Source organism: Pedobacter cryotolerans, from assembly GCF_005116475.1.
Classification (GTDB): Bacteria; Bacteroidota; Bacteroidia; order Sphingobacteriales; family Sphingobacteriaceae; genus Pedobacter; species Pedobacter cryotolerans.
Genome location: NZ_SWBO01000006.1, coordinates 173014 through 230684, shown reverse-complemented (window position 1 = coordinate 230684; position 57671 = coordinate 173014). Strand labels below are relative to the sequence as shown.

Here is a 57671-nt window from a genome sequence, read left to right as displayed (position 1 = left end):
AAACTCAATTGATTGGTTATTTCATCGCTCACTAAAAGTCTTAAATGTTTATGCTCTGCAGCGGCGGTTTCAATTGGCTCTGGATCTACGGTTCTGTCTTTTTTACATCCGCCTAGCGCCAATAAAGCAACGGCTAATACAACTAGTAATTTTTGGTAATTTGTTTTCATTTTATTTTTAGGGTTTAATTTATTTTAATACTGATGCCTTTAATGGTTTGCCAACCTTCTTTATCGGTTAGCTTTATTAAAAAATGGTAATCGCCTGGGTCTATATCTGCTGGTACGGTAATTTCATTTGTGGCTTCAAAAGTTTTTTGCCCTGCCGGGATTTGAAAAGTATCGATGAGCACAAAAGGTTTAACAGGCGTTTTAACAACTACTGCCGAGCAGTCTGAAACTTCGGTGCTGTGCGAATGGTTATCAAAATTGTGGTGGATATCTATGCTGTAAGAACCTAACTCTGCATTGTCAGTAAATCTGGCTTTAAACGTAAATTTTTGTCCGCGACTAACCGTTGCACATTGCTGCGGGAAAGCATTGGCAATTGAAAGGTCGATTACCGGATATTCGGTATCAATGCTTTGTTCGTCTTTTTTACATCCGGCAGCAAAAATGCTCAATAAGCCAAAGGCGATTAATGTTTTGTGTAAATTTCTCATTGGTTTTATCATCATTTAAATCGTGTTATTTATTCATTTTTAAAGTTTATGGCTTGTCGAAGTGTTCTTCAAACTCGTTTTCTTTACCAGCTTGATCTACTACTTTTAATTGCACATGGTAATGTCCTTTTGGTACTTCGCTTACGTTAATGTGTTTGTGGAAATTGTAGCTAGTTGCACCAACCATCGCAGCATCGCTGTATAAAAACTCTTTTTCGTAAGTGCCACCATGTATTTCTACCACCACTCTGGCAATTTTATTTACTGCCGTGATGTTTGCTTCTACGTGTAAATCGTTGCCAGCGGTGTTTAAACCAACTTCAAGTCCACTTGCTTGTGGTAGGGTTTGATCGAATTTTAATTCTAAATCAGATTCTATTTTCGTCGACTGACCCTGTGCGTCTGTTAAGGTTAAAACCACACGGTACATGCCTAAAGCGGCATCAGTCGGAATGTCGAAATGCTCATGAAATTCAGCGTTTTTTAAACCAGCAAAACCATCGGTAAACTCTTGGTTAAACTTCCATCCATTAGCTGCAACAGGGTTGATTACTAATTTTACACTAGCAATATTTGAGGTTGCGATTAGTTTAGCCTCAATGTGTAAATCCGAACCAGGAAAAGCTACTTTGCTATTGTTTAAGCCGACTTCAATATCGCTAATGGTAGGCATTTCGAAGGTTTCGTCTTTTTTACAAGCTGTAAATAATGCAGCTACGGTAACGAATAGGAATAATAATTTTGAGAATTTCTGTAGCATAGGTTTTTTGTAAAGGGTTTGCATAATTGTTGTTTTTTAAGATGATTATATATTGTTAATTCTGGGTATGTGATAAATTAAAAGGTATTTTTAAGGATAAAATGATGTTTCTTCCAGCTTCTGGTAGTTCAATTAGGCGATAGAAACTGGTGTGATTCATATATTTGGTGTCTAACAAGTTTTGCGCTTGCAAACTGATCATCAACGGTTGTTTGTAGAGGTGAAGTTTGGTGCCCACCTGCAAATTAATGATGTAAAAACCATCTGTTTTACGCTCTGGTGGTACAATGTTATTTTGCGTGGCGGTAATGCGGTAATCGACAGAAAAATAGGTGTCTATTAATAGTTGATGATCTTTTGGCGTATAGGTTAAATTAAACAATACCGATGGAGGAGGGGAAAAGGGAAGTGTGAAACCCTTTTTGGATCCAGAAAGTTGCTCGGCATATAAATATTCACCCAGTACCTCGGTACTTAAAAATTTAGAGATTTGATAGTTGAACTGTAATTCGCCGCCATAACGCATTACTTCACTTTGTGCATACTCGAAAACCTGGTTGCCAGCACCGTAAAAATAATCGTAGTTGGCGGTTGGGTTTAGGTAGATGTAATTAGGGAAATAGTTGTAAAACGGGCTAAACTTAACCGACCAGTTTTTTTCTTTCCAGCCTATGGTGGCATCGGCCTGATAAGATTTTTCTGGAGAAAGCGTTGGATCGCCTTTTTCATAGCTGAAATAGTGATAATTTACACCATTTGCACCCAATTCTTTGGCAATGGGCATCCTAAAACTTTTACCGATATTGGCTTTAAAAATAAATTTTTCTGGGTTGTAGTTAATCCCAACCGACCAAACAAAGCTGTTAAAGTTTCTCGTTAAATCATCTGCTCTAACTAAATTTTGAGTGCTGCCATCGTTTAAGGTAGATGCGAACCAGTCGGTATATTTATTGAGTTTGATGCGGCCATAATCATAACGCAACGCACCATGTAAAATGGTTTTTTCGTTCAGTTGCAATTGATCGTACACAAATGCGCCACTGGTAAATTGCTTAAATCCGGGTACTAAAAAAGTCCAACCGTTAATGCTATTGTCTTGATATTCGACATTTCCACCAAAACTCAATTGATGTTTGCCTAATTCAAATTTATCTTTCAAGTTTACCGAGTAAACGTTTTTATCAAATTCGCGTTCGGTATCTCTCGGTATGCCGAAATTTTCTGGAAAAATAGCAGGCATGTAACCATGGTTTACATACTGACTAAACTCTTGTCTAAAATTGCGCTGATAGCCCAACTCTATTTCCACTTTGTGATTATTCAGTTGTAAATCACTTCGGTTAATTAACTTAAAGTGGTTAACTTGTTGTTTTGGCAATAAAATATCACGGTTGCTGCGATCGTGTAAGGCTAAATCGACATTTCTAGGTTCTAAACCGTGGGCGTTGGCAAAAAAACCGCTTTCGCTAAATACATTGTTTAGGTAAAAAATCGAGTTAAACTTTTCGCCCAAAATACCAGCGCTTAAGTGAATGCCGTTTTCGTTTCCGGCTGTGTTGCGTAAATAGTTTTTGTCCAACGGCACTTGGAAATTGTACACCGAAACACGGTCAGTTGGCACACGGTAATCGCCATAATTTTGATAGGTAAATCTGCTATCGAAAAAGTAGCGGTCGTTTCTACCAAACAGATTTACCGATGTGCCGTACAAATTATTGTTGGTTTTGCCAATCAAATCTACGTTTCCGCCTAAGCTATGTTTCGCAGGTGCTCTTGTTGGTTTTACGTTTATTGCACCCGCAATTGCATCAGAACCATACATAAACGATGCTGCACCTTTTAAAATTTCTACTTCTCCGGCAGCAAACTGATCTAACTCTAAGCCATGGTCGGCACCCCATTGCTGGCCCTCATGTTTTACGCCTTTATCTACCACCACCACACGGTTAAATCCCAAACCTCTAATTAATGGTTTCGATTGCCCCGAGCCAATGCCAATAGTTTTAATGCCTGGCAAACGTTCTAACGTTTTCATTAAACTTCCACCTAAATTACGTTGAATGAAATCGGCATTTACCACTTCAACATTAAGCGATTGCTCTTTTTGTAGGTTTTCAATTCTATTGTCTTTTATTAAAACTTCGTTTAAAAGATAGCTTGATGCAGCTAATTTGATGGTTAAAATTTGTTGGGCATTTTTTAACGTAAGCGTCCTTGTCTCCTTTAAAAAACCCTCTTTACTAATGTTGATGGTTAAGGTTTCTCCAATTTGGCCGTCATAAATAAATGTGCCATTAGTATTGCTATTCAATGTTTTTGCAGCAGGGCTGATGTTTATTGTAGCACCAAAAACTGCCGTGCCATTGCTGGTCAATACACGGCCATTCAATTGCGATTGTTGCGCAAAAACAAAAACTTGGCATAATAAAATAAAGCCGAGGATACTGAATTTCTTCATTATCATTTAGAAAATAGAATTGGTCAACAAATAGAAAATCTTAATTAGAATTTCGCTCAGTTGAGTAAATAAAATTGGATAAAAGCACTAGTTTGATTAAACTGATTGCAGCAAATTCTGGTTAACAGAAAAGCGAAGGCGGGCCTTTATTGGTAAAGCCGTTGAGGGTAAAATTATAGTTTATAGCAATGTAGTTGCCGTAAATTTTTACAGATTGTTGGGTAGCAACAAGCGTTGTACTTGCTTTTGGTAAATGAAATTCTTTAAACTGTTTGTGGGCTAAAAAATCACAAAGTTTACACTGCTCACTCAATTTATCGATAATAGTTTTACCATCAGTTTGCGAACTAAGTTCGGTTGCCTGATCATGAAAGTGAAACAACTGCAAGGTTGGCAAAGCCAAAAAAAGCAACAACAATAAGCAAGCGCTTAGCTGGTTCAATTTTAATGCGATATGATGTTGTGCTCTTTTCACAGATGCAGCAAAGTTGCAATAATAAATTCTAAAAACCTAATTAGATTGTGAATTAGCTGTTTTTATATAAAAGTGTGACGGAAATTGCGATTGATTTAGGCTTTCGTGTTGCAATTTTCGCAAATGCCATGTGCCAGTAACTGAATAGATTCCATGGTAAAATTAGCCGGAATAGTGGTAGTTGGGATTTTGATATCTAAACAATATACTTTTTTACATTGGTTGCAATTGAAATGCAAATGCTCATCGTGGTGATGATGCGAAGAGCAATTAGATTGGCAAATGGCAAAATTAGCAGTGCCAGCGTTGTCAATAATTTTGTGTAAAATTCCTTTTTCCTCAAAAGTGCTTAAGGTGCGGTATAAGGTAACTCGATCTACTTCTTTACCCAACTTTTTCTCTAATTCGGGTTGAGAAATAGCAGAATTTCTTCCAATAATTTGATCCAAAACCATTAAACGAGGTTTAGTTTGTTTTAAATTACTGGCGGTAAGTATATCTTTTGGTTCCATGTTTAATATACAAGATTAATGAAAATATGCAGTTTCGCCAAACATTAAGCAGTATACCAAAGCTTGTTTACAATTTTTTAGCAAATTGAGTTGCAGATTTACAAACTGCTTGCTTAAGTTTTGTGGCTTCTTCTTTGTGATGATGGTGTTTACAACTAGGCTGTAAAATGCTCACAGATAAAAGGATCATAATAAAATATTTACGATATGCTTTCATCTTTTAAATGTTGGTGTGTGCTTAAATTTTTGTTTGCTTTTATGTTAAATAGATGTGCAAAAGCAATCATTAAACCACCTATCGGGATTAGAACAGCTTCAGTATTTTCAATTAAATGACCTAAAACAATGAAGATAAAACCGAGAGATAATAGTAAAATTGGGCTTTTTTGTTGATGTGAGCGGTAAGAAGTTAAGAGTGCCATTAAACCAATGCAAAGTGATAAAGCAATCATAACAATTTCAAATATTGGATTGGCCAAAAAAGTTAAACCAAATAAAGGCAAAATGGTAATAGCAAAGGGAAGTAACGCACAATGGATAGCACAAACTAGCGAAGCTATAACACCAGTTTGGTCTAAATACAAAATTCTATTTTTCATAACGCAAATATAAATGCAATTAAGTTGCGTTTAAAATTTTTTAATTTATTTTTTTATTCATTCTTGATTGTTTTAAAGAATTAGATAACAAAAGATTGCTTTCAATAGCTAAGAAGGGATATTATTTCAAAATGTAAAATAAATGCAATAATGTTGCAATTGTGATTTTCATTTTGCATCTTTGGTTTTCATCATTTAGTTTATAGTTCAAAAATGGTGCAGCGGATTGGTTTACGTTGCATCTTTTTGTTTGATATCACCGTTTTAAAAATCAAATTCGCAAGGCTTTCTTAATTCTGCCGAAAATGTTTAATTTGCCTTGCAAAATCGAACCAAAAGCCATGTATAAATTATTGTTGGTGTTATTTTTAAATTTAATAACCTACACTTTACCTAATCAAAAACCTATAGTGGTTTACATTATTGGCGATTCTACCGCAGCTAACAAAACACCAAATGCTTTTCCAGAAATTGGATGGGGAATGGAGCTAGGTTCTTTTTTTAATGAAAAAGTGCAAATTGATAATAGAGCGTTAAATGGCAGAAGCACCAAATCCTTCATCAATGAAAAAAGATGGGATGCGATTTTAACAACGCTAAAGCAAGGTGATTATGTGTTGATCCAATTTGGGCATAACGACGAAAAAATTGATAAACCAACAGTTGGTACATCTTTAGCGGAATACAAAGCTAATCTGATTAAGTTTGTACAAGAAACGCAGGCTAAAAAAGCACAAACGATATTGCTAACGCCAATTATGAGAAGAAGTTTTAGCGATGGTGTTTTTAAGGATACGCATCAGGGTTACCCAGATGTGGTACGTAAATTAGCTGATTCGCTTCAAATTCCTTTAATAGATATGCACCGTAAAACAGAAAAGTTGATTGTTGATCTTGGCGAAAAATCTTCAAAAGAACTTTTTAATCATGTTGATGTTGGTCATGTGAATTATCCGGCAGGAAAAAAAGATGATACACATTTGAGCCCCAAAGGAGCAAAAATAATTGCTAGTTTGGTTATTGATGGTATAAATGAACTTTACATCCCTTTGGGAAAACAAATAAAAAAAACTGGCAAAGTCATGAGAAAATAATTTTAGTTCTTTTTTTTGTGAACTAAAAAAACTTATGTAGATTTGCAGTGTTAATTTTGAAAGCTATGGCAGACAATAAGGTGGTATTGAAGAAAGAGCAAGTGGAGCTGATAGAAGAATTGGCAAATGTGAATGAACGTTTGGGCCAGCAACCAGCTATGTCTAAAGTTTTAGGTTTATTGGCGGTTTCTGATAATCCAGAACTTACCTTCGATGAGATTAAGGATACTTTAGAATTGAGTAAAAGTGCAGTAAGTCAGGCTTTAAACCAATTGTTAATGTCTAAAAAAATTAGTTACAAAACTAAAATTGGCGATAGAAAAAGATATTTTCATTTAAGAATAGCCGATTGGGATACGCATATTTTAGAGCAGTTTGAAGGAGTTTCTTCTTTGATTAGAGTGTATGAGAAAGTAATTGCAATCCGTACTACTGAAACTAAAGAATTTAATGAAAACTTGAAAAAAATGGCAGATTTTTTAACATTAGTGCATAATCAAGTGATGACATTGCATCAAAAAATAGTACAAGAGAAGAAATAATTTTTTTGATTATTTGGTTCTTTAAAAACAGAACTAACTAATATTAACTAATTAATATAGAAACTATTAGACCATCTAAATTAACGCAATTGGGGTGGGTATTTTAAATAGTTGAGATTGGAAACGAAGGAATATATAATAAGTGAGGCAGATAAGCTTTTTTGCCAATTTGGCTTTAAAAGTGTAACGATGGATGATATTGCAAGGCAACTAGGGATATCAAAAAAAACAATATATCAGCATTTTACTGATAAAAATGATTTGGTAAATGTGCTGATGGAAGCTCGGTTTAGCAATCATGATTGTGATATAAAAATGTATGCAAAACATGGTTATGATGCAATACATGAGGTTTTGTTAGGGTTGGATGACATTAATGAATGGTTAATTACCCTCAACCCAAAACTGTTTTTTGATATGCAAAAATATCATCCAGATACCTGGCTTAAGTTTATGCAATTTAAAGAAGAAAGTTTAGCAATTGGCATAACTGAGAACATGAAAAGAGGAATAAAAGAAGGAATTTATAGAAATGATATTCACATTCCGATTTTAACGGAGTTGCGTTTGGCACATACACAACTCATTTTTAACGAATATAATGCATACAATAAAAATAAATACAGTATCCCCCAAGTGATGAAAGAGATGACCCAGCATTTTCTTTTCGGAATTGTAACTGATAAAGGAAAAATAGTATTAGAAAAATATATAAACGAACAATTAATTAAGCAATAAAATAAAAATGAAATCGAGAATAAACATAGTTAAGCTACTGCTGATCTTATTTGGGCTAACTGCGCTTCCAGAACTTACTTCAGCACAGCAAAAAGTTACGTTAGGTGAGGCTTTAAATTACGCTTTGCAAAACAATATCAAAGTACGCAAGGCCAGGTTAGATATAGAAGGTGGAAAATATAAAGTGGAAGAAGTAAGGGCACAAGCTTTACCACAAATTACAGGTACATCGGGTTTAACTTACAATCCAATAATTGGTCAGCAGGTTGTAGATTTTGGTGGTCAGCTACAAACTTTAAGATTTGGCCAAAAATGGAATTCGAATGCTGGTATTCAATTATCGCAGCAATTGTTTAACCAACAAGTATTTACGGGTTTGCAAGCTGCAAGATCTAGTACTGAATATTACAACCTTACAGCTCAATTAACAGAAGAGCAGATTATTGAGTTGGTAGCCAATAATTACTATCAGGTTTTGGTTAACAGACAACAATTAACAGTGGTTGATAACAACATTAAAAATGTAAAAACGATTGAGAAAATAATTGCTAATCAGTATAAAAATGGTTTAGCAAAAAAGATAGATGTTGATCGTATTCAAGTTAACCTAACCAATTTAGAAACCCAACGTGAGCAAACCATAAATGCGATTACGCAGTTAGAAAATCAGTTAAAATTTGCCATGGGGATGCCGGTAAATACTCAAATTATTTTACCAGAAACTGAATTAACCGAGGTAACACAATTACCGCAATTTACAGATTCTATTGCTTTGGCTAACAGAACAGAAATTAAATTATTAGACACGCAGGATAAATTATTATCGCTACAAAGAAAAGCTTATGTGGCAGAATATTATCCAAGTTTGGCCTTGTCGGGAAATTATACTTACTCTAGTCAAAGTGGTGGTTTCGATTTTTTAAGCTCAAATGCAAGTGCAATTGGCTTTGGTTCATCGGCCGTAGGCTTAACTTTAAGAGTGCCAATATTTAATGGCTTTTTAACCCGATCAAAAATTCGCCAAGCAGATGTTGACATTAGAAAAGCTAGAGAAGATAGAAAAGAAACTACTAACTCTTTAAACTTGGCTTACGAGAATGCTAAAATTCAATTGAAGAATAGCTTAAATACCATTAATGCACAAAAAAGAAATGCAGAGTTGGCGCAAGAGATTTATAAAAGCACTCAAAACAATTATAATAATGGCTTGGCAAGTTTAACAGATCTGTTGGATACAGAAAGTTCGCTAACCGAAGCACAAAATAGCTATACACAGGCATTGTTAAATTATAAAATAGCCGAAATACAATTAATCAAATCAAACGGAAACATAAAATCGCTAGTAAAATAAGATGAAAAGAATAGTAATCATAGTTGTTGTAATTGTTGTTGCTCTTGGTGCAATAGCTTATGTATTAACCAACAATAAAAAGAAAAATCAAGAGAAAACCGACTTTGTTGCACAAGGAAATGGGGCAATTGCTGTAAATGTTGCTACCATAACTAAAACAGTACCTGAGTTAGATTTTAGTGCAAATGGAACTTTTGCTCCAAATCAAGAATTAAATTTCTTATCAGAAAATGCTGGTCGTGTTAAAGCTATTTATGTACAAGAAGGTGCACGTGTAAGTAAAGGACAAGTTTTAGCTAAAATTGATGCTGAAATTATCAATACCGACAGAGAAACTGCTGAAGCAACTTACCAAAATGCCTTAAAAGACGAAGCAAGATATAAAAGCTCTTATGAAACTGGTGGTGTAACACAGCAACAATTAGATCAGGCAAAATTGGCTACGCAAAATGCAAAATTGCGTTTGCAGGCTTCACAAAGAAGATTAAGCGATGCCAATATCAAATCTCCAATTAATGGTATCGTTAACAAAAAATACATTGAAGTTGGGGCTTTTGTAACTGCCCAAGGAACGCAATTATTTGAATTGGTTGATGTTTCTAAATTGAAATTGCAAGTTAATGTAAACGAAAGTCAAGTTGCTAATTTAAGGGTAGGCGATAAAGTGGCCATTCAATCTTCGGTATTTCCTAAAGATAAATTTACGGGTAAAGTTTCTTTTATTGCAGCAAAAGCTGATGGTGCTTTAAACTTTCCGATAGAAATTGAAGTGGCTAACAACATTAACAATTCATTAAAAGCCGGAATGTATGGTACTGCTGTATTTGATTTCCCTACGCAAACAGCAAGCATTTTAATTCCACGTACTTCATTTGTAGGTAGTGTAAGCAGCAACCAAGTTTTTGTGTATGATAAAACTAGCAACACAGCAAAAACTAGAAGTGTGGTAAGCGGTAGAATTTTAGGTGATAAAGTGGAAATTTTAAGTGGATTAAACGAAGGCGAAACTGTAATTACCAGTGGCCAGATCAACTTAGTTGATGGTACGCCAGTAAGCATAGTTAAATAAATTATAAGTCAGATTTGAGAAGTTAGATATGAGATATGAGACAAGCTCCCAGTTCTCACTTCTCAAATCTTAATAAAAAAAAAGATGAAAATAGCAGAAATATCCATTAAAAGACCTTCATTGGTAATTGTAGTTTTTACTGCATTAACCTTATTAGGCTTATTAAGTTATTTCTCATTAGGCTACGAATTATTACCAAAATTCTCTCCAAATGTGGTATCGGTATCAACCATTTACCCAGGAGCATCGCCAAGTGAGGTCGAAAATACGGTTACTAAAAAAATTGAAGACGCCGTATCGTCGATGGAAAACGTTAAAAAAATTAATTCAACATCGTTAGAAGGAGTTTCTATTGTTACCATTACGTTAACAACAGCAGCAGATGTAGATTTATCCTTAAATGATGCGCAGCGTAAAGTAAACGCCATTTTATCAGATTTGCCCGAAGATGTAAAAGCACCTTCGTTAAGTAAATTCTCTTTAGATGATATGCCGATTATCACCATAGCTGCAACGGCAAAAATATCAGATATTGACCTTTACGATATCATCGACCAAAAAATTGCACCAGAAATTTCTCGTGTTCCTGGTGTTGCGCAAGTATCCATTATCGGTGGTTCTGAGCGTGAAGTTAAAGTTGGTATCGATGCAGCAAAATTAAAAAGTTACGGTTTAACCATTGTGCAAGTTCAGCAAATGGTACAAGGCTCTAACTTAGATTTTCCTACTGGAAGTGTAAAAGCTGATGGACAGGATATTTTAGTGCGATTATCTGGTAAATTTCAAACCATAGATGAATTGAGAAATTTAGTAGTTGCTACAACAGATGGTGGAACACAAATTAGAGTAGGAGATTTTGCCGATGTGCAAGAAGCATCTAAAGAGGCAGAAAAAATTGCCCGTATCGATAGGTCAAACTCGCTTACTTTAAGTATTGTAAAACAAAGTGATGCCAATGCGGTAAGTGTAAGTGAAGGCATTAAAGTTGCCATTGCAAAAACCAATGCCGATTATGAAAAAGTTAATGGCTTAAACTTAAAAATAGTTAATGATAGTTCTATTTACACCTTAGAATCAGCTGATGCGGTAATACACGATTTAATGATTGCCGTTATATTGGTAGCATTTGTAATGCTTTTCTTTTTACATAGTTTAAGAAACGCCTTGTTTGTAATGATTTCCATTCCTGTGTCATTAATTGCAACTTTTATTGCCATTAGTCAGTTTGGTTTTACCTTAAACTTAATGTCATTATTAGGGCTATCGCTGGTAGTAGGTATTTTGGTTGATGATGCGATTGTAGTATTGGAAAACATACAACGCCACATGGAAATGGGTAAAAACAAGTTTAGAGCGGCTTTTGATGCAACTCAAGAAATCGGTTTTACCGTAATTTCTATTACATTGGTAATTGTGGTAGTATTTTTACCAATTTCTATGAGTACAGGTTTGGTGTCAGATATTTTGCGCCAGTTCTGTATTGTGGTAATTGTGGCTACATTAATGTCGTTAATTACCTCATTTACCATTGTACCTTTATTGTTTTCTCGTTTCGGTAAATTAGAGCGTATCGAAGGTAAAAATGCTTTCGGTAAATTCATTTTATGGTTCGAAAAACAGTTGGCTAAATTCACAAAGTGGATAACCAATATCCTTAACTGGACTTTAAATCATAAAGCGATTACACTAATTGGTGTATTTATGTTGCTGATTAGCTCTTGTGGTTTATTTGCCGGTAAATATATTGGGGTAGAGTTTTTCCCTAAATCTGATAAAGGTGAATTCTTGGTGCAGGTTGAGTTACCTAAAGATGCATCGCTAGAATTAACCAACCAATATGCCTTACGTGCTGAGAATTACTTGAGTAAAAAACCAGAAATTGAGCAATTAATTACAACAGTTGGTCAATCTAGTGGAGATATGGGAAGCTCGCAAGCAACCGCTTACAAAGCAGAGATTAATGTGAAATTGGTAGCCAGAGAGTTAAGACCAGGAACTAGTAGTGATATTTTGGCCAAAACATTTTCAAGAGAATTAACCAATGAACTGGTTGGTGCTAATGTAAAAACTGTTAATATCTCTATTATGGGTACGGCAGAAAATGCAAATATCCAAATGGTGGTAATTGGCCCAGAGCTAGATAGCGCTTTACGTTATGCAGAGCAGGCTAAAGCCATTTTAGCAAAAATACCTGGTGCGGCAGAAACCAAACTTTCGGTAGAAAAAGGCACACCAGAAATTAACGTTAAAGTTGACCGTGATAAAATGGCCGCTTTAGGATTAAACTTGCAAACCGTAGGTACAACAATGCAATATGCATTTAGTGGCAATACCGATGCAAAATATCGTAAAGGTCAATACGAATATGATATCAATGTTCAATTTCAAGATTTTGATAAGAAAAACATTGACGATGTACGTAACCTAACTTTCATCAACAACAAAAATCAGCAAATTAAATTAATGCAATTTGCAGCTATTAACGAAGGTTCTGGCCCGTCGCAATTAGAGCGTTTAAACAAAACTACTTCTGTAACACTTAAAGCACAATCAATTGGTCGCCCAACGGGTACAATTGTAGAAGATTTCCAAGCAGAGTTAGACAAGCAAGAAGCAGATGGTAAACTACATCGCCCACTTGGCGTAAGTTATACTTGGGCTGGTGATCAAGAAAACCAAAGTGAAGGTTTTGGTACTTTAGGTATCGCTTTATTGGCCTCAATTATATTGGTATACTTTATTATGGTTGGTTTGTACGATAGTTTTGTTTATCCATTGGTGGTAATGTTCTCTATTCCGTTGGCAGTAATTGGTGCATTTTTAGCACTGGCCTTAACTAATAATAACTTAGGTATTTTTACCATTTTAGGTTTAATTATGCTAATAGGTTTGGTAGCAAAAAATGCAATTATCTTGGTAGATTTTACCAACCAAATGAAAGCAGAAGGTAAGCCAACACGTGAGGCTTTAATTTTAGCTAACCATGCACGTTTACGCCCAATTTTAATGACAACCATTGCCATGGTAATTGGTATGTTGCCTATTGCATTAGCAAGTGGCGCTGGTGCCGAATGGAAAAATGGTTTGGCTTGGGTAATTATTGGTGGTTTAATTAGTTCGTTATTCTTAACCTTAATTATTGTACCAGTAATGTATCAATGGTTCGATAATATTATGCATTATTTTGGTACAGATAAAAAAGCTGCACCAATTGATGAATTGATAGCAGAACCTTACGATCACAAAGATGTTCATGAGTACGAGATCAAACATTAATTCCCTTAATTAACATATATCCAATCCCGTTTTATTTCGATAAAGCGGGATTTTTTGTTTTTCCGCCCCGCGGGATAAAAATATATTTTAAATTTTGATGGGAGTTTTGATATACAATAGCTCTTATAGCTAGAACCAAATTATCAACCTAACCAAAATGAATAAAATTAAACTTGTATTAGCCCTTGTTATTTTCATCAGTTTTACGGCGCTAAAAACCAAAGATGATGATTTTGTAAAACGAAGTTTTGATGCTGCGACACCATTATACACTTCACTCTTAAACCTAACAGGAGATAATTTTAAAAATTATCCGCATTCTTTTTTGCCAAATGGGACTGTAAAATACTACCAAATAGATGAATGGACTGGCGGTTTTTGGCCAGGGAGTTTGTGGTACATTTATGAGTTTACCAGAGAGGAGAAATGGAAAATCGCGGCTCTAAAATGGACAAATTCTTTAGAAAGTAATCAGTTTAATGATAAGCACCACGATATTGGTTTTATGATGTATTGCAGTTATGGCAATGCTTTGCGTTTTGATAACAATCCGAAATATCAGCAAATTTTGGTGCAATCCGCCAAAACATTAACCAAACGTTATTCGCCAATAGTGGGTAGCATTCAATCTTGGAACCAGCGTAAATCTAAGGGCGATATCAATACTTGGGAATATCCAGTTATTATGGATAATATGATGAATTTGGAGTTGTTATTTTATGCTTCTAAAGTAACTAAAGACGATACCTATAAAAACATCGCCATTAAACATGCAGAGCAAACCATGAAAAATCATTTACGTACTGATTATGGTTCTTACCATGTGATTAATTACGATCCAAAAACTGGTAAAGTGCTGCATAAACAAACTTTGCAAGGTTTTTCTGATGAATCTAATTGGGCTAGAGGACAAGCTTGGGGTATTTATGGCTTTACCACAACTTATAGAGAAACAAAAGATAAAAGGTTCTTAAAAACTGCAGTTAAAATGGCCGATTTCTTTTTAGATCATCCAAATCTACCAGCAGATGGAATTCCGTATTGGGATTTTAATGTTGGGCAAGCAGGCTATAAACCAGATTGGAATTTCGATCCGAATAGATTTAAAACAACCCCAAGAGACGCATCTGCAGCTGCAATTGCAAGTTCGGCGATGTTAGAACTAAGCACTTTTTTAAACGGAAAACAAAAAGAAAAATATTATAACGCTGCGGTTAAAATGCTCAAATCATTAAGTACCGATCAGTATTTAAATACAGATAAGGCTAATCCTTACTTTTTATTGAAACACAGCACAGGTAATTTGCCAAGTGGCAGAGAAATTGATGTGCCTTTAATTTATGCTGATTATTATTTTTTAGAGGGGTTGCTAAGGTATCAGAAACTGAAGAAATAGGCTTAACACCTCGTCATTGCGAGGAGGAACGACGACGCAATCCTACAACTATCGCTACATAACAACAAGCTAGCGTATTAAGATTGCTTCTTGCCTCGCAATGACGAGCGATTGTTACATAATGCTGGTGCGAGCTTGTAGTTCCTACAGTTAGAAACTAATATAAAAGTCCGAGCTACAAGCTCGAATTAGCTAAATGCTTTTAGGTATCATTTTATCACTTGAAACATTCAATTTATATGTTCATTTGATGAATTTACATCGCCAAATTTTGCCTAAATAAAGATTTTACAGTACAATTGGTTGTTTAATCCAAAATATTCAATATTTTTGATTTACTCCCAAAATGTTTAAATCAAAAGATAATAAGGCAGAAGATGATTTGCTGTTGCAGCAAATTAAAGCGAACAGCATGTTGGCCTTTGATGCTTTGTACGATAAATATTGGGAACAAGTTTACTCAGCGGCGTATAAAAGGTTAAAAGATGCTGATTACGCTAAAGATATCACTCAAGATATTTTCTTGCAAATTTGGCAAAAACGTGAGGAGATCAACATCGATCATTTTGCACCATATTTATTTACAGCAGTAAGAAATAATGTGTTTAAATGGATGCAAAAAGAGCAACGTTTTACACCAATACCAGATTTGTTAGCGCATTTATCTGCCACCAAAGATAATGCCGACGCCGAAGTGTTAAGAAAAGAGTTTATGCTTAAATACGAAGCGCTAATTGAAACCTTAACACCTGCGCAGCAAGAAATTTTCAGGATGCGTTTTCATGAAGATTTGAGCACCAAAGAAATCGCCGAAAAATTGAATATTACACGTAAAACCGTACAAAATCAATTAGGCAAAAGCGTAAACCAATTACGTGGATCTTTAGATTTGCTTTACTTTGTAATGATGTTGCACGTCTATAATTAAAAATATTTTATTTTCTCGTGGGAGTTTCTGAGAGTTATAGCTCTATCTATTAATGGCATACTTATGCCGAAATTTGTAATGGATAAAATAGAGTTTTTACAACTTCTCGAAAAATATAATGCTGGTTTGGCAAATGCCGAAGAAATTGCTTTTTTAAATGCTTATTATGATCTTTTTGATCAAGAAGAGGATGGATTTGCACAGATAAATAGCACACAAAAAAATGTGCTCAAAAATGAAATAGCTGAAGAAATTAAATCTCAAATATCAGTTTTAGCCCAAGAAGAAATAAAATCATTACCACTTTTTGTAAAATATAAATGGCTGGCAATTGCTGCGGTTTTGGTATTGATAAGTAGCTTAACCATATTATTCTTTAATAATGAAAGCCCCAAAGAACAAATAGTAATTGCCAATCCTAAACCTGTAAAAAATACCATTGTTCCGGGCAGTAACAATGCAGTGCTTACCTTGGCAAACGGCAATCAGATTTCTTTAAATGATAAAGAAAATGGTGTTTTGGCTAGTCAATCTGGAGTTATCATTACCAAAAATAAAGATGGACAGTTGCAGTATCAAATCAAAGCAAATGCGCCTGCTGGTATCAACACCATCAGTACACCAAGAGGTGGTCAATACCAATTAATTTTAGTTGATGGTACCAAGGTTTGGTTAAATGCAGCATCATCAATTACTTTTCCTACACAATTTAAAGGTGCCGAGCGTAAGGTAGAAATTGTTGGTGAAGCTTACTTCGAAGTTGCTAAAAATGCGAACAAACCTTTTAAAGTAAAATCTAAAAATCAAATCATAGAAGTATTAGGAACTCATTTTAATGTGAATACTTACGATGATGAAGCCGCTGATAAAACCACTTTGCTCGAAGGAAGTGTTAGCGTGAGCAAAATTGCCAATGGCAAGGTGCAAACAGCCACTTCAAAAATATTAAAACCTGGTCAGCAAGCTACAGTTAATGCAAATCAGTCTCAAATTTTGGTAGCAATAGCTGATGAAGATGAGGCCATCGCTTGGAAAAATGGCTATTTTAAATTTAATAAAGCAGATATACAAACCATTATGCGACAAGTTTCGAGATGGTACAATGTAGATGTTGAATTTAAAGGAGAAATGAACAAAGACCTTTTTGTAGGTAAAATTAACAGGAGCGAACACGTAGAAGAAGTGCTGAGTATTTTAGAGCGCAGTAAAATTAATGTTGCTATAAAAGGCAGAACCATCATTATATCTAATTGAACAAAACCAAATATATAAACCTAAACCCCTTAGAACATATGAAGACATAATTACAATCCCTCCATTCTAATCCATAAATAATAAAACCGGTGTGCTACCAACACAACCGGCTTTATCCCGTTAAGGAAATTTATTTGGCGTTAGAGAAAAAAAATCGTTAGTCATTTTTATCAGTTCAACCAAACTTAACAAAAGTATGCAATTAAATTTTTATGGAAAAATGCAGCATTTTGCTGTGCAAATCCACCCAAAACTGTTAAGAGCTATGAAACTCACAGTAATTTTTATGATTGTTGGCTGTTTGCAGATTAGCGCTAAAAGCTTTTCGCAAAACATTAACCTCATTGGTAAAAATATCCCTTTAGAAAAGGCGCTCACTCAAATTGGCGAGCAAAGTGGATATTTCTTTTTTTACAAATACAACGAAATTAAAGACGCAAAACCAGTAACACTAAATTTAAAGGGTGTAAGCTTAGAAAAAGCGTTGAAAGAAAGTTTCAAAGATCAGTTATTTACCTACACGATAGACAAAAAAACCATCGTGGTAACTAAAGCACCTGTTAAAAATGAACAAGTGGCTTTACCAATAGATGTAAAAGGTAAAGTAGTAGATCAAGCTGGTTTGCCATTAATTGGTGCAAGCGTTAGGCTAAAAAATAGCACTAAAGGTGTAATGACAGATGGAAATGGTAATTTCAGCATAGCTGATTTGCCAGATAATGCAATTTTAGTAGTTAGTTATACAGGCTTTGTAAACACAGAAGTAACTGTTGGTGGCAGAACAAATATTACGGTTACGCTAAAAGAAGACAGTCAAACTTTAGATGCTGTTGTAGCAATTGGTTACGGTACAGTGCAGAAAAAAGATGTTACAGGTTCTATTAGTTCTATCGGTGCTAAGCAAATTAAAGATCAACCTATTGTAAGTTTAGATCAAGCAATGGCGGGTCAAATGGCAGGTGTACAGGTTACGCAAGCAACGGGCGCTCCTGGTGGTGGTGCAACGGTTAGAGTACGTGGAGCTGGATCGTTATCTGCTGGTAATGAGCCACTATATGTAGTAGATGGATTTCCGGTAACTAACGATTATAACCAAAGAAATAACCCCTTAGCTACAATCAATCCTGCTGATATTGAAAGCATTCAAGTTTTAAAAGACGCTTCTGCAACAGCTATTTATGGTTCAAGAGGGTCAAACGGTGTGGTAATTATCACTACTAAAACAGGTAAATCGGGAGCCTCTAAAATAGATTTTAGCTTAAATACAGGTGTACAACAAGTAGAGCGAACTTTAGATGTTTTAAATGCTAGAGAATTTGCCATATACATGAATGAAGCTAGAAATAATGCCTGGGTTAATTCAGCTCCTGGTCGTTCTGCTTCAGATCCAAACTCTGCAAGGTTAAACAACGTAATGTATTTATTGCCGGCATCATTAAGTAATCCAGATGCTTTAGGCGAAGGTACCAACTGGCAAGATGAAATTTTCAGAACTGCTCCAATGAGCAACTACCAAATTAATTTTTCTGGTGGCAATGAAAATACTAAGTATTTTATTTCTGGCGGATATTTAACGCAACAAGGTATTGTTTTAGGTTCTGACTTAAAACGCTACTCGTTCCGTGCCAATGTAGAATCGCAGGTAAACAAAATTGTTAAAGTTGGTGCAAACATTACTCCTTCATATAATTTCTCAAACCAAAGTTTGGCCGAAGGAAACTGGCAAGGTGGTGGCATTATTCAATCAGCTTTAACTGCAAATCCTAACTTAAGTCCTTACAATGCAGATGGTAGTTATACAAAAATTACTGGTCAAGGTATTGGTACAAGTGAGGTAGATAATCCAGTTAAAATAGCGAGAGAATATTTTCATCAACAAGGTAACATGAGGTTGTTGGGAACTGCTTTTGCAGAACTTAGCATACTGAAAGAATTAAAATTTAAGGCTTTAGTAGGTGCTGATATCAGAAATTTTAGAGAAGAAATTTTCAATCCTTCGGTAATTAACCCAAATAGTGTTAATGACACTAAATTGGCAACAGCTAACAATAATACCCTAGAAAGCAGAAATTGGTTAACCGAGTTCACGTTAAATTATAACAAAAAAATAAATAAACATGCTTTTGATGCCCTCTTGGGATATACCATTCAGAAAGAAAACTCAGCACTAAATAATATCAATGCTACAAGCTTTCCGAACGATCAAATTAAAACCATCAGTGCTGCAGGTGCAATTACCAATGCTACTTCAATAAAAGAGGAATGGGCATTGATATCTTATCTAGCTCGTTTAAATTATAGTTATGATAATAAATATTTATTAACCGCAACTTTTAGAACTGATGGTTCATCCCGTTTCGGAATTGATAATAGGTATGGTGTTTTTCCTTCAGTTTCATTGGCATGGAGAGTTTCTGAAGAGAACTTCATGAAAGATGTAAATTGGATATCAGATTTAAAAATTAGAACAAGTTTCGGTATTACCGGAAATAATTTCATCAGTAATTACGGAGCTATTGGTTTAACATCAGCAGATAATTACATTTTTGGTGCTAGCGGAGGTTCGGTTAACAATGGTATTAGGTTAGCAAATATCGGTAACACCTTATTAAGTTGGGAGAAAAATGAACAGTTAGACATTGGTTTGGAATTTGGTCTGTTACAAAACAGAATAGCCATGTCTGTTGATTATTACAACAAAAAAACTTCTGATTTATTGTTAAATGTTCCGGTGCCAACCTTAACAGGATATACCAATGCTTTACAAAATATTGGTAAAATTGAAAACAAAGGTTTTGAATTTACAGTAACGAGCAGAAACTTGGTAAAAGAGTTTAAATGGACTACAGATTTAAATTTCTCTACCAACAACATTAAGGTTTTAGCTTTAGGGCCTGATGGTTCTCGTATTTTAGCCAGACAAATCACGTTTGCTGCTGGTAATACTCACGTAACAGAAATTGGCTCAGCACCTGGTTCATTCTATGGTTATAAAGTTGTTGGTGTTTATCAAAATCAAAATGAAATTGATACACAACCGATTATTAGAAATGCGAACGGAACTGCGTTTTCTAAACCTGGTCAGTTAAAATTTGCTGATACAAATGGCGATGGTGTGATTACTGCAGATGATAGAACAAATATCGGAAGTCCATTTCCAGATTTTACCTATGGTATGACTAACAGCTTCGCTTACAAAGGTTTCGATTTTGCTTTTACCTTACAAGGCGTTCACGGATTTGAAGTATTAAATGCAGCTCGAAGATTTTATGGTAACTATGCTGGTTCTTACAACGTATTAAAAAGTACTGCAAACGGATGGAAATCTGAAAGCGACCGTGGTGATGGCGTAAGTCCGCAAATTGATAGAAATTTTAATGCTTTAGGTATCGCTTCTGTAATCAACAATGCTTCTTCTGATTTTGTAGAAGATGGATCTTTCTTAAGAATTAGAAACATTACATTGGGTTACAACTTGCCAGCCTCAATTGCTAAATCTTTAAAAGTTGCTAACGCGAGATTAAGTTTTACTGTGCAAAACGCTTACACTTTTACCAAATACGAAGGTTATAATCCTGAGGTAAGTGTAGAAGGAGCTAACCCATTAATGCCGGGTGTAGATTCTGGTGGTTATCCATTAGCACGCACATTTATGTTTGGTTTAAATTTTGGATTTTAATTATAACAATTGAAAAGAAAGCATCCCATTTATCGGGAAAGCCTTATTTCAGTTGAAAACAAAATATTTAGAGATGAAAAATATAAAAACAATTTTTACTGCAGGCGTAATAATTTTACTTTCTGCCAGTAGTTGTACAAAAGACTTTTTAGATCGTGCTCCTATATCTCAAATGAATGGGAACAACTTTTATAAAACAGCCGACGATATGAAGAATGCCCTTTCTGCAGCCTATGCTGGCTTGCAAACTGGAGGTTTATACTATTCTTCTATGCACGTTATTGGCGATATGCGTTCTGATAACACAGAAATTACTAATCCAAATGCAGGTTCTGATTTAGTGGCGGTAGATAATTTCCAAAATTTAGCCACTACTTCTATTAGTAGTACTACATGGGCTGGGCATTATCAAGCTATTCAATCGGTAAACATTGTAATCGAAAAAATAGAAGCAGTTAATATGGATGCGGGTTTAAAAGCAAGATATACCGCTGAAGCTAAATTTTTAAGAGGCTTAATGTACTTTAATTTAGTTCGCATTTTTGGCGATGTGCCTTTGGTTACAAAAGTGATTAACAATCCGCAAGAAGGTTATACGTATAGTAGAAATCCATCAGCAGAAGTTTATGCTCAAATTGTAACTGATTTGGCTGATGCAGAAGCTGTTTTACCTCACGAATTTACTGGTGCTGATATTGGTAGAGCAACAAAAGGCGCTGCAGCAGCATTACTTGGCAAAGTTTATCTTACTCAAAAAAGATGGGATTTAGCAGCACCACAACTTAAAAAAGTAATCGATAATGTTGGTTTAAATAAATACCAATTATTGCCAACTTATGCAGGTGTGTTCGGTATTGCTAATGAAAATAACAGAGAATCAATTTTCGAAGTTCAATTTAAAAAAGGTTCTGCTGGCGAGGGAAGTCCATATACCAATCAGTTTGCACCTATAGGTTCAGGTACTGCGGTTGTTTCTATTGGTAATCCACTGGGGCAAAACATACCAACAGCCGATATGAGCAATGCGTATGAAGCTAACGATGCTAGAAAAGCGGCATCAATGAGAAACAGTTATGTGCTTGGTGCAAACACAGTACAACACAATTATATTGTTAAGTATTTAGGTGTGCCAGCAGCTAACTTAGATAGCGACAACAATTGGATTGTTTTAAGATATGCTGATGTGCTGTTGATGTACGCGGAAGCCTTAAATGAGCAAGGTTACGTTGCAGATGGACCAGCTTTCACTTATTTAAACCAAGTTAGACTAAGAGCTGGTTTATTAATCAAAACAAGCAATAATGCTAATTTGGCACTTAGAATTGTTAATCAGGCTGCATTTAGATTAGCCATTGAGCAAGAAAGACGAGTTGAATTAGCTTTCGAAGGACACAGATGGTTTGATTTAATTCGCACCGATAGGGCTGTAACCGTTATGGCCGGTAAAGGTATTCAATCTCACCATGTGTTATTCCCAATTCCTCAAAGTCAAATCGATATTAACCCAGCTTTGATCAAACAAAACCCTGGCTATACCAACTAATTGATTGTAATGTTCATCCCAGTTTACAAATTGGGATGAACTTTATCAACCTGAGATCGATAGTTAAATATTGATTTTTAAGGTTTAAACTACGTTTTGGGTTATGTCGTTCGTCACCCTGAATTTATTTCAGGGTCTTTCATGCTAAACAGATGCTGAAATAAATTCAGCATGACGACCTTACTAATAGTAGGGGTATTAAAAAGTTAATTTGAAATAATAGTAATCGGACTTAGTTTATCAAACAAAATTCTTCTCCTAAACCTAACCTAAATGAAAAAATCCCTTTTCCATTTAACGGCCTTTGTTTTGTGCTTTCAATTTTCTTGGGCTCAAGTTCAAACACTTAATATCAAAGATACTGGCTATCGTTCTATTTGGTATAGCAACGAACCTTCTAAAGACGAATATGTATACAAATATAGTGGTGGTTTAGGCACTTATCCCGCTAACCACTATCCATTTTCTATTTATGTGGCCAAAGTAAACAAAACTTTTTTTTGCTATGGCGGTACAGATATAAGCGGAAAAACATTGTTGCATAGCGTTTCTTATTTCGATCACAAAACTAAAATGGTTCCAAAACCAACCGTAGTTTTAGATAAAAAAACCAACAATGCGCATGATAATCCGGTAATGAATATTGATAAAGAGGGTTACATCTGGATATTTTCTACTGCACATGGTACAAACGGGCCATCTTATGTACACAAAAGTTTGCTACCTTATGATATCAGCAAATTTGAACAAATTCAAACTACCAAAATAGAAAATGGTAAGGTAGTACCGATGAATAATTTTTCTTATTTACAAAGTTGGTATCAACCAGAAAATGGGTTCATCAATCTTTTTACGCATTACGATCGTCAGGTAATTGCCAACCAACCCTCAAAACCAAGGCGTACCATTAGCTACATGACCAGTAAAGATGGTGTAAGTTATTCTGACTGGAAAGACTTAGCCACAATAGAAGAAGGACATTACCAAACCAGCGGTCAGTTTAACAATAAATTAGGCAGTGCATTTAATTATCATCCGGTCACCGTAGGGCAAAATGGATTAAATTTTCGCTCAAATTTATACTATATCCAAACTCAAAATTTTGGCAAAACTTGGCAATCTGCCAAAGGCGATGAACTAAATCTACCACTTAAAGATGTCTCGAATGTTGCTTTGGTAAAAGATTATCATTCGCTTGGCTTAAATGTTTACATCAACGATTTGGCTTATGATGCGAAAGGAAATCCCGTTATCCTTTATTTAACCAGCAAAGGTTACGAAGCTGGCCCAGAAAACGGCCCTAGAACTTGGTACACGGCTAGGTTTACTGGTGCCGATTGGGAAATTTTACCCCTTACCAATTCTGGTAATAATTACGATATGGGTTCGCTTTACATTGATGAAAAAGGAGTTTGGCAAGTAGTTGGGCCTACTACAACTGGCCCGCAAGCTTTTAATACCGGTGGCGAAATGGTTTTGTGGACGAGCAAGAACCAAGGTAAAACTTGGAAAAGTAAAGCCATGACAGCCAATAGCGAATTTAACCATTCTTATGCTCGTAGGCCGGTAAATGTGCATCCAGATTTTTATGCTTTTTGGGCCGATGGCGATGGCAGAAAATTCTCAAAAAGCAGGCTGTATTTTTCAGATAGGAAAGGAAATGTTTATCAATTACCCACACAAATAGATGCAGATTTTGCTAAACCAATCTTGATAAAAGTGAAGAAATAGTTATGAAAAATTACCTGTTAATTTTTTGTATGGCTGTGGTTTTTTGCTCTTGCAAGCAGGGAAAAGAGCTACCCATTATAGATTATATTCAATTAGAGAACACAACATTAAATGTTGAAGTTTTAGCTAAAAACTTAGATGTGCCTTGGGATATTGCTTATGCCGATGATAAATCTTTATGGTTTGCCGAGCAAAGAGGCGTTGTATCTAAAATTGACTTGCAAACAGGAGAACAAAAGAAATTATTAACCATAACCGATGTTTGGCATAAACGTACTGCCGGATTATTGGGATTAGTTGTTCACCCAGATTTTAAAAATAACCCTTACGTTTTTGTAAATTATACGGTAAAAATAGACAGTTTAATTAGCAACCATTTGGTGAGGTACGAGTATAAAAACGATACGTTAATCAACAAAAAAATATTATTGGTTATTGATGGTTTTACGGCTCACAATGGTTCTCGTTTAGCATTTGATAAAGGCGGAAAATTACTTTGGGCAACTGGCGATGCTTACGTAAAAGAAAATGCGCAAAACTTAAAAAGTTTAAACGGTAAAATTTTAAGGCTCAATGTTGACGGATCCGTTCCAAAAGATAATCCTTACCCAAACAGTTATGTTTTTGCCAATGGTTTTAGAAACATGCAAGGCATTACCATAGGCGATAATGGTTTAATTTACACATCAGAACATGGCGATGCGATTGAAGACGAGGTAAATTTAATTGAAAAGGGTAAAAATTATGGCTGGCCAAACATTGAGGGTAAACATGATTTGCCTGCCGATAAATTATTTGCCCAAAAACATCAAACAGTAGAACCCATCCAATCGTGGACACCAGTTATTGCGCCTGCCGGGATAGCTTTTTATGGCTACGGTAAAATTGCCGAATGGCGAAATAGTTTACTCCTTACCACATTAAAAACAAAAAGTTTAAGGGTTTTAAAATTAACGGAAGATGGGCGTAAGGTTTTAAGTGAAGAGATTTTTCTGAAAGAACATTATGGTCGTTTACGTGACGTAGCTGTTGGGCCAAAAGGCGAAATTTACATCAGCACCAGTAACCAAGATTGGAATCCATCGCCAGGTTTCCCATTACCTGAAGATGATAAAATATTAAAAATCAGCATTGCTGAAAAACCAGTAGAAAACGTATTAAGAGCAATTAAATCAACTGGTGTTGAAGAAGTAAAAGATGGTAAATTATTGTACGAACAATATTGTGCATCATGCCATAAAGCTGATGGAAAAGGCGTGCCAAACGTGTTTCCAGCTTTGGCTAGCTCTAAAAAAGTAAATGGCAAATCTGCCGATTTAATCTCGCTGGTTTTAAATGGTGCAGGCGAGCAAATGCCTTCTTTTAAGTTTTTGAAAGACGAAGAAGTGGCGAAAATCATCAATTATATCCACACAAATTGGGGTAATAAGAACAAAGAAATTTTATCCACGGATGTGAAAAACAATAGAAAATAATGAGTTCGAAAACACAAAAAAATAAATTGATCAGCGTTTTGGCTGGGCTTGGTCCGGGAATAATTACCGCTGCCTTGGTTTTTGGTCCGAGTAAAATGACCATCACCTCAAAGCTAGGGGCAGAATATGGTTACAGCATGTTATGGATTGTGGTTGTAGCCATTTTCTTTATGCTCATTTTTACCAATATGGGCGCCAGAATTGGTTTACATACCGAAGTAAGTTTGCTTACAAACATCAGGGCAAAATGGGGCAAAGCGGTTAGTATTTTAATTGGTTTGGGCGTTTTTTTAGTCGCCACATCATTTCAGGCGGGTAATGCAATTGGGGTTGGCATCGCGGTAGCAGAAGCAACAGGAACCAAAGCTTGGATTTGGGTGTTAGTATTTAACGTTTTTGGTATGGCATTGCTTTTTTTTAGCAGCTTTTACAAAGTGTTAGAAAAACTGATGATCGTCTTGGTAGGCTTGATGCTTATCTCATTTTTAACTACGCTATTTTTAAGTAAACCCTCATTAAGTGGAATAGCCGAAGGTTTTGTACCTAACATTCCGCTAGGTTCATCGGCCTTAATTATTGCTTTTACGGCATCTTGTTTTTCTATTGTTGGTGCGTTTTACCAATCGTATTTAATGCAAGAAAACAAAAAAAATGGAGTTGTTGGTACAAACAAAAGTTACACTGGTATCATCATTTTAGGCGTAATGAGTGTTGTGGTCATCATCTGTGCCGCTGCGGTTCTACATCCCCAAGGCTTAAAAGTAAATAGCGCATCAGAAATGTCTAAAGCTTTGGTGCCCTTATTTGGTACTTATGCCGCCGATTTATTTTTGGCTGGTTTGTTCGGCGCTTCATTTTCATCCTTAGTAGGTAATGCTACAGTTGGTGGCAGTTTATTGGGCGATGCCTTAGCTTATGGCAGTAAATTAAGCTCAAAAGCAGTGCGATTATTTATCGCATTTGTAATGATTTGTGGTGCAAGCATTGCCTTAATATTTGGTAAACTGCCTTTAGAACTCATCATTTTCGCTCAAAGCGTTACCATTTTTCTCGTTCCATTTATCGGCATTGCCATGTATATCATTGCTAATGATAAACAAATTATGGGCAAAAATGCAAACAGTTTATTCGTGAAAATAACTGGTGCTTTGGGCTTATTGCTACTTATCGCCTTAGCGGTAAAAAACTTTTTCGAATTATTTATCAACTAAAAAACACACAAATAAAACCTAAAATCTATGGTAGATTTAAAACAATTAGAGCAGGATTTGACCAAACCATCGGCAGCTTTAATAGCAGATATTAAAAAAATTGAAGGAGATATTATTTTACTTGGCATTGGTGGTAAAATGGGCGTTAGCATGGGCAAGCTTGCAGTTGATGCTTTAAAAGCAGCTGGCATGAACAACCGAGTAATCGGCGTTTCGAGATTTTCTGATGCCAAAGCCAAAGCAGAATTAGAAGCCGTTGGCGTAGCAACCATTGCCAGCGATTTATTAAATGATGCCGAGTTGCAACAATTACCAGATGCCAAAAACGTAATTTACCTCGCGGGAAATAAATTTGGCACCACAGGTAAAGAAGGTTTTACTTGGGCCATGAATGCTTATTTGCCAGGTAGAGTTGCCGAAAAATATAAAAACTCGAATATTGTAGCATTTTCATCAGGCAATGTTTTGCCATTTGTACCTGTAACTTCGGGTGGCGTTGCCGAAAATGTTACTCCAGAACCCATTGGCGAATATGCACAATCTTGTTTGGGCAGAGAACGTATTTTCGAATATTTCGCCAAACAAAACCAAACACCAATCTTAATTTACAGGTTAAATTATGCAGTAGATTTTCGTTATGGCGTATTAATGGAAATTGCCAAATCGGTATTAAACGAAAAAGAAATTGATTTAACTACCGAAAATGTAAACGTAATTTGGCAAGGCGATGCCAATGAAATCGCTTTGCGTAGTTTGCTCCATTGCGAAGCGCCAGCAAAAATCTTAAACGTTACCGGACCAGAAATTTTATCAATCAGATGGATAGCTGAAGAGTTCGGTAAAATCTTTAATAAATCGCCAAAATTCATCAATCAGCCCGCAGGTAATGCTTTGTTAAACAATGCATCCGAGTGCCATCGCTTATTTGGCTACCCAAAAGTTACCATCAGAGAAATAATTGATATTACAGCCACTTGGATTACCAACGGCGGTGATGAGTTTGGTAAAGCAACACATTTTCAAGAAAGAGGAGGGAAATTCTAATGCAAACATTACATTCATTATTAAAAAAACACTTGCTAAACGGAACGGTTTTTCCAGCGCATCCCTTAGCATTAAATGAAGATAGAACACTTGATGAAGCTAAACAACGCCAATTATCAAGATATTACATGGCAAGCGGAGCAGGTGGAATTGCTGTTGGCGTACATTCTACGCAATTCGAAATCAGAGATCCTGAAGTTAATTTATTCGAAACGGTTTTAAAACTGGCAGCAGAAGAAGTTGATGCAGCAAATTTAGATAGACCTTTTATTAAAATTGCTGGTATTTGTGGGCCAACGGAGCAAGCTATAGAAGAAGCAAAATTGGCGCTAAAATATGGTTACGATATGGGCTTATTGAGCATGGGTGGCTTACAAAGTTTAACCGAAGCTCAAATTTTAGATCGTGTAAGAGCAGTTACTGCCATTATTCCAGTTTTTGGTTTTTATTTACAACCATCAGTTGGTGGTAGAATTTTTAGCTACGATTTTTGGTTACAGTTTGCCGAAATTCCTAATGTTGAAGCTATAAAATGTGCTTCTTTTAATCGTTACCAAACTTTAGATGTAATGCGTGCGGTTGCCAATAGTAGCAGATGTGAAGAAATTGCCATTTACACCGGTAACGATGATAATATTGTGGCAGATTTGCTAACTACTTATCAATTTAATGTGAATGGTAAGACTATAAATAAAGAGTTTGTTGGTGGTTTATTGGGGCATTGGGCAGTGTGGACTAACAAAGCGGTTTCTTTATTGGCAGAGGTTAAAGCTTACAAAGCCAATAAATCTGCAGCAGCAGCTGATGACTTGTTAACACGCGGTATTGAAATTACTGATGTAAATGCAGCGATGTTCGATCCAGCAAATCATTTTCACGGTTGCATACCGGGTATTCACGAAATTTTACGCCGACAAGGTTTACTGAATGGAATTTGGTGTTTAAATCCGAATGAAAAATTATCTGCTGGGCAGGATGAAGAATTAGACAGAGTTTATGCTGCTTATCCTCACTTAAATGATGATGAATTTGTAAAAGAATTTCTAGCTAAAGATTTATAAAGATGAAACAATCATATATCAAGTTACTTTTATTGCTGCTTAGTTTTAGTCAGTTCGCCCTTGCGCAAAGCGATGGTAAATTTACCAATCACGGGCCGCAACTGGGAGCTACAATGATACAAGGCAGTATTTTTGTAACCGATGATAAAGGTACAGAATTAGTTTATACCGTTGTTCGTGGCGAACCGGCTCATTTGTTGGCCTACAACTTGAAGACTAAAAAATTAGTGTTGGATAAAGAGTTACCTAAAGCAGATGGCGTTTGGGATATGGCACAAGCAAGCGATGGATTTTTATATATCCCAGGAGCAAATGGAAGCTTGTTTAAACACAAACCTGGCAGTCAAAAAGTAGAAGATTTAGGCATTGTATTACCTGGTGAAACCTATTTATGGAATTTAACTGCTGGTAAAAATGGCGAAGTTTTTGGCGCAACTTATCCCGGTTGTCGAGTTTTTAGGTATCATCCAAAAGATGGATTTACTGATGTTGGCAAAGGTGCTTTGGTTGAGGGCGAAAATTATGTTCGCAGTTTAGCTTATCATAAAAGTACGGGTTTGGTTTATGCTGGTGTGGGTTCTCATGCGCATTTAATTGAGCTTAATCCCTTAACAGGAGAAAAGAAAGAAATATTGCCAACTAAATATCAAGATCGTGAGTTTGTATATGGTTTAGAAATTGTGGCTGGCAAAGATGGAAATGATAGACTTTTGGCTTTGCTAACCGCAGGCAACATTACCTTAGTTTACAATTTAAAAACCAAAAAAGTTGAGCAAGAGATCAGCGATATGGATATGAAATCAGTATCCAGCTCTGCTGCAAAACAGGTTTTTTATACAGGGAAAAGTAATTTGTACAGTTTCGACCCAACAAAAGCTGTGAGTTCGGCTAAACAATTGGCGGCAAATGTGGGTAGTGCAAATGCTTTTAAATGGGGCAAAGATCAAAATCTATATTTCTTAACGGCTATGGCCAATTTGGTGCAATACAATCCAAAAACCAAAAAATATAGCAGTACTAAATTGCAAATTCCGCCACAGCCAATTCCTATACAAGCAATTATGGTTGGGCCAGATCAAAAAATATGGACGGGTGGTTATTTAGCTGGCGGACATGCAACTTATGATGCAAAAACCAATAAAAACACGAAATATTTAGGCTTAGACCAAACAGAAGGAATGGCAGTTTACGGCGATCAAATTTATTTTGGCATTTATCCAAAAGGGCGTTTTTACGTATACAACACCAAACAAAACTGGGATGTTGCCAATAATAATCCACGTAAACTGGGCGAAATTGAAGGGCAGAGTAGGGCTTTTGCGGTTTTAAGTTTGCCAGAAAAACAAAAAATGTTTTTCGGTACCATACCCGAATATGGTAAATTGGGTGGTGCATTAATTATTTACGATGTAGTTAAGGATGAGTTAAAAGCACATGAAAATATTGTGCCTAATCAAGCAATCGCAAGTTTAATTGACGATAAAAATTTGGTTATTGCAGGCACTACGGTTTCTGGTGGTTTGGGGGTAAAAGCTACCACAAAAGAAGCTGTTTTATTTGGTTGGGATATCGCTAAAAATGCCAAAACGTTTTCAGTTGTTCCGGTTCCGGGTGCTGCGGCAATTACGAGCTTAATTAAAGTTGATGGCAACATTTGGGGCATGGCCGATGGAAATTTGTTTGTGTTTAATGTTGCAGAGCAGAAAGTAATTTCAGTTAAAAAACTATATGATTACCCGCCTTTGGGCAGTCACATTTGGCGAAGTGCTTTTTTGGTAAAACACCCCAACGGACAAATTTATGGCACAGATAATAATTTGTTGTTTAAAATTGACGCAGTAACGCAAAACTATACCGAAATTGCTAAAGATGCCGCGTTATTAGTTGTAGATGCCAAAGGAACTTTATATTTTAAACGTAAAACGGAATTGTGGTCTTATCAGCCTTGATTGGCTAAGCTATACTTTGCACCCAAATCGTCATTGCGAGGAACGAAGCAATCTTAAAGCGGTTGTTTTTTTGCCTACAATAGTTGTAGGATTGCTTCGTGCCTTGCAATGACGAAATCATTAATTCCCTCGTTGGCGTCCTCGCCAACGGTAAAAAATATAATAATGAAAAAAATACTTTTAATTGCTTTTATATTATGCTTCCAAATCCTTAACACTAAGGCTCAGCAAAGTTTTAAACCTGCCGATTTATTTGTAGAATGGCAGCTTTTAGAAAATGATTATCAAAATAAAGCGCAATTTTTGGCTTCATTTACGTTAACCAACAAAGGGAAAGCGGCGATAGATTTAAACGATTTTAAACTCTATTTTTCTTATCCAAGGGTAATTAATAAGGTAACGAGCAATAACGCCAAATTCGAGAACTTAAGTGGAGAGTTTTGCAGAATTGTTTTTGATGAAAACATAAAATCAATAAAAAATGGTGAAAAAATAACCATTGAATACATCGCCAATGGCAAATCTAAAAACTATACTGATGCGCCATCAGGATTGTACATCGTTTTTAACAAACAGCCAGAACAAGGACATCCCATCGTAAATTTTAAAAGTAATTATTTGGTTGAGAAAGAATTGGCACAGCTGAAATTGGATCCAGCAAAGGTTTTCGAAAAGAATAAATTGGTTTCAGATTTGCCAGTAGAGAGCTTGGTGCCAATTTTACCTTCGCCAAACGAATATCAGGCTACAAAGGGAATTTTCTCACTCACTAAGAATACTTCAATTAATTTCGATCCATTCTTCAAAAACGAAGCAGATTTATTTAATGAAGAATTGTATCAACTTTTAGGTTCAAAATTATCATCCAGCAAAGCTGAAAACGGTATAGTTTTCAAAAAAATTGAAGGATTGGCAGATGAAGCGTACGAGCTAAAGGTAACAGCAAATCAAATCGAAATTGCGGCAAGTTCAACAAATGGTGCTTTTTATGGTGTCCAGTCGCTAAAAATGATGATGCCGCCAAACAGTTGGGCAAAAAAGCAAAGCGAAATTAATATTCCATGTGCCGAAGTTAAAGATGCACCGAGATTTGGTTATCGCTCATTTATGTTAGATGTGGCCAGAAATTTCCAAACAAAAGAACAGGTTTTAAAAGTATTGGATTTGTTGGCGCTTTACAAAATCAACACCCTGCATTTTCACTTAAATGACGATGAAGGTTGGCGCTTAGAAATACCTAGTTTGCCAGAGTTAACAACCGTTGGTTCAACTAGGGCACATACTTTAAACGATCAAAAAAGCTTGCATCCTTCGTATGGTTCTGGTGCTTTGCCAAATACTTTTCCGGGCAGTGGTTTTTACAGCAAAGCTGATTTTATTGAAATTTTAAAATATGCAATGGCAAGACATATCAAGGTAATACCAGAAATAGAAACACCTGGTCATGCTCGTGCGGCCATAAAAGCCATGGATGCAAGATATGAAAAGTATAAAAACACCGATTTAACTTTAGCAAAGCAATATTTATTAAGAGATACTTTAGATCAATCGGTTTATAAATCGGTGCAAGGTTTTAAAGATAATGTAATGAACATCGCCATACCATCAACCTATACTTTTATAGAAAAGGTAGTTGATGAAGTTAAGCAGATGTACAATTTGGCAAATGCACCTTTAAAAACCATTCACATTGGTGGCGATGAAGTTCCTAATGGCGTTTGGGAAAAATCGCCTGCAATAGCTGCGTTAATGCAAAAAGAAAATATCAAAAATTATAACGATTTATGGTATTTTCATCTATCAAAAGTTAATCAAATCTTAAAAAAGAACAACCTCTATTTATCTGGTTGGGAAGAAGTGGCGATGCGAAAAACAACTTTAGATGGAGCAACAAAATATTTGGCCAATCCAGATTTTACTACTCAAAATTTTCATGCTTATGTATGGAACAATGTTTGGGGTTGGGGACAAGAAGATTTAGCTTACCGTTTGGCAAATGCAGGTTATAAAGTAGTCCTATCGGCAGTAACTAATTTTTATTTCGATTTAGCCTACGAGCAAGACGCTGATGAACCTGGTTTATATTGGGGTTCTTTTGTAGATGTAAATAAGCCGTTTGAGTTTATCCCTTTGGATTATTACAAATCTGCCAAAGAAGATGTGCAAGGCAATCCGGTTGAGCCGAAAATATTTGATAATAAGGAACGATTAACCGAATATGGTGCTAGCAATATTGTCGGCATTCAGGGGCAAATTTGGTCTGAGAAAATTAGAGGAGCCGAGCAGCTAGAATACATGTTGCTGCCTAAACTTTTGGGTTTGGCAGAAAGAGCTTGGGCAAAAAATCCTACTTGGGCAACAGAAAAAGATAGCATTTTAGCCAATCAAAACTATTTAAAAGATTGGAGTTGGTTTAGCAATTTGCTAGGCAAGCGTGAATTTACCCGCTTAAACCATTATGCTGGCGGACTTAATTACCGTATACCAACTGTTGGTGTAAAGCTTGAGGATGGGAAAGTTCATGCAAATACTCAATTTCCAGGGTTGGTAATTAAATATACTTTAGATGGTAGTACGCCAACTTTAAAAAGCAAAACTTACACCATGCCAATTACACAAAGTGGATTGATGAAGTTTAAAGCGTTTAACAGTTCAGTTAGGGGTGGAAGAACCATTGTTATAAAGTAATTATGGATGATTTTAGATTAAATAGAAGAGCATTTGTAAAAGCGAGCGGCTTTGCAGGTTTAAGTTTGTTGGTAAATCCGTTTGATGTATTTGCTAATCAAAATAGTGGTAAAAGAATTGGGGTAATCGGTTTAGATACCAGTCATAGTTTGGCTTTTACCAAATTGTTATTCGAAGCTCAAAACGGAGCATATAATGGATACAAAGTTACGGCTGCTTATCCCTTTGGGAGTAAAGATTTAGCCTTAAGCAAAGAACGGATCCCTTTGCAAACTGTAGAAATTCAAAAATACAATGTAAAAGTAGTTGATTCGATTTCAGCATTGCTTGAAGAAGTTGATTTAGTTTTGCTAGAAACCAACGATGGCAGATTGCATTTGGAGCAAGCTTTAGAAGTAATTAAAGCTAAAAAACCAATGTTTATTGATAAACCCATGGCTGCATCATTAAAAGATGCAAAGGCAATTTTTAAAGCAGCTGAGCAAAATCAAGTTCCGGTTTTTTCATCATCGTCTTTAAGGTTTATGACAGCAGTTACTGATGTTAAAAACAATAAATATGGTAAAGTTTTAGGTGCAGAAACATTTAGTCCGGCAACAATTGAACCTACCCACCCAGATTTATTTTGGTATGGCATACATGGCATTGAAGCACTTTTTGCTTTAATGGGTACCGGTTGCAAAACGGTAACCAGACATTATACAAAAGATACGGATGTTGTAGTTGGTGTTTGGAACGATGGCAGAATTGGAACTTTTAGAGGCACAAGGAATGGCAAAGCAGATTTTGGAGGCACTTGTTTCTGTGAAAATGAAACCGTAAATATTGGTCCGTATTTGGGTTATCAGCCATTGTTAAAAGAAATCATCTTATTTTTTGAAACAGGGAAAGCACCAGTTAGCGCTGCAGAAACTTTAGAGATTTTAGCTTTTATGGAAGCAGCTGATGTGAGTAAAAGGCTAAATTGTAAAACCGTTAAAATAGAAAAAATGTACCAAAAGGCACGGTTTTAAAATTTTAATCGAGCTTAAATGCCATTGCTAATCAGAGCTTCATGTCCTTAAATTAAGGAAAATCGTCATTACGAGCCTCTGTTTTTCACGGGGTGAAGCAATCTCCTTTCCACGTTTTACAGCAAGCGTAATGGTATTACGATTGCCAGTGAAGCTTAGCTTTTGAAATTTACCATATAAGACATATAAAGAAATATAAGCAAGCACCTTGAATGGACATATATTTCTTATATGGTTTAATCATCTACTTTTATGGTCTTTGCAGAATGTTTCTAAACTAACATGAAATTATTTTGTATCACTTCAATCGGCTAGCTTTGTAAAAATTTAAAATTATGTCTAAAACCAAACTTACAATAAATAACAACGGCTCAGTAAAAATTGATGGAGATTTTGAAATAGTTGATAGAGAAGGTAATGCTTACGGATTACAAGGAAGAACGATTGTTTCTATTTGTCGTTGCGGCTTATCTAAAAATAAACCATTTTGCGATGGATCTCACAATGGACATTTTGAGCATGATGCCATCGCATTTGATTTGCCTCCTAAAAAAGTATAGTATTTAATAATACCAATAATGCCCTTAAATTTCAAAGTTTAAGGGTTTTTTTATGGTTTTTATTTTTTCATATTGATGAATAGAAATTTCTGAAACACGACCTCTTAAAACATCATCGCTTTTGCATTGTTAATCAAATACAATCTAAAATCTATGAAAAGTTTAAAATTACTGCTTTGCATTTTTGTTTCGAGTATCATGTTGTTTTCGTGTAAAAGCGGACCTTTTAATTTGTTAAAACCACAAACCCCTCATCAAGCCTATCAAAAAAAAATATCTGCTGCGGGTTTAGATCAAACTGCAATGGGCGCAAAATGGCTTGCTAACGCTCAAGAAAGTTTGCAAAATGCAGTTGCTATCAAATTACCTTATCAGGAAAAGGGATATTTTTCTGCCGAGAAAAACGAAGCAATTGCGTTTAAATTTAATTTGTTAAAAGGCCAAAAGCTTCAAATAAAGCTAGACAGAAAGCAAATTTCAGGTTTCGATGTTTTTTCTGATGTATTCGAATCCGAAAGTGGAAATTATAAATTGTTAGCTTCTGCTGATACACTGGGAACAAGCATCCAGCTAGATGCTGAAAAAACGGGACTTTACATTTTAAGATTGCAACCTGAATTGTTGGGTGCTGGAGAATTTACTTTAGGGATTACTTCGGGTGCATCACTAGATTTTCCATTAAAAACAGCCAATAGAAACTCAATAAAAAGTTTTTGGGGTGTAGATAGAGATAATGGAGCTCGAAGGCATGAAGGTATCGATATTTTTGCGCCATTAAGAACTCCTGTTTTAGCTGTTGCTGCTGGAACAGTTACACGTGTAAACACTAATAATTTAGGTGGTAAAGTGGTTTGGTTTAGACCAAATGGGAAAGATTACACATTGTATTACGCACATTTAGATGAACAATCAGTTACAGAAGGAGAAGCTGTAGTAGTAGGTGATACTTTAGGTAGAATGGGCACAACGGGTAATGCAATAGGTGGATTGCCACATTTACATTTAGGAATTTATACCAATGGCGGAGCTGTAGATCCTCTTCCATTTGTTGATCCAACTGTACAAGTATTGCCTAAAATTATCAGTCCAACTGTGGCATTAAATACCACTATGCGAACAAATGCTAAAGTTGCTTTGCTGATTGATAGTCAACAGGTCAGTTTGCCTGATGCTACAATTTTAAGAATTACTGCTGCACTGAGTAATAAATATAGAATAGAATTGCCAGATGGAAAGGTTGGCTATCTTAAAAGTAATCAACTCTCTTCGATAAGCAAACCGCTCTGTAAACAAACTGTTTCTACAATTGAAAAAGTTGTTTTTGATAAGCCTGATTCGGCTGCGGCGGTAAAATCTACACTTAAAAATGGCGAAATGCTTAACATTTTAGGTTCTTATGAGAATTATTATCTTGTTGTTAACGCAAGTGATGAAATAGGTTGGATTGAAAAGTAATGCGCAATTTTTATATGCGAGTTGTAATAAATGTTGTTTTTGATATTGCACCATAAATTAGAATGAATTGATATTTTTCAAAAATTGCTTTGAAATAGCTGTATTTATTTTAGATTTATAAAATAAACGTTGGTTAAACATTTAATTGAAGAGATAATATTATTGTCTTTATTACGTATTTAATCATAATTAAAGATTAACTGGTTTTTTGAACTAATGTTTAAACAATCTTTAATGGTTATTTTATTATTCTAAATTATATGAAACACATCTTCGCTCCACTCTTGGTGTTGTTTTTTGTAAGTTTATCTTGCAAAAAAAAATCATCTACAACAGATTCATCAGAAACTGTTATTGGCGTACCTAATACACCATTATCATCTTCATCAGCTACTCCGTTTAAAGATTTTTTAGCGGTAAATGCATTTGAATGGGATTTTGCCCAACAAAGTTCTCCTGAGATGATTGATGAAAATAAATTCAATGTAATCAAATCTTTTGGAGGCATTAGACATTACCTAGATTGGGAACGTATAGAATCTACAGAAGGAAAATATACTTTTAGCGTAATGCATTCTGGCGGATGGGATTTAGATGCCATATACGGTAGGATGAAAGATGCTGGTTTAGATGTGCTGGTCGATTTAAAAACTTGTCCGACTTGGTTACTCAATACTTATCCAGAAGGAAAAAGAGACGCTGAAAATGTACCAGCACCTTATGGTTTAAGCAGAAGTGAGCCAAGTTCATACATTAAACAGGCCAAAGCTGGTTTTCAATTGGCAGCAAGGTATGGCAGCAATAAAAATGTTGATGCGGCATTAGTTACAGTAAATAGCACTCCTCGTTGGACAAATGATAAAGTGAATACCGTTAAAATTGGTTTAGGTTTAATCAAATATATTGAATGCGATAATGAGCGAGATAAATGGTGGAAAGGTCCGCTAGCACAACAAAGTCCGGAAGAGTACGCTGCAAATTTATCAGCATTTTATGATGGACATAAAGGTGCTTTGGGTAAAAATGTTGGGGTAAAAACCGCTGATCCGAATATGTTAGTAGTAATGGGCGGTTTAGCTACACCAGATCCAAATTTTGTAATTAAAATGGTAGAGTGGTGCAAAAAAAATAGAGGCTATAAAGCGGATGGTTCGGTCGATTTATGTTTCGATATTATCAATTACCATCAATATGCTAATGATGCTTTTAACAACAAAGGAACAGCAACGGTTGGTGTAGCTCCAGAATTGTCTGATTTGGGAGAAGTAACTGCAAAATTTTTAGAAATGTCGAAAAAATATGCCAACAATATGCCTGTTTGGATAACTGAAGTAGGTTATGATATTGGCACATCTACGCCTCAAAGAGCTATACCTATTGGCGATAAAAGTTCGCAAATTACACAGGCAGATTGGAATTTAAGATCATCATTGATGTTTGCCAGGAAAGGTTTAAGCAGGTGTATGTTTTATATGTTAGATGATGTAGATCTCAACAGCACCATACAATATTCTTCATCGGGTTTTGTGAACGCTAATTTTACCAGAAGACCATCTGCAGATTATATGTTGCAAGCAAAAACTTTAATCGGTAATTATCATTATAATTCTACGATAAGTTCTGAGCCAATTGTAGATATCTATACATTAGATAAAAAAATAATTTATGTGTTAACTGTACCAGATCAAAAAGGTAGAAAAGCCACTTATGAATTAGACTTGGGCGATGCTCAAAAAGCAATCATACATAACTTACAACCAGGTAAAGATGTAATGTTAGCAAAAACCGTTAATACAGTTAATGGTAAACTAAAAGTAGATGTTTCTGAAACGCCAACTTTTGTAGAAAAATTGTAAATCAAGAGCTACGTTATTTATAGCTTAACTAGCTAATCATTTCTCGTGTAAGAAATGCTTAGCTAGTTTTTTTATTTTTAGTACTTATATAATATATCCATTTTTAAAATTTTAATAGCCCTATTAGGTAGCGATGGCTCAAAATCGTAAACTTATTTGTCTGTAAATCAATTATTTACATTGTTTTAAATTTTTTATAGCCCTATTGGGCTATTGTTGAGTAATTCCATTAAGCCCATCTTTGACTTATTAAAAGAGTTAAATAATTGAGTTTTTTAAATTAATCATCCCTAAAAATGAAAACAAACGGTAAAGCATTCCAAATTTTTAAAAAAAGTATTTTAATTGTAGATGGTGGATTAAATCTATCTAAATTATATAAATATATATTATCTGCCGATTACACGGTAACCATTAAGCAAAATGGTATTGATGCATTAGCTTGGTTAGAAGAAGGAAATGATCCGGATTTAATTATCTCTAGTTTAAGAATGCCATATTTTGACGGAACTGCTTTTCTTCAAAATTTAAAATTAAGTGGTTTTTACCGCAATACACCAGTAATGTTGTTATCTGGTGAAGAAAATTTAGCAGAGAAAGTTCAACAAATGTCATTCAAAATTGATGGTTATTTAGAAAAACCGTTTAATCCAATGGTATTAAAGTCTCAAATTACTCAGTTAATAGCGTAATGATTACTTCAACTTTTAATAGTCAGGCCGTGAATTCAAAAGTGGTATATTTCGGAGATTTACTAAGTAAAGTATTAATTTCTGACTTAGAGAATAACATCAGTGATTTAACATGTCCTGAAGATTTCGATCAATATATCAATGCCCAGACATTATTAAGTTTACCCGATGTAATCATCATTGAAGTTGATGAAAACAAAGAGTGTTTCAATCAGGTTTCATTGTTAAGATCGAATCCTCTTTTCAAATCTATTATCATCATTTTAATAGGGATAAAAGAAAGTAAAGAATTAAGAACTAAAGCATTAGCGCTTAAAGTAAACGATTATTATACATACCCTTTCCCATTAGATGATTTTTATTCGAGAATAAATTTTTTGGTAAAGTTTAAGTTAATTAAGCCAAAATTAGAAGAGCTTCCAGAAAAATTAAACGACACGTATCAAATGCCTTTGGCTAAAAGGATTTTTGATGTAGTAATGTCTGGAACTGCTTTGTTATTTTTAATGCCGCTATTTATCATCGTTGCGATTGTCATTAGATTAGGTTCTAAAGGCGATGTAATTTACAAAAGCAAGCGAGTAGGAGCGGGCTACAAAATATTCGATTTTTATAAATTTAGATCGATGCGTAGCGATGCGGATAAAATGTTAACCCAAATGGCTGATTTAAATCAGTATGCCAATGAAGGTAACAAAAGTGGAAAATCAGCTTTCGTGAAGTTTTCTAACGATCCTAGAATTACAAAATTTGGTGCTTTTTTAAGAAAAACAAGTATTGATGAATTGCCGCAATTGATTAATGTTTTAATAGGCGATATGTCTTTAGTTGGCAACAGACCTTTACCATTATATGAGGCAGAACAACTAACTACAAACAAATGGTCTGAGCGTTTTATTGGCCCTGCTGGTTTAACTGGCTTATGGCAAATTAGCAAACGTGGTAAAAAAGACATGTCTGAAAGTGAGCGAAAAGAGCTTGATAACTACTATGCAAGCAATTATTCGATGTGGTTAGATATGAAAATTATTCTAAAAACATTCCCAGCATTAATTCAAAAAGAGCAAGTATAATTTTATTAGGCTCATTCAGAAGATTTCTTATCTTTAAACTTTCTTGTTATAACATATAATTAAAATGAAAACAAAATTTAAAATTACCCTCTTGTTATTGGTTTTTTGTTCGGTAGCAAGTTTCGCTCAAGAAACAATTATTCCAGATGTAAACGCTGCTGAACTAGATAAATATATCCAGATGGCAAAAGAGTTTATGCCAAAAAGAAAAATTCAGGCTGCAAAAACAGAAAGCGTTAAAACTGCAGTGGGTTCATCACAGGTTTCCTATCTTGATTTATTTTCTGCCAATTATTTTTATAGACCATCAGATAGAGTTGCACTGAATCCTTTAAATCCATTTGTAGTAAACGGCATGCAATATGGTATTAGTTTAAATTTAGGAACATTTTTGCAAAAGCCATTTGCGGTTAAAAAAGCCAAAGCAGATTATAAAGTGGCGCAGTTAGAACAACAAGATTTTGATATCCAATTGGCTAATGAAGTGAGAAGAAGATATTACGATTATGTACAATCTTTAGCAGCATTAAAAATTAACACGTTAAGTGCGCAAGACAGCAAGGGTGTTGCAGAAAGTATGCGTTATAAGTTTGAAAAGGGTGAGGTTTCATTAGACGCTTACAATCAATCACGATTGATTTCAGTAGGTGCGACTACGGCAAAAATACAGTCAGAAGTATCTTATTTAAAGGCTAAAGATTTATTAGAAGAAATGATTGGGCAAAAAATCGCTACCGTTAAATAAAATAAGTTAAAACTATAAATGGATATCAAATCTTTTTTAAAATTAGTTAATCGATATAAGTGGATTATCATTATAGTGCCAATAATTGCGGTGGTACTTACTTATTTCTTAGTCAAAAAATTACCAAAACAGTATTCTTCTGAGTCAAGAATTTCAACTGGTTTATTAGATCCTTCCAAAAAGGTAATCTCCGAACAAACTGTTGATTTTTTTCAGGTTAGTCAGCAGTTTAACAGCATTATGGAAAAGCTGCAAATGAAAAAAATGATGGATATTTTGTCTTATCATTTGATTTTGCATGAGTTAGAGCAACCAAGAGTTGGATTTAGGCAATACAGCGAAAAGATCAAAGAGCTAAATAAAACTCAAAAACAAGAATTAGCTAAAATTTATAGACAGAGATTAATTAATAAATCGATATTAACCTTGGAAGATAACAAGGGGAAATATAAATTGTATGATTTAATTCAATCGATGGGTTATGGAGAGAAATCACTAAAAGATAAATTATATATTGGTCATGCAGATATGAGTGATTACATCAGTATAGAGTTTATTTCAGAAAATCCAAAATTATCTGCTTTTGTGGTGAATACCTTAACCACAGAATTTATCAGTAATTACACGGAAGATGTAAGCAAAAATCAAAATACTTCTATTGCTTTATTAGATTCTTTATTGAAGAAGAAAGAGCAAGTAATGAATGAAAAAAACGCGGCTCTATCAGGTTTTAAAAGAAATAGAGGGGTTTTAAATTTATCAGAACAATCTTCTAGTGTAAATGTCCAAATTGCGCAGGCTGAAGCCATGAGAGCAAATGCGATTAGAACCATACAATCTAATGTAGGAGCTATATCAATAATTGAAAGTAAATTAAGGGGAAATGATAGTTATGTTGCCGCACCGAATCGGGCAGAAAATAGAACAATTGTTGATTTACAAAATCAGTTGAAAAGTGCTACGAATGATTTTGTAGACAACGGATTTAAGTTAGGTGATCAGAAACGAATTGATTCGTTAACCAGACTAATCAATGCCAGAGGCCAAAAAAATTCTGATGATAATATCTATAATCCTCAAACTTCTAGGCAAACGTTGGTTGCTCAAAAAATGACCTTAGAAATCGAACTTCAGCGGGCAAAAAGTAGCATGAGTTCGATTAATAATGAGTTGGCAGCTTTGAGGGCACAATATAATAGCATGGTGCCTTATGATGCTGAAATTCAGAATTATGAACGAGATGCTGATTTGGCCTTAAAAGATTATACACAAGCCTTAGACCGTTACAATACATCAAAAACAGATCAAACCATTGGGCTAAAATTACAAATTGATCAAATCGGAACAATTGGAAATCCATTACCTTCTAAAGCTCCATTATTTGTTGCAGCATCTGGGTTTTTAAGTTTCTTTTTATGTTTGTCTGTTGTTGGGGTGATGTTTTTAATGGATCGCTCAATTTTAACCTCTCGTCAGCTGGAATTGGCTACCAAATCAAATGTTATTGGTAGTTTAAATAAACTCTATGATAAAGAGCGCATTGCTCGAAACATCTGGAATGATAAAAGTGACAAACCTGATTACGAAATGTACAAAGAGCACTTACGCTCTACCCGTTTCGAGATCTTAAAAGCCATGGAGGCTGATGAAAGTAAAATACTTGGTGTTACAAGCTTAGCGGCTAATGAAGGCAAAACATTTACCTGTTACAGTTTGGCTTATGCATTTGCCATGACAGGTAGAAAGATTTTATTAATTGCAGATGAGCAACCACTTGAAAAAGCCGATAGCACAGAGTTAGTTACTGCGCAAAATTTTCAAACTTTTTTACAAAAGAAAGAATTTCATACGGATGATTTAATCACGGTAATGAATAAAAGCGCAGAAAGAAACTCATTATTAGAAGCACAAAATATCAAAAGTTTGAGAACTGGATTTGATCTCTTGAGAAAAGAATTTGATATTGTAATTATCGATATCAACAGTTTGCATGATGTAAATATTTCCAAGGAATGGTTGTTATTTACAGAAAAAAATATTGCAGTTTTCGAATCAGGAAAATCTTTAAATGATACAGACCATTTATTAGTTGATTATATTCAAAAACTGCCAGGTTTTTTAGGCTGGATAATGAATAAAATTGATTTAAGAAAGGATGTATAAGTCAGAAAATTGCAGTTATCTGAATTTTGACATATAAAAATATGCCACGTATTCTATCTTTTATACTTATAATTTACTGTTTCATAATTGGTTTTTTAGGACGTGAGGTTGGTAAACTACCTTATGGTATTTTTATTGAGATTTTTTTGTTACTCATTCTAATTGCAGTAATTATAAAAAAACCTTTAAAGGAATGGACTAATCTTAACAAAGATATTTTTTACCTATTATTAATTTGGTTTGTTTTAAGTTTAATTGAGGTAATTAATCCTGGAGCTGCTTTTATGGGGTGGTTAAATGAGATTAGAACTGCTGCACTATATCCTTTATTAATTGTTTCTTTAGGTTTAATTGTTTTTAGTGTAAAAAAAGACTTAGATGTTTTCTTAGTAATAATATTTTGCTTTTCATCGTTAGCAGCATTTAATGGAATAAAGCAATTGTATATCGGTTTTTTTCCAGGTGAAGCTGCTTTTCTACAAAATGGTGGTGCAGTAACTCATATGCTGTGGGGGAAATTAAGAGTATTTTCTTTTTATTCTGATGCAGGTCAATTTGGAGCTTCACAAGCACATGTTGGTATAATTGCTTTGATAATTTCCTTTGCACCAATGAAATTATGGAAAAGAATTTTGTTTATTGGTTGTGCTATGCTTAATCTTTATGGGATGTTAATATCAGGCACCCGCGGTGCTATATTCATATTCTTCGTTGCAGCATTTGTAGCTATAGTTTTAAGTAAAAATGTCAAATCAATAATTTTAGGAGGTTTTATAGTTATTAGTTCTATAGGTATCCTAAAATATACATCGATTGGTGATGGTAACTATCAAATTTATAGAATGCGTACTGCATTAAATCCCAATGATGCTTCTTTAAAGGTTAGATTCGATACTCAAATGAGATTAAAAAGTTATATGGCAGACCTTCCATTTGGAGGGGGATTAGGTGTGCTTGGTTATAATGGAAACCTGTATAATAGTGATAAGTATTTAAATAAGTTCCAACCAGATAGTTTTTTTGTAAAGGTATGGGTAATGTATGGAGTTGTTGGATTGACTATTTGGTTTTCGATAATGATGTATATTTTTGGAAAATGTTGTAGTATAGCTTGGTGCGTTCGAAACACTGAACTCCGTATAAAGGTCATTGCATTAACAGCTGGATTTGCTGGCATCTTAGTTGGTTGTTATGGTAATGAAGTGATCAATATTATGCCAACTTCAATAATCGTTTATTTTTCTTGGGTATTTATTTATAAAAGCCCAACTTGGGACGATAAATATTCAGATAAAGAAGTATTATCTTAAAAAAATATTAAATATGCCGTTTGAAATATTTGTAATTCCTGGTATGATTTGTTTCTTATTAGCTTTTTTTTTAGGGATAAAAGCCTATAAAAAAGAAAGTGCCAAAAGACCTGATGATTTAATTAATTAATGATGACATATATTTGGTATATCATACAATTTCTAATCGGTTATAATTTAGTTTTACCTTTATTTTTAGCCATTTGTTATTTTCTTTTTCGCAAAAGAAAAATAAATGCATTGGAGACTAAAAAATATGACTATGCAATTATTGTAACCGCTTATCAGCAAACTGCACTTTTGCCTGCTGTTGTGCAATCGCTGTTACAATTAAATTACAGCAATTACCTTATTTATGTAGTAGCTGATAATTGTGACATTACGGATTTAAATTTTAATGACCAAAGAGTTGTTTTACTTAAGCCCGAAACTACCTTAGCTAGTAACACCCGTTCTCATTTACACGCCATAGCTAATTTTAAAAGGCCACATGAAATCCTCACCATTATTGATAGTGATAATTTAACTGATCCTAATTATTTAAATGAGTTAAATTTGTATTTCGACCATGGTTTTGAGGCAGTACAAGGCATTCGCAAAGCGAAAAATTTAAATACCAATTATGCCTGCATGGATGCAGCTCGTGATTTATATTATCATTTTTATGATGGCGAGGTATTATACAAATTAGGTTCTTCCGCCACTTTATCGGGCTCTGGTATGGCTTTTAAAACTTCATTGTATAAAGCTTGTTTCGAAAATCACGACTTAACTGGTGCTGGTTTTGATAAGGTATTACAAGCGAAAATTTTATTGGCAGGAAAACGCATTGCTTTTGCACCTAAAGCGGTAGTGTACGATGAAAAAACAACCAATGCAAATCAATTGGTTAACCAAAGATCTAGGTGGATCAATACCTGGTTTAAATACTCAGTTTTTGGTTTTCAAATTTTATTAAAAGGAATTAAAAATTTTAGTATCAATCAAATCTTATTTGGTTTAATCGTGGTTAGGCCTCCATTATTCATGTTTATTCTTTTATCAGGATTATGTTTTTTAATCAACCTATTCATCAATCCACTTATTGCGTTAATATGGTTCATTGCCTTTGTCTGTTTCCTGGTCAGTTTTTACATTCCGTTAAAGTTTTATAAGGCAGATCCTAAAATTTATAGTGCATTGGTTAACATCCCTAAATTTATCTATTTTCAGTTAGTATCACTGGTATACGCCAAAAATGCTAACCAAAGGTCAGTAGCCACACAACATCAAATTGATAACTCAATGAGTACTTCATCCCAAAAAAATAAGATCAATTGAAAAATCAAAACATCATTGTTGTGGGTCAACAGGCTTGGGATACTGAAATTGGCAGTAACTGTAAAAATATTGCCTTAGAATTTGCTAAACAGAATAGGGTATTATACATCAATTTCCCGTTAGATAGAATAACAAAGTTTAGAGGTAAAAATGATCCAAAAATTCAAAAACGTTTAAATGTAATCGCAGGTAAAGAAGATGGTTTAGTTCAAATTTCTAGCAATTTATATCAACTTTATCCTAATTGTTTAATTGAATCAATCAACTGGATCTCTTCAGATTATATTTTTAAATGGTTAAATAAGCTAAACAATAAAAGATTAGCCAAAGCAATTGCACCAGCGCTCAAAGAACTAAACTTTAGCGATTTCATTTTGTTTAATGATAGCGATATGTTTAGGAGTTTTCATTTAAAGGAGCTTTTGAAACCTAAATTGAGCATATATTACTCAAGAGACAATATGTTGGCAACTAGTTATTATAAAAAGCACGGACAAATTTTAGAGCCACAAATTATCGCTCAATCAGATTTGTGTGTGGCTAATTCAGCCTATTTGATGAACTATTGCAAACAGTATAACATCAATTCTTATGATGTAGGGCAAGGATGTGATTTTACGATTTTCAACAATCCAGCTATTGCAAAAGTTTCTACAGCCTTGAAGCAATTGAAAACGCCTATTATTGGTTATGTAGGTGTGTTAACCGCTGCCAGATTAGACATTGATTTAATCTATTATATTGCTAAAAAAAGACCTGATTGGAATATTGTTTTAGTAGGCCCTGAAGATGATGCTTTTAAAAGCAGTGCTTTGCACCAACTTGATAATGTACATTTTTTAGGCTCACAACCTACTGATGATTTACCTAAATACATTAACTTTTTTGATGTTTGTTTTAATCCTCAATTGTTAAATGAGTTAACCATTGGTAATTATCCTCGCAAAATCGACGAATATTTAGCGTTAGGAAAGCCAACCATTGCTACAAAGACTGAAACGATGGAGGTATTTAAAGATCATGTTTATTTAGCCAATAACGGTGAAGAATACATCATAGGGATAGAAAGTTTGATAAAAAATAATAATGAAAACCTTATGACAGAGCGAAAAAACTTTGCTTTGGCTCATACTTGGGAAAACTCTGTAAAAAGTATTTATAATGCAGTTAATCTAAATATCAAATTATAATGAAAATTGCCAATATTATAATGGTTCACAAAAACCCAGCTCAATTAGAACGGTTGATTAGAGCCATGGATCATGAGTGTTTTCATTTTTTTATTCATGTAGACAAAAAAATAGATATTCAACCCTTTTTATATCTAAGTGAATTTAGGCGTGTTACTTTTATTGAAGATAGAAAAATATGTAGATGGGGTGGTTATAGCTTTGTGAAAGCTATTCTTGCATCACTCGCTGAAGTTTTAGACTCAGCTATTTCATTTGATTTTTACAATCTGATGAGTGCCCAAGATTATCCAATTAAGCCAATCGATCATATTGTAAATTTTTACAGGGAAAACTTAGGTAAAAGTTTTATCTCCTATGACCCTGATGAAAAAAAGGATTGGTGGGAACATGCCATAGTTAGGTATGAGCAGTATCATTTTACAGATTTTGAATTCAGAGGTAAATATTTTATTCAGAAAGTATTTAACACAGTTCTACCAAAAAGAAAATTTCCTCTACCCATTAAACTTTATGGTAGTAGTGATTCAAGTTGGTGGTCTATTTCAAATAGTTGTGCTAAATATTTACTTGATTTCATGAGCATAAACAAGAACCTATCGAATTTTATGAAATATACTTGGACTGCTGATGAATTTTTGATTGCCAGTATTCTGATGAATTCACCTCATAAAAATGAAATCATTAACAATAATCTAAGGTATATTACTTGGGTAAACACGTCACCCAATCCACTTATTTTAACATCAACTAATTTGCCAGAAATCTTAAATGCTACTAATAAACTCTTTGCTAGAAAATTTGATGCAGAAGTTGACTCAATGATTTTAGATGAATTAGACAAGGCTAGAAAGTAAATATTTGAAAAGACAGATTAACTCATGTTTAGATTAATTTAGGTCAAATTTGACCGACTAGCTGTTTAGTGTTAACTGTTTTATTTTAATGGTTTCATTATTTTAATATCAAAATTGTATTTGATCTGCCTATAAGCATCCCTAAGAATTTTTATAAAGATGTTTTTATTTTGTTTCCAGTTAGTTCTTGTCATTGTGCTAGGCTCAGCTTCTGAGTTTTTTTGCAAAAATAAATTTGCATAATCTTTATAAAATAGGCCTTTGCCTTTTTGTTGAATAAAGGAAATACACATTTTATATTCGGTTACATCTCCTTTTAATCCTTCGGGATATCTGCCAAATTTATCAAAAAATGTTGAACGCCTCAAGTGAGGATGATCAGTGTAAAAATAGATTTTATCATATCTAAGTCCGTATGATTTAACATACATTTCATCGTAATCTAAGCTAAAATTCCTAAGGTAAGGATAAGGATAGTAGGCATAGAACTTGACAATATCTAAGCTATTATCAGCATTCAAATAAGCTAAAGCTTTCTCAAATTTGATAGGGAAAAGATGACTAGGCTCAAAATCTTCTTGTACATAAAGGGTGAATTTTTTGGTTACCGCATCTTGTCCTTTATTAATGTTGTTGCCTAATCCCTTGTTTTGAGCAGTGGTAATTAGTTTAAAACCATAAGTTTCAATTAATGATGTAAGTTTATTTAAGTGTTCAGGCTTACTACCATCATCAGAAACAACAATTTCACCAAAAAAGCAATTTAATTTTTTAAAGGATTGTAAAAGATTTATTAATGATTCGCTTCTGTTATAATGCGTAATTAATAGTGATACATCTGAAAATGTATGCATAATTGATAAATTGATTATTCGTTTTTACTAGTTTTGGTATCGTGGGGTTTGTGAGGTGTTGCCAAAGAAAATAAATTTCTAAACTCTAATTTAATTCTAGAAGTTAAAGCTTGCATAAAAGTGCCATCTCTTTGTAGTGTTCTTGGAGCTGTCCATGCCCGGGCTCTATTAGACCTTACTGGTTTAACTTTTCCAAATTGCATTAAATCAAAACATAATCTACCATCATCACCTCTGGTATTGTGCATAATATAACCAACTTTTAACCCATATTCTTTTACATAAGCCATACTTATTCCAAAAGCATTTAAATAAGGCCTATTAAATTGTCGTAGTTCTGCAGCTAAATCTTTTAGTTTTTCTAAAATAAACAATTGCCACCTCGGAAATCCTTTTTCTGGAATGAAAGAATAGCGGCCATATACACAGGCAACACCTGGTTTTACCATTACCTCCATCACATCATCTAACCAACATGAAGGATAAACACAATCTGCATCAGCAAGAACGATATATTTGCCTTTTGCATTTTCCATGCCTAATTGCCTAGCTGGGCCACATCCTTGAATAACCTGAAATAAACTTGTAACACTTAATTTGTCAAGAGTTGTTTGTGTATTGTCTTTAGAGTTATTATTTACAATAATGATTTCTAATGGAATCTGAGTTTCTAAATCGGCAATGCTTGCCATGTTGCGCAAAATATTTATTTCTTCGTTCCATGCAGCAATTAAAATGGTTACCAGTGGCTTCCCTTGCTGTAATTTTTTCAATTTAGTATTGATATTTTCAAATACTTTTTCGGGTACATCCTCAATTTTTTGGTAAGGAAAATGATATTGATTAACCCATTTAGGGATAGAAAGAATGTGCATAAATTTTAATAATTTAGGTTGATACGTTAGTCATTTTGAATACAATTATTATAGGATTATAGTTTGTTTTCTGATTATAAATCTTATACGCTCTTTAATTAAGTGCAAAATTTATTATTCTTAACCTTAAAGAATTAAATATTTAATTTAAAACACAATAATATAAAATTTAGTTTTCCTGTTCGTTAATGCTATTGTTTATTTTTTTCTAGATTAAAATATATTGATTATTTTTTAGTTAGTATATTTTTTTAATTCCCCTGCTATTAATGATGAATATTTTCTTGCCCCAGCCTCATTTAGATGTCCAAAATCGTAGAAGTATTCTTCTTTTCCTGTAATGCCTGGTAAATTATAATAATTTAAAAAATCTATGTTATTTTTTTTAGCAAGTATTGTAGGTATAGTTAGAAAATCAACGCTGTCTACAGCATACATGGGAGAGAATAATAATACTAATTTTATATTTTTGTCTTTACATTTGTTTATGAAGGCTTGAAGATACTTTACTCGATTTTGATCTACAGGAAAATTGAATTTTTCTGGAGCAATCTTACCTTTACTTTTATCAATTTCCCCATAAAGCGGTTTAAGACCTTCATTTTCTAAATTTGTTCTAGTAAATAAATTACCTAAAATAAGGTTTGGGAATAGACTATTGTATCTGTAAGTGTGAGATAAAATATCTTTATAATAATATTTCCCCTTTTTTAAAACTTCATCACAACCCGAGCTCCGGTTTACAAATGGTGATAGGTTTGATACTGAAGTTAAATCTGAGTATGGAGTTTTTAAAAAATCAATTGGATGAATTTCTAGAAAAATTGTTTTAGGGGTATAGCGCTCTAAAATGTTACTCAACAAGCCATATTGAAAATAAATGTTTCTCATACCCCACAAGCCAGCATTATAGACTTTCGTCTGTAATGTGTCTTCTAATACATCAGGCACATAATGATGATGGCATCTTGAGCTTCCCATGAAAATTATTGGAGCATCCATTTGATTAGTAGTGAAGTTTAATTTATATTCATCAGTGGTAGTAGCTGTGTTATATAAAATTTTTATCACTAATCCCATTGTTCTATCAAGAATAAATACAATGCCGATGATAATGATGAGTCTAATTAAAAATTTTCTCATTATTTTAGAATTTAAAATAGATAAATTGACCTCCATCTAACACGCCCATAAACAAGATTAAGATAATATAAAAAGAAATTGTTAATTCGTATTTATATTGAATTATCCATCCCCTATTTTTCTCATCTTTTTGCAACATATATTCATCTTTAAAGTCCTTAATGAAAAGAATAAATATGCAAATAATTGCATTAATTAAAGTCGTTGAGTCAACAAATAAACTACCCCAGTCTGTTAATATTTTGTATACAATACTGCTAGCATGTTCAACACCAGTAGATCTGAATAATATTAAACCAATTGCAACCAATAAATATGTCCTAATCATTTTTAGGATTGGTACAAATGTTGGAATGCCTTTTGACTTATTTTTTTTAAAAAATGCACCTGAAAGCATAAGTGGTACATAAAGTAATCCATGGTATAATCCGAAAAGAACAAATGTCCAAGCAGCACCGTGCCAAAAGCCAATTAGCACAAATGTTGCAATAATTGCTAGTAACGATCCATATTTCTCTAGTTCTCTGAATTTTATGTTAAGCGGCATGAAAACGTAATCTGTAAGCCAACTGGTAAGAGAAATATGCCACTTACGCCAGTAGTCTGCAATGTTTGTTGAGAAAAATGGTCTTTTAAAGTTTTCTGTAACTTTTAAGCCTAATAAACAACCAACTCCAATTGCCATTTCTGAATAACCAGCAAAATCTGCATAAAGTTGGATAGGGTAAAGTAAAACTGCAAAAGCGATTGAAGTTCCATTATGGTGTAAGGAATTGTCAAAAATGGCATCAACGTATATTGAGAGTCTATCCGCTATACACATCTTCATAAACATACCCCAAAAAATTCTTTTTAGCCCCTCTGATGCCATTTCAAAATCTAAAAATCTAGGTTTAGTTAATTGAGTTAAAAATGGCTTTGGTCTATCAATTGGGCCCGATAGGATTGTAGGGAAAAAAGATATATATAGTGCAAAGTCTATAAAATTTTTGGTTGGAGCCAGATTGCCACGGTTAATTTCAATTAAATAGCTGATTAACTTAAATGTAAAAAAGCTAATCCCTAGCGGCATGATAATATTAATTATAGACCAATTATTAGTTAGCCCAATAGAAGTAAAAAGATCACTAAATGATTCTATAAAAAAGTTGAGGTATTTAAAGTAAAGCAATAAACCTATGCCAGTAAGGCAACCAATTGAGGTAAAAACAGACGCTCTATTATTTGACTCCTCTTTAAATTTACCTATAATTAGCCCAAATATATAAAAGAAAATCGTTGCAAAAAGCAGCAATGGTATCATTTTCAATGTTGCAAAACCATAAAAAAAATAGCTACATAATAGGAGCCAAAGATTTTGAAGCTTATATCTATTGCCTAATAAAAAGTAATATACAATGAAAACAACACAAAAAAAGATTAAAAAATTTATTGAATTTACGAGCATTTTAGGTTGATATGATTGAATAAATGCTTATTTAATGTTTACTCCAGAATTTATTAGTAAATCAATTCCATTAACATGCTGATTAGAATTTATTAGAAAAAGTACGCTCTCTGCCACTTCATTGGTAGTTAATAAACGCTTGAGTGGGTGAGTTGCTACTATCTGTTCTACAATACGATCATCTATTGATTCAGTAAATTTAGTCAGCATAAATGCAGGTGAGACTGTATTGGCACAAATATTGAATTTTATATTTTCAGTTGCCCATATCTTTGATAACTGCATCAAATACGCTTTGTTAGCTACATATATTGATGATCCAATTGGTGGATTATTTACTAATGCTGCTGTTAGAACGGTAATAATTTTGCCGAATTTCTTTTTGCGAAAGATAGATATGGAGGCTTGGGTAATTTTTATTGTTGGTAAAATATTCACGCGAAATGAACCTAAAAAATCGTTTTCATTTGTTTTATGAAAATAAGAATCTAAGAATTGACCGTTATATGCATTATTAATTAAAATATCTATATCTAGGTTAGGTAAAGAATCTACTAATCGATTAACTTCCTCATCTACATTAAAATCGCATTTTATGCTAGTAACATTAGAAAAATTTTCTTCAATTTTTAATGCCCTATCTTTTGAATTAGCATATGTAAAATAGATTTTAAATTCTGGTTTAGAAGCTATTAATCGTGTTATGGCCTCTCCTAGCCCTGATGCCCCCCCTGTAATAAGCACATTCATATAAATATTCCAATTTGTATCTTACCTTTAGCGACAATTTTAGATGAGCTATTTTTGAATGAGAATTTAAACTGAATTACATTAACAGATTCAATTACTTCACTAACAATAGCAGAGAAAAAAATTTCATCATTTAAATAAACTGGGTTTTTATATTGTATCTCTTGTGTATGAATGATTACATTTTTAGTAGGTAAACATTCTCCAATAAAATAAGATATAAAACCATTTAAAATATTGCCATGCATTACTTTTCCATCGAACCCTTTGTCTATTGCAAAATGTTCATTAGTATGAAGAGGGTTTTTGTCTTTAAATAAATCTAAAAAACCTATGTAAATGTCATTAGAAACAAAAAATGACATCTCAAATTTATCATTTACTTTAAGCACTTTTTTTAGTTTGGATACATTCAATCATTTCACCTACATTGCTCCAAGATAAAATTTCTTTCGAAGTAAATTTTATCTTCAAACTTTTCTCTATAGCTACAATAAGTTGAATATGTGTTAAAGAGTCCCAGTCTTCAACATCGTTCGCACTAGTTTCAAATGTTAATTCAATTTCATCATTATCTAAGATGTCTCTAAAAATTTCTTTTACTTTTTCTAAAATCTCATTGTTGTTCATAAATATTTTCTTAATGTTCAGTTATAAAATGCTCTCTACTTATAAAATCATTAACATATAGTTCATACTGATTGTTTTCAGATCCTATTAAGGTATTAAAACCTAATTTAGAATAGTGTTCTGCAACCATTTGATTTTTAGCGGTTGGCAAATACTCACCAATAATTTTTTTAAAACCATTGGCTTTTGCATAATTCACAAGAACTCCTAATGTAAAATCTTCCATGCCCCGTTTCAAAACTCTACAGCTCATAAACCAACTTTCTATAAATAAAGTTTCACGATTATCTTTTTTAAGGATAATAATGCATATCAATCCGTTATCTCCAAACTTATCCTCTAAAGTAAATGAAAAGCAAGCATAATCATTATCAAGAGATAAAGCTTCGATTTCCGCTTCAGTATAGCGAATAGTTCTTAAATTAAACTGGTTACTTCTTTGAGATAATTGTGCTACCCTGAGTTTGTTAAAAGAGTTAAAACCTTTAACAGCTGATACCATATTTAAAGACTTTAAAAAATCAGACTCATTGGTGAAACTTTGAAGAAGTTGAACTCTTTCATTTTCAACTTGGTATTGTTTTGTCCTTTCAAGATCAGCAGTAGAATAGGAAGCAGTTTCAAATAAATTTAATGAGTAAAGATATTCTAAGTAATCTCCTGGATCCTCAGGTAGTTCAGGTACAGTTACTCCAGGAACATGTTCTCTCACAATATTTCTTTCGAAGGGATTATCATCTAGAAAAACCATAGAATCAAATCCAATATTTAGAATATTCTGTATCTTTCTGATGTTATCAGCTTTGTTTTCCCAGTTGGCAATAAAAACAGTGATATCATCCATTTTCAAAATCATCTCAGGATTTAATTCGAATGGTGCTTTAGCTTTATCTTCATCATTTTTACTGCAGATTGCAATAATGATTCCTCTATTTTTTAGTTTTTTAATCCATTGTTGAAATTCTGTAAAAGCTTTACCTATCCCTAATCCATGTCCAATTTGAATATTTTCCCACCCATCATCACCAACAATTCCTCCCCACATCGTATTGTCAAGGTCTACTATCAAACACTTTTTGAATTTTCCTTCAATTGCAGAAATAATATCCAATGTTCTAGATGATACATGGGGTAAAATATCAATACTTAACAACATTTCAGTATTAATATAGACACTGCTATTAAACATCAAATCTCTTCCATATTTACTTTGCAGACTTTGTAAATCACAAATAAATAAATTTGATCGTTCTTGAGCTAAATTCATTAACTCAAAATTTAACTTACGAAGTTGATAAGTGAATGAAGAACTCACGCTATTAGCATAACTCCCAAAAACTGTATCTTCAATTTCTGGATAGTTATAGTAAATAATTCTTCCCTTTACATTATTACAAATCACTTTAATAAAATCTAATCTCTCATTACAAAGATTAGATTGTTCAGTTAATACTGTACTACTGTATTTTTCAATAAGTTTATGTGTAGATTGAAAGATAATAACGTAATCTGCATCGAATTCATTTAAGTCCGAAGTTTGATCTAAAACCTGTCGTTCAACCTGATTAAATTCCGCCTCAAATAAATTAATATGATATCCTCTTTCATATCCCATCCCCTTAATAGCGGTAGCTAGAAATTGTGTTGCAGAATCTCCTAATAATGCGACTTTTAGAGTGGGAAATGATGAATGATCTTTTTTTAAATTCTTTTTTAGTTCTCTAAAATCCATTATGTTCAATATGAAGCATTCACATTTTGTAGTATTCCTGCAAACAAGTTATTACAAGTTTATAACCGTATAAAGTTTAATTTGGTGCGTAATACAATGAAAATAATTAATGATAAGTTAAATATTTACTTATCATTAATTTCCAAATGCAAATGTAATTTATATTTAACTATAAAGCAAAAATTTACTTAGTCTTGAGCTTTACTTAAAAGTGGATAAATAGCAAAATTGTATTTGTAATAAACTATAAAAGCATCGTTAATATTAAATACTAGATGAAATATAAATGGATTGCTTTAAATTAATAAGAGGTTTTCTAAAAAAAGAGAAATAATAAATGCTAAATATTAATCATAAACCAGAAAAATCATTTATCCTTTTACATTAATCAACATACTTGCTGGAAATAAAGATTTTCGAGAAAGAAATATAAGTAGGATGATTGTTAGATATATTTTATTAAAATCTTGTAGTTTTAGACTTTTTTTTAAAAAAATTTAGCCAAATTAATTTTAACTCATTGAATCCTGAATTATAACTGTTAAGTAATGAAAATCTCAAATAATCTTTTTGTATATAATGTTTTGAGATTAAAATAGCCACAGTAGTAGGTACAATTGATGCAATCACTATGCCATAAACATTTCCAAAAATGCCAATGCCAACAAAATCCGCTGCAATGCTAAGAACTAGCATAACAATTACTTTCATAAAATTAATTTGAGGCATATGTATAGCGTCTAAAGTAACACTCATAAAACGATCTGCTGGATAAAGTAATGCGAATAACGCTGAGAGTCTAAAGACATTCGCCGCCATTTCACCCTCAGGTGTACCTTGATATTGTCCTCCACCAATAATTCCTAAGGCAAAATCAACAAAGATAATAGCAATAATTAATGCTGGAATTAAACCAATAGTAATGATGCCTATATATTTTTTCATAATCTTAATCACTTCTGATTTATCATTATCATTATAGGCTTTGGAAAGTGACGGCAAAGCGGTAGCAACGAAACTTCTTATTGGTATTTCTACAACTTCCATTAATCTTCGCCCTAGATTGTAAACAGCAATAGCAGAAGGGCCAAGCATGAAATTAATAATAAAAGTGTCTGTAATACCAAATAAATTGCTACTAATTGAGGTGCCTACGGTATACTTTCCAAAATTAAAAAGTTCCTTAATGCAAGATTTGCTTTTAGAAAAAAACATTCTTATTCCAGACCATCCAGTTATAATTGTAAATAGGCTCGTGGTTGCTGTTGCAAAAACATTAGCCATCATTAAATTTTGCAAATTATTTTGTTTAAAAAATATTAATCCTAAAACAACAAATATTAACAGAGTAACTTGCACAACCTTTATATATAATAATCGGTCAAACCTTAATTCACTTTGTGTGATACACATCGCTATAATCATGGGTAATGAACAAACCAGATTTAAAGAGAAGTATTTAAAGAAGTAGTTTAAACTTTCATCAGTAAAATAGTTTAAAAAAAACAATAAAGGTAAGTTAATAACAACCATAACCAGAGTTATTATTGAAGCAATAATCCAAGTAGATCCAATCACTTCTTTTCCTCTTTCTTTTGTAGAACCAGAATAAAATTTGATAAATGCGGTTGTTAAAAAACCTTGCCTAAAAGTGTCCAAAAACGATAAAGATGTTTGGAAAAAAAACCAAATTCCTATTTCTTTAATGTTTAACGACCTATATAAAATAGCAGTGAAAAAAAAAGTGAGCACAGACATTCCACCTGTTCCCATTAAAGATAAAAAATGTATGTTTTTTAGTTTAGAAGTTAAACTCATTAAAGTTAGGGATGAATAATGCTGAAATTTAGATAATATGTGTTTTTATTTAAATTTTTTCGCTGAAAGAAAACTTTTTAATTAATAATGTGGTAAATTTAACTAATTTAATTAATGATTTAAGTGAATAGAAGAAAAGCCTTAAAAAATATCTTCATTTTTAGTGTTTTTACAACCATAGGTGTTGGTGGGTATAAATTTTATAATTTAAAAAAAAAGCCAGCAATATACTTGTTAAGCGATTATAAAGACTTAATTGCAGAATTGGCGGAAACTATTATTCCTGCTACTCATACACCTGGGGCTAAAGCAGCAAACGTACAAGATTTTATCATTAATATTATCACTAACTGCACAGGTAAAGAAGATCAGAATAATTTTATAATTGGTTTACAAGATTTAGAGCAATACTGCTATTCGAACTACGATTTGGCATTTACAGATTGTACGCTAACACAAAAAATTGAGACCTTAAATTATTTCGAGCAAAAAGATACCTATCGGTATAATATTTTAAATAAGGTAAATATGAAGCTATTCGGATTAGCTTTTATTTTTCAGCTAAAGTCCTTAACGGTACAAGGTTATTGTATGTCTTATCAAGGTGCTACCAAAGGTTTGGCTTATGATTTTATTCCGAAAGTCTATCAACCATGTTTGCCATTACAACCTAATCAAAAATCGTGGGCAACCA

General features: G+C 33.8%; 47 protein-coding genes (2 of these 47 only partly in view). 31 read left to right on the top strand and 16 right to left on the bottom strand.

The window, feature by feature from the left end; translation table 11 throughout:
* The 7 genes from FA045_RS12375 to FA045_RS12345 all read right to left on the bottom strand — a co-directional run.
* Positions 1–170, bottom strand: partial view of a YncE family protein gene (locus FA045_RS12375; protein WP_136877389.1) — the start only. Its footprint begins 1048 nt before the window's first position; the window shows 170 of its 1218 coding nt (coding positions 1–170); the start codon lies at positions 168–170; the stop codon falls past the left edge of the window.
* A 14-nt stretch (positions 171–184) separates the two neighbouring features.
* Positions 185–661 carry a DUF4625 domain-containing protein gene (locus FA045_RS12370; RefSeq protein ID WP_136877388.1) on the bottom strand — a complete coding sequence of 159 codons (477 nt, stop codon included), beginning with the start codon at positions 659–661 and terminating at the stop codon, positions 185–187.
* 46 nt (positions 662–707) lie between these two features.
* Positions 708–1445 (bottom strand): DUF4625 domain-containing protein, encoded by a 738-nt coding sequence (locus FA045_RS12365; protein WP_136877387.1) that lies wholly within the window; start codon positions 1443–1445, stop codon positions 708–710.
* Positions 1446–1476: 31 nt separating this feature from the next.
* Positions 1477–3879 carry a TonB-dependent receptor gene (locus FA045_RS12360; protein ID WP_136877386.1) on the bottom strand — a complete coding sequence of 801 codons (2403 nt, stop codon included), beginning with the start codon at positions 3877–3879 and terminating at the stop codon, positions 1477–1479.
* A gap of 121 nt (positions 3880–4000) precedes the next feature.
* Complete coding sequence (locus tag FA045_RS12355; RefSeq protein ID WP_136877385.1) at positions 4001–4354, bottom strand: hypothetical protein; 354 nt, start codon at positions 4352–4354, stop codon at positions 4001–4003.
* Between the two features lie 95 nt (positions 4355–4449).
* Positions 4450–4866, bottom strand: coding sequence for a Fur family transcriptional regulator (locus FA045_RS12350; protein WP_136877384.1), 417 nt, complete (start codon positions 4864–4866; stop codon positions 4450–4452).
* A 200-nt stretch (positions 4867–5066) separates the two neighbouring features.
* On the bottom strand, positions 5067–5465 hold the full coding sequence (locus FA045_RS12345; RefSeq protein ID WP_136877383.1) for a MerC domain-containing protein: 399 nt from the start codon (positions 5463–5465) through the stop codon (positions 5067–5069).
* A 341-nt stretch (positions 5466–5806) separates the two neighbouring features.
* Between FA045_RS12345 and FA045_RS12340 the strand changes: the two genes are divergently transcribed.
* The 30 genes from FA045_RS12340 (at position 5807) to FA045_RS12195 (ending at position 47728) form a co-directional block, all read left to right on the top strand.
* On the top strand, positions 5807–6559 hold the full coding sequence (locus FA045_RS12340; protein WP_136877382.1) for a rhamnogalacturonan acetylesterase: 753 nt from the start codon (positions 5807–5809) through the stop codon (positions 6557–6559).
* A gap of 65 nt (positions 6560–6624) precedes the next feature.
* On the top strand, positions 6625–7101 hold the full coding sequence (locus tag FA045_RS12335) for a GbsR/MarR family transcriptional regulator (RefSeq protein WP_136877381.1): 477 nt from the start codon (positions 6625–6627) through the stop codon (positions 7099–7101).
* Between the two features lie 117 nt (positions 7102–7218).
* Positions 7219–7839 carry a TetR/AcrR family transcriptional regulator gene (locus tag FA045_RS12330; RefSeq protein WP_169305056.1) on the top strand — a complete coding sequence of 207 codons (621 nt, stop codon included), beginning with the start codon at positions 7219–7221 and terminating at the stop codon, positions 7837–7839.
* A gap of 7 nt (positions 7840–7846) precedes the next feature.
* A complete protein-coding gene (locus FA045_RS12325) occupies positions 7847–9190 on the top strand; it encodes a TolC family protein (protein WP_136877379.1) in 1344 nt (447 codons plus the stop codon).
* Between the two features lies 1 nt (position 9191).
* Positions 9192–10259: an efflux RND transporter periplasmic adaptor subunit gene (locus FA045_RS12320; RefSeq protein WP_136877378.1), complete on the top strand. Its 1068-nt coding sequence runs from the start codon at positions 9192–9194 to the stop codon at positions 10257–10259.
* Between the two features lie 84 nt (positions 10260–10343).
* A complete protein-coding gene (locus tag FA045_RS12315; protein ID WP_136877377.1) occupies positions 10344–13535 on the top strand; it encodes an efflux RND transporter permease subunit in 3192 nt (1063 codons plus the stop codon).
* 157 nt (positions 13536–13692) lie between these two features.
* Complete coding sequence (locus FA045_RS12310; protein ID WP_136877376.1) at positions 13693–14931, top strand: glycoside hydrolase family 88 protein; 1239 nt, start codon at positions 13693–13695, stop codon at positions 14929–14931.
* A 346-nt stretch (positions 14932–15277) separates the two neighbouring features.
* On the top strand, positions 15278–15859 hold the full coding sequence (locus tag FA045_RS12305) for an RNA polymerase sigma factor (protein ID WP_136877375.1): 582 nt from the start codon (positions 15278–15280) through the stop codon (positions 15857–15859).
* A 63-nt stretch (positions 15860–15922) separates the two neighbouring features.
* Positions 15923–17113 carry a FecR family protein gene (locus FA045_RS12300; RefSeq protein ID WP_136877374.1) on the top strand — a complete coding sequence of 397 codons (1191 nt, stop codon included), beginning with the start codon at positions 15923–15925 and terminating at the stop codon, positions 17111–17113.
* Positions 17114–17378: 265 nt separating this feature from the next.
* Entirely contained in the window at positions 17379–20792 is a 3414-nt protein-coding gene (locus tag FA045_RS12295) for a TonB-dependent receptor (RefSeq protein WP_205943147.1), read from the top strand.
* A gap of 73 nt (positions 20793–20865) precedes the next feature.
* Entirely contained in the window at positions 20866–22335 is a 1470-nt protein-coding gene (locus FA045_RS12290; RefSeq protein ID WP_136877373.1) for a RagB/SusD family nutrient uptake outer membrane protein, read from the top strand.
* A 273-nt stretch (positions 22336–22608) separates the two neighbouring features.
* On the top strand, positions 22609–24066 hold the full coding sequence (locus FA045_RS12285) for a BNR-4 repeat-containing protein (RefSeq protein ID WP_136877372.1): 1458 nt from the start codon (positions 22609–22611) through the stop codon (positions 24064–24066).
* Between the two features lie 2 nt (positions 24067–24068).
* Entirely contained in the window at positions 24069–25541 is a 1473-nt protein-coding gene (locus FA045_RS12280; RefSeq protein WP_136877371.1) for a PQQ-dependent sugar dehydrogenase, read from the top strand.
* Positions 25541–26752 (top strand): Nramp family divalent metal transporter, encoded by a 1212-nt coding sequence (locus FA045_RS12275; protein WP_136877370.1) that lies wholly within the window; start codon positions 25541–25543, stop codon positions 26750–26752. Before FA045_RS12280 ends, FA045_RS12275 begins: the two co-directional genes overlap by 1 nt.
* Before the next feature lie 27 nt (positions 26753–26779).
* Positions 26780–27796: an NAD-dependent epimerase/dehydratase family protein gene (locus FA045_RS12270; RefSeq protein WP_136877369.1), complete on the top strand. Its 1017-nt coding sequence runs from the start codon at positions 26780–26782 to the stop codon at positions 27794–27796.
* A complete protein-coding gene (locus FA045_RS12265; protein ID WP_136877368.1) occupies positions 27796–28857 on the top strand; it encodes a dihydrodipicolinate synthase family protein in 1062 nt (353 codons plus the stop codon). The genes FA045_RS12270 and FA045_RS12265 overlap by 1 nt, the downstream gene beginning before the upstream one ends.
* A 2-nt stretch (positions 28858–28859) precedes the next feature.
* Positions 28860–30806, top strand: coding sequence for a ligand-binding sensor domain-containing protein (locus FA045_RS12260; protein WP_136877367.1), 1947 nt, complete (start codon positions 28860–28862; stop codon positions 30804–30806).
* Positions 30807–30971: 165 nt separating this feature from the next.
* Positions 30972–33494, top strand: coding sequence for a family 20 glycosylhydrolase (locus tag FA045_RS12255; RefSeq protein WP_136877366.1), 2523 nt, complete (start codon positions 30972–30974; stop codon positions 33492–33494).
* Positions 33495–33496: 2 nt separating this feature from the next.
* Positions 33497–34507, top strand: a complete 1011-nt coding sequence (locus FA045_RS12250; RefSeq protein WP_136877365.1) for a Gfo/Idh/MocA family protein — start codon at positions 33497–33499, stop codon at positions 34505–34507.
* Positions 34508–34842: 335 nt separating this feature from the next.
* Positions 34843–35067, top strand: coding sequence for a CDGSH iron-sulfur domain-containing protein (locus tag FA045_RS12245; RefSeq protein ID WP_136877364.1), 225 nt, complete (start codon positions 34843–34845; stop codon positions 35065–35067).
* 153 nt (positions 35068–35220) lie between these two features.
* Positions 35221–36522, top strand: coding sequence for a peptidoglycan DD-metalloendopeptidase family protein (locus FA045_RS12240; protein WP_136877363.1), 1302 nt, complete (start codon positions 35221–35223; stop codon positions 36520–36522).
* Positions 36523–36782: 260 nt separating this feature from the next.
* A complete protein-coding gene (locus tag FA045_RS12235; RefSeq protein ID WP_136877362.1) occupies positions 36783–38378 on the top strand; it encodes a beta-galactosidase in 1596 nt (531 codons plus the stop codon).
* 296 nt (positions 38379–38674) lie between these two features.
* Positions 38675–39070 carry a response regulator gene (locus tag FA045_RS12230; protein WP_136877361.1) on the top strand — a complete coding sequence of 132 codons (396 nt, stop codon included), beginning with the start codon at positions 38675–38677 and terminating at the stop codon, positions 39068–39070.
* Entirely contained in the window at positions 39070–40143 is a 1074-nt protein-coding gene (locus FA045_RS12225) for a sugar transferase (protein ID WP_136877360.1), read from the top strand. The genes FA045_RS12230 and FA045_RS12225 overlap by 1 nt, the downstream gene beginning before the upstream one ends.
* A 64-nt stretch (positions 40144–40207) precedes the next feature.
* Entirely contained in the window at positions 40208–40888 is a 681-nt protein-coding gene (locus FA045_RS12220; RefSeq protein ID WP_136877359.1) for a TolC family protein, read from the top strand.
* A gap of 18 nt (positions 40889–40906) precedes the next feature.
* Positions 40907–43051 carry an exopolysaccharide transport family protein gene (locus FA045_RS12215; protein WP_136877358.1) on the top strand — a complete coding sequence of 715 codons (2145 nt, stop codon included), beginning with the start codon at positions 40907–40909 and terminating at the stop codon, positions 43049–43051.
* A gap of 41 nt (positions 43052–43092) precedes the next feature.
* Positions 43093–44361, top strand: coding sequence for an O-antigen ligase family protein (locus tag FA045_RS12210; protein WP_136877357.1), 1269 nt, complete (start codon positions 43093–43095; stop codon positions 44359–44361).
* Between the two features lie 129 nt (positions 44362–44490).
* The gene (locus tag FA045_RS12205) at positions 44491–45681 is read left to right on the top strand and encodes a glycosyltransferase (protein ID WP_136877356.1); all 1191 of its coding nucleotides are present in this window, start codon (positions 44491–44493) and stop codon (positions 45679–45681) included.
* On the top strand, positions 45678–46871 hold the full coding sequence (locus tag FA045_RS12200) for a glycosyltransferase (protein WP_136877355.1): 1194 nt from the start codon (positions 45678–45680) through the stop codon (positions 46869–46871). The genes FA045_RS12205 and FA045_RS12200 overlap by 4 nt, the downstream gene beginning before the upstream one ends.
* Positions 46871–47728 (top strand): beta-1,6-N-acetylglucosaminyltransferase, encoded by an 858-nt coding sequence (locus tag FA045_RS12195; protein ID WP_136877354.1) that lies wholly within the window; start codon positions 46871–46873, stop codon positions 47726–47728. The genes FA045_RS12200 and FA045_RS12195 overlap by 1 nt, the downstream gene beginning before the upstream one ends.
* Positions 47729–47808: 80 nt before the next feature.
* On the opposite strand, the gene FA045_RS12190 is transcribed toward FA045_RS12195, so the two are convergent.
* From FA045_RS12190 to FA045_RS12150, 9 genes are all read right to left on the bottom strand, one after another.
* Entirely contained in the window at positions 47809–48582 is a 774-nt protein-coding gene (locus FA045_RS12190) for a glycosyltransferase (protein ID WP_225871335.1), read from the bottom strand.
* A gap of 14 nt (positions 48583–48596) precedes the next feature.
* Complete coding sequence (locus FA045_RS12185; protein ID WP_136877352.1) at positions 48597–49457, bottom strand: glycosyltransferase family 2 protein; 861 nt, start codon at positions 49455–49457, stop codon at positions 48597–48599.
* 234 nt (positions 49458–49691) lie between these two features.
* On the bottom strand, positions 49692–50600 hold the full coding sequence (locus tag FA045_RS12180; protein WP_136877351.1) for a hypothetical protein: 909 nt from the start codon (positions 50598–50600) through the stop codon (positions 49692–49694).
* 4 nt (positions 50601–50604) lie between these two features.
* On the bottom strand, positions 50605–51894 hold the full coding sequence (locus FA045_RS12175) for an MBOAT family O-acyltransferase (RefSeq protein ID WP_205943146.1): 1290 nt from the start codon (positions 51892–51894) through the stop codon (positions 50605–50607).
* 180 nt (positions 51895–52074) lie between these two features.
* Positions 52075–52797 carry an SDR family NAD(P)-dependent oxidoreductase gene (locus FA045_RS12170; protein WP_136877349.1) on the bottom strand — a complete coding sequence of 241 codons (723 nt, stop codon included), beginning with the start codon at positions 52795–52797 and terminating at the stop codon, positions 52075–52077.
* Positions 52794–53189, bottom strand: coding sequence for a MaoC/PaaZ C-terminal domain-containing protein (locus tag FA045_RS12165; protein ID WP_205943145.1), 396 nt, complete (start codon positions 53187–53189; stop codon positions 52794–52796). The genes FA045_RS12170 and FA045_RS12165 overlap by 4 nt, the downstream gene beginning before the upstream one ends.
* Complete coding sequence (locus FA045_RS12160) at positions 53182–53427, bottom strand: acyl carrier protein (RefSeq protein ID WP_136877348.1); 246 nt, start codon at positions 53425–53427, stop codon at positions 53182–53184. The genes FA045_RS12165 and FA045_RS12160 overlap by 8 nt, the downstream gene beginning before the upstream one ends.
* A 10-nt stretch (positions 53428–53437) precedes the next feature.
* Complete coding sequence (locus FA045_RS12155) at positions 53438–55159, bottom strand: HAD-IIIC family phosphatase (RefSeq protein ID WP_205943144.1); 1722 nt, start codon at positions 55157–55159, stop codon at positions 53438–53440.
* Positions 55160–55618: 459 nt separating this feature from the next.
* Positions 55619–56977 (bottom strand): lipopolysaccharide biosynthesis protein, encoded by a 1359-nt coding sequence (locus FA045_RS12150; protein ID WP_136877347.1) that lies wholly within the window; start codon positions 56975–56977, stop codon positions 55619–55621.
* 123 nt (positions 56978–57100) lie between these two features.
* Between FA045_RS12150 and FA045_RS12145 the strand changes: the two genes are divergently transcribed.
* Positions 57101–57671 carry the 5' portion of a gluconate 2-dehydrogenase subunit 3 family protein gene (locus tag FA045_RS12145; protein ID WP_136877346.1) on the top strand. 5 nt of this gene lie beyond the right edge of the window, so only the first 571 of its 576 coding nucleotides appear in the window; the start codon lies at positions 57101–57103; its stop codon lies off the right edge, out of view.

What these genes read in the sequence shown, in the direction of transcription:
- FA045_RS12370 (WP_136877388.1), bottom strand. Translation starts at nt 661, where the DNA reads ATGAGAAATTTACACAAAACATTAATCGCCTTTGGCTTATTGAGCATT.
- FA045_RS12365 (WP_136877387.1), bottom strand. Translation starts at nt 1,445, where the DNA reads ATGCAAACCCTTTACAAAAAACCTATGCTACAGAAATTCTCAAAATTA.
- FA045_RS12360 (WP_136877386.1), bottom strand. Translation starts at nt 3,879, where the DNA reads ATGAAGAAATTCAGTATCCTCGGCTTTATTTTATTATGCCAAGTTTTT.
- FA045_RS12350 (WP_136877384.1), bottom strand. Translation starts at nt 4,866, where the DNA reads ATGGAACCAAAAGATATACTTACCGCCAGTAATTTAAAACAAACTAAA.
- FA045_RS12345 (WP_136877383.1), bottom strand. Translation starts at nt 5,465, where the DNA reads ATGAAAAATAGAATTTTGTATTTAGACCAAACTGGTGTTATAGCTTCG.
- FA045_RS12340 (WP_136877382.1), top strand. Translation starts at nt 5,807, where the DNA reads ATGTATAAATTATTGTTGGTGTTATTTTTAAATTTAATAACCTACACT.
- FA045_RS12335 (WP_136877381.1), top strand. Translation starts at nt 6,625, where the DNA reads ATGGCAGACAATAAGGTGGTATTGAAGAAAGAGCAAGTGGAGCTGATA.
- FA045_RS12325 (WP_136877379.1), top strand. Translation starts at nt 7,847, where the DNA reads ATGAAATCGAGAATAAACATAGTTAAGCTACTGCTGATCTTATTTGGG.
- FA045_RS12320 (WP_136877378.1), top strand. Translation starts at nt 9,192, where the DNA reads ATGAAAAGAATAGTAATCATAGTTGTTGTAATTGTTGTTGCTCTTGGT.
- FA045_RS12315 (WP_136877377.1), top strand. Translation starts at nt 10,344, where the DNA reads ATGAAAATAGCAGAAATATCCATTAAAAGACCTTCATTGGTAATTGTA.
- FA045_RS12310 (WP_136877376.1), top strand. Translation starts at nt 13,693, where the DNA reads ATGAATAAAATTAAACTTGTATTAGCCCTTGTTATTTTCATCAGTTTT.
- FA045_RS12305 (WP_136877375.1), top strand. Translation starts at nt 15,278, where the DNA reads ATGTTTAAATCAAAAGATAATAAGGCAGAAGATGATTTGCTGTTGCAG.
- FA045_RS12300 (WP_136877374.1), top strand. Translation starts at nt 15,923, where the DNA reads ATGCCGAAATTTGTAATGGATAAAATAGAGTTTTTACAACTTCTCGAA.
- FA045_RS12295 (WP_205943147.1), top strand. Translation starts at nt 17,379, where the DNA reads ATGAAACTCACAGTAATTTTTATGATTGTTGGCTGTTTGCAGATTAGC.
- FA045_RS12290 (WP_136877373.1), top strand. Translation starts at nt 20,866, where the DNA reads ATGAAAAATATAAAAACAATTTTTACTGCAGGCGTAATAATTTTACTT.
- FA045_RS12285 (WP_136877372.1), top strand. Translation starts at nt 22,609, where the DNA reads ATGAAAAAATCCCTTTTCCATTTAACGGCCTTTGTTTTGTGCTTTCAA.
- FA045_RS12280 (WP_136877371.1), top strand. Translation starts at nt 24,069, where the DNA reads ATGAAAAATTACCTGTTAATTTTTTGTATGGCTGTGGTTTTTTGCTCT.
- FA045_RS12275 (WP_136877370.1), top strand. Translation starts at nt 25,541, where the DNA reads ATGAGTTCGAAAACACAAAAAAATAAATTGATCAGCGTTTTGGCTGGG.
- FA045_RS12270 (WP_136877369.1), top strand. Translation starts at nt 26,780, where the DNA reads ATGGTAGATTTAAAACAATTAGAGCAGGATTTGACCAAACCATCGGCA.
- FA045_RS12265 (WP_136877368.1), top strand. Translation starts at nt 27,796, where the DNA reads ATGCAAACATTACATTCATTATTAAAAAAACACTTGCTAAACGGAACG.
- FA045_RS12260 (WP_136877367.1), top strand. Translation starts at nt 28,860, where the DNA reads ATGAAACAATCATATATCAAGTTACTTTTATTGCTGCTTAGTTTTAGT.
- FA045_RS12255 (WP_136877366.1), top strand. Translation starts at nt 30,972, where the DNA reads ATGAAAAAAATACTTTTAATTGCTTTTATATTATGCTTCCAAATCCTT.
- FA045_RS12250 (WP_136877365.1), top strand. Translation starts at nt 33,497, where the DNA reads ATGGATGATTTTAGATTAAATAGAAGAGCATTTGTAAAAGCGAGCGGC.
- FA045_RS12245 (WP_136877364.1), top strand. Translation starts at nt 34,843, where the DNA reads ATGTCTAAAACCAAACTTACAATAAATAACAACGGCTCAGTAAAAATT.
- FA045_RS12240 (WP_136877363.1), top strand. Translation starts at nt 35,221, where the DNA reads ATGAAAAGTTTAAAATTACTGCTTTGCATTTTTGTTTCGAGTATCATG.
- FA045_RS12235 (WP_136877362.1), top strand. Translation starts at nt 36,783, where the DNA reads ATGAAACACATCTTCGCTCCACTCTTGGTGTTGTTTTTTGTAAGTTTA.
- FA045_RS12230 (WP_136877361.1), top strand. Translation starts at nt 38,675, where the DNA reads ATGAAAACAAACGGTAAAGCATTCCAAATTTTTAAAAAAAGTATTTTA.
- FA045_RS12225 (WP_136877360.1), top strand. Translation starts at nt 39,070, where the DNA reads ATGATTACTTCAACTTTTAATAGTCAGGCCGTGAATTCAAAAGTGGTA.
- FA045_RS12220 (WP_136877359.1), top strand. Translation starts at nt 40,208, where the DNA reads ATGAAAACAAAATTTAAAATTACCCTCTTGTTATTGGTTTTTTGTTCG.
- FA045_RS12215 (WP_136877358.1), top strand. Translation starts at nt 40,907, where the DNA reads ATGGATATCAAATCTTTTTTAAAATTAGTTAATCGATATAAGTGGATT.
- FA045_RS12210 (WP_136877357.1), top strand. Translation starts at nt 43,093, where the DNA reads ATGCCACGTATTCTATCTTTTATACTTATAATTTACTGTTTCATAATT.
- FA045_RS12205 (WP_136877356.1), top strand. Translation starts at nt 44,491, where the DNA reads ATGATGACATATATTTGGTATATCATACAATTTCTAATCGGTTATAAT.
- FA045_RS12195 (WP_136877354.1), top strand. Translation starts at nt 46,871, where the DNA reads ATGAAAATTGCCAATATTATAATGGTTCACAAAAACCCAGCTCAATTA.
- FA045_RS12190 (WP_225871335.1), bottom strand. Translation starts at nt 48,582, where the DNA reads ATGCATACATTTTCAGATGTATCACTATTAATTACGCATTATAACAGA.
- FA045_RS12185 (WP_136877352.1), bottom strand. Translation starts at nt 49,457, where the DNA reads ATGCACATTCTTTCTATCCCTAAATGGGTTAATCAATATCATTTTCCT.
- FA045_RS12180 (WP_136877351.1), bottom strand. Translation starts at nt 50,600, where the DNA reads ATGAGAAAATTTTTAATTAGACTCATCATTATCATCGGCATTGTATTT.
- FA045_RS12170 (WP_136877349.1), bottom strand. Translation starts at nt 52,797, where the DNA reads ATGAATGTGCTTATTACAGGGGGGGCATCAGGGCTAGGAGAGGCCATA.
- FA045_RS12160 (WP_136877348.1), bottom strand. Translation starts at nt 53,427, where the DNA reads ATGAACAACAATGAGATTTTAGAAAAAGTAAAAGAAATTTTTAGAGAC.
- FA045_RS12155 (WP_205943144.1), bottom strand. Translation starts at nt 55,159, where the DNA reads ATGGATTTTAGAGAACTAAAAAAGAATTTAAAAAAAGATCATTCATCA.
- FA045_RS12150 (WP_136877347.1), bottom strand. Translation starts at nt 56,977, where the DNA reads ATGAGTTTAACTTCTAAACTAAAAAACATACATTTTTTATCTTTAATG.